The 57,671-nt window shown below is 63.9% G+C and carries 44 protein-coding genes and 1 pseudogene (2 of these 45 only partly in view); 26 read left to right on the plus strand and 19 right to left on the minus strand.

Annotated features, from left to right (window positions below; translation table 11 throughout):
- Nucleotides 1-183, minus strand: partial view of an amino acid--[acyl-carrier-protein] ligase gene (locus tag JQ580_RS11065; RefSeq protein WP_212280071.1) — the start only. It extends 795 nt beyond the left edge of the window; the window shows 183 of its 978 coding nt (coding positions 1-183); the start codon lies at nucleotides 181-183; its stop codon lies beyond the left edge, outside the window.
- Nucleotides 184-222: 39 nt separating this feature from the next.
- Nucleotides 223-1,440 (minus strand): acyl-CoA dehydrogenase family protein, encoded by a 1,218-nt coding sequence (locus JQ580_RS11070; RefSeq protein WP_212280072.1) that lies wholly within the window; start codon nucleotides 1,438-1,440, stop codon nucleotides 223-225.
- 357 nt (nucleotides 1,441-1,797) lie between these two features.
- Here JQ580_RS11070 and JQ580_RS11075 point away from each other — a divergent pair, with 357 nt between their 5' ends.
- From JQ580_RS11075 to mtnA, 3 genes are all read left to right on the plus strand, one after another.
- On the plus strand, nucleotides 1,798-2,070 hold the full coding sequence (locus tag JQ580_RS11075; RefSeq protein WP_094976241.1) for a phosphopantetheine-binding protein: 273 nt from the start codon (nucleotides 1,798-1,800) through the stop codon (nucleotides 2,068-2,070).
- A gap of 122 nt (nucleotides 2,071-2,192) precedes the next feature.
- A complete protein-coding gene (locus tag JQ580_RS11080; protein ID WP_212280073.1) occupies nucleotides 2,193-3,071 on the plus strand; it encodes an S-methyl-5'-thioadenosine phosphorylase in 879 nt (292 codons plus the stop codon).
- A gap of 13 nt (nucleotides 3,072-3,084) precedes the next feature.
- Nucleotides 3,085-4,200, plus strand: a complete 1,116-nt coding sequence (gene mtnA, locus JQ580_RS11085; protein WP_212280074.1) for an S-methyl-5-thioribose-1-phosphate isomerase — start codon at nucleotides 3,085-3,087, stop codon at nucleotides 4,198-4,200.
- A gap of 46 nt (nucleotides 4,201-4,246) precedes the next feature.
- Here the strand turns inward: mtnA and JQ580_RS11090 are convergent, their stop codons facing one another.
- On the minus strand, nucleotides 4,247-4,882 hold the full coding sequence (locus tag JQ580_RS11090; protein WP_212280075.1) for an HAD-IA family hydrolase: 636 nt from the start codon (nucleotides 4,880-4,882) through the stop codon (nucleotides 4,247-4,249).
- A 100-nt stretch (nucleotides 4,883-4,982) separates the two neighbouring features.
- On the opposite strand from JQ580_RS11090, the gene JQ580_RS11095 reads away from it, so the two are divergent.
- Both JQ580_RS11095 and JQ580_RS11100 read left to right on the plus strand, forming a co-directional pair.
- Nucleotides 4,983-5,729 (plus strand): S1 family peptidase, encoded by a 747-nt coding sequence (locus JQ580_RS11095; RefSeq protein ID WP_212280076.1) that lies wholly within the window; start codon nucleotides 4,983-4,985, stop codon nucleotides 5,727-5,729.
- Nucleotides 5,730-5,853: 124 nt separating this feature from the next.
- On the plus strand, nucleotides 5,854-7,356 hold the full coding sequence (locus JQ580_RS11100; RefSeq protein WP_212280077.1) for a flavin-containing monooxygenase: 1,503 nt from the start codon (nucleotides 5,854-5,856) through the stop codon (nucleotides 7,354-7,356).
- Nucleotides 7,357-7,587: 231 nt separating this feature from the next.
- Here the strand turns inward: JQ580_RS11100 and JQ580_RS11105 are convergent, their stop codons facing one another.
- Nucleotides 7,588-8,514 (minus strand): response regulator, encoded by a 927-nt coding sequence (locus JQ580_RS11105; RefSeq protein ID WP_212280078.1) that lies wholly within the window; start codon nucleotides 8,512-8,514, stop codon nucleotides 7,588-7,590.
- Complete coding sequence (locus JQ580_RS11110) at nucleotides 8,498-11,869, minus strand: hybrid sensor histidine kinase/response regulator (RefSeq protein WP_212280079.1); 3,372 nt, start codon at nucleotides 11,867-11,869, stop codon at nucleotides 8,498-8,500. The genes JQ580_RS11105 and JQ580_RS11110 overlap by 17 nt, the downstream gene beginning before the upstream one ends.
- Nucleotides 11,870-12,038: 169 nt before the next feature.
- Here JQ580_RS11110 and urtA point away from each other — a divergent pair, with 169 nt between their 5' ends.
- From urtA to JQ580_RS11155, 9 genes are all read left to right on the plus strand, one after another.
- On the plus strand, nucleotides 12,039-13,298 hold the full coding sequence (gene urtA, locus JQ580_RS11115) for an urea ABC transporter substrate-binding protein (RefSeq protein ID WP_212280080.1): 1,260 nt from the start codon (nucleotides 12,039-12,041) through the stop codon (nucleotides 13,296-13,298).
- 133 nt (nucleotides 13,299-13,431) lie between these two features.
- The gene (gene urtB, locus JQ580_RS11120; protein WP_212280081.1) at nucleotides 13,432-14,358 is read left to right on the plus strand and encodes an urea ABC transporter permease subunit UrtB; all 927 of its coding nucleotides are present in this window, start codon (nucleotides 13,432-13,434) and stop codon (nucleotides 14,356-14,358) included.
- A 17-nt stretch (nucleotides 14,359-14,375) separates the two neighbouring features.
- Nucleotides 14,376-15,515: an urea ABC transporter permease subunit UrtC gene (gene urtC, locus JQ580_RS11125; RefSeq protein ID WP_212280082.1), complete on the plus strand. Its 1,140-nt coding sequence runs from the start codon at nucleotides 14,376-14,378 to the stop codon at nucleotides 15,513-15,515.
- Between the two features lie 10 nt (nucleotides 15,516-15,525).
- A complete protein-coding gene (gene urtD / locus JQ580_RS11130) occupies nucleotides 15,526-16,281 on the plus strand; it encodes an urea ABC transporter ATP-binding protein UrtD (protein WP_212280083.1) in 756 nt (251 codons plus the stop codon).
- 10 nt (nucleotides 16,282-16,291) lie between these two features.
- A complete protein-coding gene (gene urtE / locus JQ580_RS11135) occupies nucleotides 16,292-16,981 on the plus strand; it encodes an urea ABC transporter ATP-binding subunit UrtE (protein ID WP_212280084.1) in 690 nt (229 codons plus the stop codon).
- A gap of 27 nt (nucleotides 16,982-17,008) precedes the next feature.
- Nucleotides 17,009-18,238, plus strand: a complete 1,230-nt coding sequence (gene fmdA, locus JQ580_RS11140; RefSeq protein ID WP_212280085.1) for a formamidase — start codon at nucleotides 17,009-17,011, stop codon at nucleotides 18,236-18,238.
- A gap of 93 nt (nucleotides 18,239-18,331) precedes the next feature.
- Nucleotides 18,332-18,709 (plus strand): FmdB family zinc ribbon protein, encoded by a 378-nt coding sequence (locus JQ580_RS11145; RefSeq protein WP_212280086.1) that lies wholly within the window; start codon nucleotides 18,332-18,334, stop codon nucleotides 18,707-18,709.
- A gap of 43 nt (nucleotides 18,710-18,752) precedes the next feature.
- A complete protein-coding gene (locus JQ580_RS11150) occupies nucleotides 18,753-19,793 on the plus strand; it encodes an aliphatic amidase (protein WP_212280087.1) in 1,041 nt (346 codons plus the stop codon).
- Between the two features lie 348 nt (nucleotides 19,794-20,141).
- Nucleotides 20,142-23,114, plus strand: coding sequence for an autotransporter outer membrane beta-barrel domain-containing protein (locus tag JQ580_RS11155; RefSeq protein WP_249134084.1), 2,973 nt, complete (start codon nucleotides 20,142-20,144; stop codon nucleotides 23,112-23,114).
- 31 nt (nucleotides 23,115-23,145) lie between these two features.
- Here the strand turns inward: JQ580_RS11155 and JQ580_RS11160 are convergent, their stop codons facing one another.
- Together JQ580_RS11160 and JQ580_RS11165 are read right to left on the minus strand one after the other, a co-directional pair.
- On the minus strand, nucleotides 23,146-23,976 hold the full coding sequence (locus tag JQ580_RS11160; protein ID WP_212280089.1) for an MlaD family protein: 831 nt from the start codon (nucleotides 23,974-23,976) through the stop codon (nucleotides 23,146-23,148).
- A 197-nt stretch (nucleotides 23,977-24,173) separates the two neighbouring features.
- Nucleotides 24,174-26,393 carry an acetate--CoA ligase family protein gene (locus JQ580_RS11165; protein ID WP_212280090.1) on the minus strand — a complete coding sequence of 740 codons (2,220 nt, stop codon included), beginning with the start codon at nucleotides 26,391-26,393 and terminating at the stop codon, nucleotides 24,174-24,176.
- Nucleotides 26,394-26,590: 197 nt separating this feature from the next.
- Between JQ580_RS11165 and JQ580_RS11170 the strand changes: the two genes are divergently transcribed.
- Nucleotides 26,591-28,237: a glycosyltransferase family 2 protein gene (locus JQ580_RS11170; RefSeq protein ID WP_249134085.1), complete on the plus strand. Its 1,647-nt coding sequence runs from the start codon at nucleotides 26,591-26,593 to the stop codon at nucleotides 28,235-28,237.
- An 11-nt stretch (nucleotides 28,238-28,248) separates the two neighbouring features.
- On the opposite strand, the gene JQ580_RS11175 is transcribed toward JQ580_RS11170, so the two are convergent.
- The 3 genes and pseudogenes from JQ580_RS11175 to JQ580_RS11185 form a co-directional block, all read right to left on the minus strand.
- Nucleotides 28,249-29,238: a glycosyltransferase family 2 protein gene (locus JQ580_RS11175; protein WP_212280092.1), complete on the minus strand. Its 990-nt coding sequence runs from the start codon at nucleotides 29,236-29,238 to the stop codon at nucleotides 28,249-28,251.
- A gap of 161 nt (nucleotides 29,239-29,399) precedes the next feature.
- Nucleotides 29,400-29,968: pseudogene (locus JQ580_RS11180) on the minus strand (class GN sortase).
- Nucleotides 29,969-30,069: 101 nt separating this feature from the next.
- Nucleotides 30,070-32,331: a marine proteobacterial sortase target protein gene (locus tag JQ580_RS11185; protein ID WP_212280093.1), complete on the minus strand. Its 2,262-nt coding sequence runs from the start codon at nucleotides 32,329-32,331 to the stop codon at nucleotides 30,070-30,072.
- 183 nt (nucleotides 32,332-32,514) lie between these two features.
- On the opposite strand from JQ580_RS11185, the gene JQ580_RS11190 reads away from it, so the two are divergent.
- On the plus strand, nucleotides 32,515-33,285 hold the full coding sequence (locus tag JQ580_RS11190; RefSeq protein ID WP_212280094.1) for a helix-turn-helix domain-containing protein: 771 nt from the start codon (nucleotides 32,515-32,517) through the stop codon (nucleotides 33,283-33,285).
- A gap of 48 nt (nucleotides 33,286-33,333) precedes the next feature.
- Nucleotides 33,334-34,824, plus strand: a complete 1,491-nt coding sequence (locus JQ580_RS11195) for a glycosyltransferase family 2 protein (protein ID WP_212280095.1) — start codon at nucleotides 33,334-33,336, stop codon at nucleotides 34,822-34,824.
- A 119-nt stretch (nucleotides 34,825-34,943) separates the two neighbouring features.
- Here JQ580_RS11195 and JQ580_RS11200 read toward each other — a convergent pair whose 3' ends face one another.
- Both JQ580_RS11200 and JQ580_RS11205 read right to left on the minus strand, forming a co-directional pair.
- A complete protein-coding gene (locus tag JQ580_RS11200; protein WP_212280096.1) occupies nucleotides 34,944-36,167 on the minus strand; it encodes an ABC transporter substrate-binding protein in 1,224 nt (407 codons plus the stop codon).
- 77 nt (nucleotides 36,168-36,244) lie between these two features.
- A complete protein-coding gene (locus tag JQ580_RS11205) occupies nucleotides 36,245-37,795 on the minus strand; it encodes an acyl-CoA synthetase (RefSeq protein ID WP_212280097.1) in 1,551 nt (516 codons plus the stop codon).
- Nucleotides 37,796-38,062: 267 nt separating this feature from the next.
- Between JQ580_RS11205 and JQ580_RS11210 the strand changes: the two genes are divergently transcribed.
- From JQ580_RS11210 to JQ580_RS11245, 8 genes are all read left to right on the plus strand, one after another.
- Nucleotides 38,063-39,199: an acyl-CoA dehydrogenase family protein gene (locus tag JQ580_RS11210; RefSeq protein WP_212280098.1), complete on the plus strand. Its 1,137-nt coding sequence runs from the start codon at nucleotides 38,063-38,065 to the stop codon at nucleotides 39,197-39,199.
- A 132-nt stretch (nucleotides 39,200-39,331) separates the two neighbouring features.
- The gene (locus JQ580_RS11215; RefSeq protein WP_212280099.1) at nucleotides 39,332-40,495 is read left to right on the plus strand and encodes an acyl-CoA dehydrogenase family protein; all 1,164 of its coding nucleotides are present in this window, start codon (nucleotides 39,332-39,334) and stop codon (nucleotides 40,493-40,495) included.
- Nucleotides 40,495-41,151: a glutathione S-transferase family protein gene (locus tag JQ580_RS11220; RefSeq protein ID WP_212280100.1), complete on the plus strand. Its 657-nt coding sequence runs from the start codon at nucleotides 40,495-40,497 to the stop codon at nucleotides 41,149-41,151. Before JQ580_RS11215 ends, JQ580_RS11220 begins: the two co-directional genes overlap by 1 nt.
- Before the next feature lie 174 nt (nucleotides 41,152-41,325).
- Nucleotides 41,326-42,126 carry an AraC family transcriptional regulator gene (locus JQ580_RS11225; RefSeq protein ID WP_212280101.1) on the plus strand — a complete coding sequence of 267 codons (801 nt, stop codon included), beginning with the start codon at nucleotides 41,326-41,328 and terminating at the stop codon, nucleotides 42,124-42,126.
- Nucleotides 42,127-42,317: 191 nt separating this feature from the next.
- Nucleotides 42,318-43,184, plus strand: coding sequence for a beta-keto acid cleavage family enzyme (locus JQ580_RS11230; protein ID WP_212280102.1), 867 nt, complete (start codon nucleotides 42,318-42,320; stop codon nucleotides 43,182-43,184).
- A 121-nt stretch (nucleotides 43,185-43,305) separates the two neighbouring features.
- Nucleotides 43,306-44,922 carry an acyl-CoA carboxylase subunit beta gene (locus JQ580_RS11235; RefSeq protein ID WP_212280103.1) on the plus strand — a complete coding sequence of 539 codons (1,617 nt, stop codon included), beginning with the start codon at nucleotides 43,306-43,308 and terminating at the stop codon, nucleotides 44,920-44,922.
- Nucleotides 44,919-46,892, plus strand: a complete 1,974-nt coding sequence (locus JQ580_RS11240) for an acetyl-CoA carboxylase biotin carboxylase subunit (protein WP_212280104.1) — start codon at nucleotides 44,919-44,921, stop codon at nucleotides 46,890-46,892. Before JQ580_RS11235 ends, JQ580_RS11240 begins: the two co-directional genes overlap by 4 nt.
- Before the next feature lie 338 nt (nucleotides 46,893-47,230).
- Nucleotides 47,231-47,944: a hypothetical protein gene (locus JQ580_RS11245; RefSeq protein WP_249134087.1), complete on the plus strand. Its 714-nt coding sequence runs from the start codon at nucleotides 47,231-47,233 to the stop codon at nucleotides 47,942-47,944.
- Here the strand turns inward: JQ580_RS11245 and JQ580_RS11250 are convergent.
- The 7 genes from JQ580_RS11250 to JQ580_RS11280 form a co-directional block, all read right to left on the minus strand.
- Entirely contained in the window at nucleotides 47,901-48,902 is a 1,002-nt protein-coding gene (locus JQ580_RS11250; RefSeq protein ID WP_212280106.1) for an ABC transporter ATP-binding protein, read from the minus strand. The genes JQ580_RS11245 and JQ580_RS11250 overlap by 44 nt on opposite strands.
- Nucleotides 48,899-49,906, minus strand: coding sequence for an ABC transporter ATP-binding protein (locus tag JQ580_RS11255; RefSeq protein ID WP_212280107.1), 1,008 nt, complete (start codon nucleotides 49,904-49,906; stop codon nucleotides 48,899-48,901). The genes JQ580_RS11250 and JQ580_RS11255 overlap by 4 nt, the downstream gene beginning before the upstream one ends.
- Nucleotides 49,906-50,799 (minus strand): ABC transporter permease, encoded by an 894-nt coding sequence (locus JQ580_RS11260; protein ID WP_212280108.1) that lies wholly within the window; start codon nucleotides 50,797-50,799, stop codon nucleotides 49,906-49,908. The genes JQ580_RS11255 and JQ580_RS11260 overlap by 1 nt, the downstream gene beginning before the upstream one ends.
- A 9-nt stretch (nucleotides 50,800-50,808) precedes the next feature.
- Complete coding sequence (locus JQ580_RS11265; protein WP_212280109.1) at nucleotides 50,809-51,756, minus strand: ABC transporter permease; 948 nt, start codon at nucleotides 51,754-51,756, stop codon at nucleotides 50,809-50,811.
- 30 nt (nucleotides 51,757-51,786) lie between these two features.
- Entirely contained in the window at nucleotides 51,787-53,385 is a 1,599-nt protein-coding gene (locus JQ580_RS11270; protein WP_212280110.1) for an ABC transporter substrate-binding protein, read from the minus strand.
- Between the two features lie 252 nt (nucleotides 53,386-53,637).
- The gene (locus JQ580_RS11275) at nucleotides 53,638-55,188 is read right to left on the minus strand and encodes an AMP-binding protein (RefSeq protein WP_212280111.1); all 1,551 of its coding nucleotides are present in this window, start codon (nucleotides 55,186-55,188) and stop codon (nucleotides 53,638-53,640) included.
- A gap of 18 nt (nucleotides 55,189-55,206) precedes the next feature.
- A complete protein-coding gene (locus JQ580_RS11280; protein ID WP_212280112.1) occupies nucleotides 55,207-56,361 on the minus strand; it encodes an iron-containing alcohol dehydrogenase in 1,155 nt (384 codons plus the stop codon).
- 337 nt (nucleotides 56,362-56,698) lie between these two features.
- Between JQ580_RS11280 and JQ580_RS11285 the strand changes: the two genes are divergently transcribed.
- Nucleotides 56,699-57,671 carry the 5' portion of an efflux RND transporter periplasmic adaptor subunit gene (locus JQ580_RS11285; RefSeq protein ID WP_212280113.1) on the plus strand. It continues 233 nt past the right edge of the window, so the window shows 973 of its 1,206 coding nt (coding positions 1-973); it begins with the start codon at nucleotides 56,699-56,701; its stop codon lies beyond the right edge, outside the window.

Consider the following 57,671-nt stretch of genomic DNA (forward strand, 5'->3'; position numbering starts at 1 on the left):
GCCGCTCTCGCGATGGCCCGTGATCAGCGCGGCGAGCTTCTCGACGATGCCTTCGTAGAGCGCGGTGCGGGCGTAGACGCCGTCGGCGCCCATGCGGTGGAACAGCTTGTCGGCGAGATGGTCGAGCGGATCGATCATCTGCGGCGCGGTCGCGGGCGAGTCGGAGAGAATGGCAATGCTCATGGCGCGATATCCTGTTATCTCGAATTTGTTGTTATTGATTCAGTCGCGAAGGCTTGTCGGCACGCCGCTCATCAGTGTCGATGTCGCGGCATTGGCCAGAATGCGGTCGTTGTTGATCATGATCGGGGATGACAGCACGTCGCGGAGGTGCCGGCCCATGGTGAATTCGCCGTCGTTGCGGTAGCCGGAGAGGCCGGCCGTGCGCATCGCGTGCATCACGGTCTCGACCGCGAGCTCGGAGGCCTGCACCTTCAGAAGCGTGATCGAGGATTGGAAGTCGAGCGAGCTCAGCGCCCGTTCGTCATGCTCGGCGTGGGCGAAGGCATCGATATTGGCCGATAGCAGCGCGCGAAGCTTCGCCAGCGACATCTTGGCGGCGGTGAAATGCGCGGCAGCCGGCGGCATCTGGCCACCGGAGCTGCGGGCCGCCTTGCGGATGAAGGCCTGCGCGCGGGTCACGGCTGCGGCGGCGATGCCGGTCCATGCCGACGACCAGCACAGATGCGCGAACGGCGTCATGGTCTGGGCGTGGATCTTGTCATAGGATTCCGGGAAGACGCGATCGGCGGGGCAATCCACCTTCAGTTCGAAGCCGGTGGAGCAGGTGCCGCGCATGCCGAGCGTTTCCCAGCCCAGCGTCCGCTTCAGCGAATAGTCGTCCTTGGCGAGCGCCAGCAGCACCTGGTCAGAGGCAGCGGCCTCTGTGGCGCGGCGGGCGATGGTGACGAGGCCGTCGGCTTCCGCGCCGTAGGAGATCACGGTGGCGTCGCGCACCAGCGAAACGGTGTCACCGGCGTGGTCGACGGCGGCGGCGCTGGCGCGGATGTTGCCGCCGTTCTGGCCTTCGGTGGTGGAGGAGGCGAGCAGCCACTGGTCACGGGCGACCCGGCGCATCATGGTTTCCATCCAGGGGATGCCGTGACCGTGCCTGACGACGCAGGCGACCTTGGTCTGGTGCATGGCGTAGATCATCGCCGTCGAGGCGCAGGCGCGTCCGAGCGTGTAGCAGATGTCGGTAACGTCGTAGATGGAGGCACCGAAGCCGCCGAACTCGACCGGGATCATGACGCCGAGCAGCTTCTGCTCGCGTGCGACCTCGAACGCCTTGTGGGGGAAGCGGGCGTCGCGATCGACGCCGTCTGCGTCGGCCGCAGCCGCTGCGGCGGTCCGGGCTGCGCGCTCGACCAGGGAGGGACCCTGCTCGAGGACGCTCGTATCTGTTTCGTCGACAGTGAGGACTGCTTCACGCACGTTCATACTCGTCCGCCTCCGGTTTGCCGTTCGAGATCGCCGGCATCATTCGCGATGCACGTAAGCGATCCTCCGGCCATCTTGATTGTGAGATGAGGCTACGGATTTAATTCAAATTCGTCGATGAAATAGAGGGTAAACAAAGCCAAATTCCGAACGAACAGTTAAGGCCCGGTTGTTTGCATCCGCCGTTTTTCCGGCATCGCGTTAGGAATCTGGAAGAGGGTCGAATTCCGGACAATCTGAGTCATCGTTTACTAAGAAACGTGAAGTATTGGTGTCGCCCATTGCGGGACCGGCAGGCCGTGCCCATCGTAGGCGGCAAGCCGGTCCGACCTTTGACAGACAGACGGGAATTTGCCGATGCAAGCCTTTGATACCGAATTGCGCAATCGCATCATCAAGCTGGTGAAGGGCATCCTCGAACAGAATTCGCTCACCGCCGATGTTACGCCGTCCGCCAAGCTCGTCGATGTCGGCCTGACCTCGATGGATATGGTCAATCTGATGCTTGGCGTCGAAGCCGAGTTCGACTTCACCATCCCGCAGGCCGAGATCACGCCGGAGAATTTCCAGTCCGTCGAGACGCTTGAGCGGATGGTGGCGACGCAGCTGCAGCTGGCGAACGCGGCATAACGCTCAGGTATCGTCCCTGCGCCGCTCACACCACCGGCATCGCCCCACCACCCCCGTTCCAAAGCCGCCGCAAAACTGGCATAGCTTAACCATGTCGCACGTGGCGAACAGGTGGAGCAGGTATGACGCAGGCGGTATTGGGCATCATCGGCGGCTCGGGCATCTATGACCTGCCCGGTCTCGAGGATGCGCGCGAGGAGATGATCAGCAGCCCGTGGGGGGAGCCGTCGGCTCCCTTGAGGCGCGGCACGATTGCCGGCCTGCCGATCGTGTTCCTGCCGCGGCACGACAAGGGCCACCGTCTCTCGCCCTCGGACATCAACTATCGCGCCAATATCGACGTGCTGAAGAGGGCCGGCGTCACCGACCTGATCTCGCTGTCGGCTTGCGGTTCCTTCAGGGAGGAATTGCCGCCGGGCACCTTCGTTCTCGTCGATCAATTCGTCGACCGAACCCACAAGCGTGAGAGCTCGTTCTTCGGCCGGGGTTGCGTCGCGCACGTGTCGATGGCGCATCCGGTCTCCCCACGTTTGCGCATTCATCTGGCCGCGGCCGCCGAAGCCGAAAACATCGCGATCGCGCGTGGCGGCACTTATGTCTGCATGGAGGGGCCGCAATTCTCCACCTACGCGGAGAGCATGACCTACAAGACGCTGGGCTATTCCGTGATCGGCATGACCAACATGCCCGAGGCCAAGCTCGCCCGCGAGGCGGAGCTCTGTTACGCCACGGTGGCGATGGTGACGGATTTCGACTGCTGGCATCCCGATCACGATGCCGTCACCGTGCAGGACATCATCCGCGTGTTGACGTCGAATGCCGACAAAGCCAAGGCGCTGGTGGCGCGGTTGGCGAAGGATTTTCCGCGCGAGCATGAACTGTGCCCGATCGGCTCCGACCGCGCGCTCGACACTGCGCTGATCACGGCGCCCGAGGCGCGCGATCCCGCGCTTCTGAAGAAGCTCGATGCGGTGGCCGGGCGTATCCTGCGCGTGAACTGAAAGGCAGAATGCCATGAAGGTCGACGGCAAGCATTTCCGCAGCATCTGGCGCGAGCCTGACGGCTGGACAATCGGTGCGATCGACCAGCGCCGGCTGCCGCATGAGTTCGTCGTCACGAAACTGACTTCATGCGAAGACGCAGCCATCGCAATCCGCGACATGCTGGTGCGTGGCGCCCCGCTGATCGGTGCCACTGCTGCCTACGGCATGGCCCTCGCCATGCGCGAGGACGCCTCCGACGCCGGCCTGAAACGGGCTTACGAGACGCTCGTGGTGGCGCGGCCGACCGCGATCAATCTGAAATGGGCGCTGGACGAGATGCGCTTGGCGCTCACGCCGATCGATCCGCTGGAGCGGGCCGAGGCGGCGTATGCGCGGGCCGACGAGATCGTCGAGCAGGACGTCGAGATCAACCGCGGCATCGCCGGCAACGGCCTGAAGCTGATCGAGGCGATCGCATCGAAGAAGCCGGGCGAGACCGTCAACGTGCTGACCCATTGCAACGCCGGATGGCTCGCCACCGTCGATTGGGGCACCGCAACGGCGCCGATCTATCTGGCGCACGAGCGCGGCATCAAGATCCATGTCTGGGTCGACGAGACGCGCCCGCGCAACCAGGGCGCCTCGCTCACCGCCTGGGAACTCGGTCATCACGGCGTGCCGCACACGGTGATCCCCGACAACACCGGCGGCCATCTGATGCAGCACGGCATGGTCGATCTCGCCATCGTCGGCACCGACCGCGTCGCCGCCAACGGCGACGTCTGCAACAAGATCGGCACCTATCTGAAGGCGCTGGCCGCGCACGACAACGGCGTGCCGTTCTATGTCGCGCTGCCGTCGCCGACGATCGATTTTGCCGTCCATGACGGCATCCGCGACATTCCGATCGAGCAGCGCAGCGGCGTTGAGGTCACCGACATGACCGGCCGCACCGCGGATGGACGACTGGAGACGGTGCGCATCGTGCCCGAGGGCTCGCCGGTCGCGAACTACGCGTTCGACGTCACGCCGGCACGGCTGGTGACCGGCCTCATCACCGAGCGCGGCGTGCTGAAGCCGGATCGCGACGAGCTGGCAGCGGCGTTTCCGGAGCGGATGGCTGCTGCGGCGGCGGAGCAGGTTTAGTCCGGCGATATCGCACAGCTGCGCTCGCAATGACGGGGATCAAAGACTACCCTAGCTTCAACCCCGTCGCCGCCTCGAGCTCCGCAATCGCCTGGGCGCCGCTGGCAACCTTGATCGTGGTCATTCCCATCTCGCGCGCGGGTTTCAGATTGACGCCGAGATCGTCGAGATAGACGCAATTGTTCGGATCGACCTTCAGCGTCTCGACCATCAGCCGGTAGATGCGCGGATCAGGCTTGCGCAGGCCGATCTTGGCGGATTCGATCACGTGGTCGAACAGCACCATGACTTCAGCGATATAGAGGGAACGCCCCGTCATGCTGCCGATGGCATTGGCAGGCAGGTTGTTGGTGATGCAGCCGGTCTTGAATTGCGCCTTGATGCGCTTCAGCGCCTCGACCATCTCGGGACGCAGATGGCCCTGCAGCAGCGGCAGCACGTCGCGGCCGCGCACCTCCGCGCCGAGTGCGAGTGATTCCGTGGCGAACAATTCGTCGAAGGCATCGATATCGATCTCGGCCCGTTCGAACCTGGCCCAGGCGTTTTCCAGATGGTTGGCGGCGTTGGTCCGACGGATGATGTCGACGGGCAGCCCACGCTCAGTCTCGAACCGCGCGAACGCCTCGAACGGTGAGCTCGTCAGCACGCCGCCAAAATCAAAGATCACAGCCTCGATCGCCACTATCCCGCCCTCGTCAATTCCTTTCCAAGAGCGCTAGCATGGGGTATCGGCAAGAGCCAGTCCGAAGCAGTCTGTCGCCGCCACTCCGAAGCGTGTTCCCATGAAGAAGCTTGCCACTCTCATCACGACTGCGCTGCTGCTCGCCACACCCGCGCATGCCATCGTCGGCGGCGGTACGCCGCAGGCCGATGGCGTGGCGCGCGCCGTTGTCACCATCGTCGGTTCGCGCGGCAATTCCTGCACCGGCACTCTGATCGCGCCGAAGATCGTATTGACCGGCGCTCACTGCGTGCCGCCGGGCGCGGACTACAAGATCGTCGATCGCAGCGGTGGCGAACCTCAATTGCTGAACGTTCGCACCATCGCCATCCATCCGGGCTACAGAGCGCAGGTGCATCGCGCCGGTGCAGACGTGGCGCTGTTGCAACTGGAAATTCCACTCAAGGGAAAATCGGCAGTGCCGGTCGGCACGCCGAGTAGTCCGATCCGGGTCGGTAGCCGCTTCGTCATTGCCGGTACTGGGGTCACCGTGCGCGGTGATGGCAGGAGCGGCGGAGCCACGCGCGTCGCAGGCCTCGTCGTCACGGGCCAGCCCGGCACGCTTCAGATCCGCCTGGTCGATCCCGTAACCAACGGTGTTCGCGACGGAATTGGAGCTTGTACCGGCGATTCCGGTGGTCCTGTCTTCGAGGACAAGCCGAACGGCGCCGTGCTTGTCGGAGTCATCAGCTGGGCAACGGGACCGAACGCCGGCGATGGCTGCGGCGGATTGACCGGCGTCACGCCGCTCACGCTCTACCGCGACTGGATCGTGCAGACTGCGCGGAGCTGGGGTGCGGCACTGTGATTTGACCGCGACTTGATCTATGTCATTTTGAAGCGGAAGCGCGGCGGGTGATCATGCCGGCTGCGGAGGAAACGCGTCGCCCGTCAAGGGCGGCCACAAAAACAAGCAAGGCATAGAAGCAACAATGAATGTCGCTGTTCGCAGTCACGCCACGGCCAAACAGGCTTCTGAGCATTTCGACGTGCTGATCGTCGGCGCCGGCATCTCCGGCATCGGCAGCGCCTATCACATCGACAAGCAGCTTCCGGGGACGAGCTACGTGATCCTGGAAACGCAGGCGACGTTCGGCGGCACCTGGAGCACGCATCGCTATCCCGGCATCCGCTCGGACAGTGATCTCCATACGTTCGGCTACAGCTTCAAGCCCTGGGTGGGGCCGCCGATCGCGACCGCCGAAGAAATCCTTGCCTATATGAAGGAAGTGATCGACGAGAACGATATCGCGCGCCACATCCGGTACAAGCACAAGATCAATTCCGCCAGCTGGTCGAGCGAGCAGAATCTGTGGACCATCGAGGCCGTGACGACCGACACGGGCGAGGCCAGGACCTTCACCGCGAACTTCCTCTGGATGTGCCAGGGCTATTACCGCCATTCGGAAGGCTACACGCCGGAATGGAAGGGCACCGATCGCTTCAAGGGCCGCATTGTCCACCCGCAGACCTGGCCTGACGATCTCGACCTCACGAACAAGAAGGTCGTCGTGATCGGCTCGGGCGCCACCGCGGCAACCCTGGTGCCGAACATCGCGGACAAGTGCGCGCATGTTACCATGCTGCAGCGGTCGCCGACCTATTTCAGGCTTGGCCGCAACGCCATCGAGATCGCCGAGGAGTTGCGCCGGCTTCAGGTCGACGAGGCCTGGATCCATGAGATCGTCCGGCGCAAGATATTGTTCGAGCAGGATGCGTTCACCAAGCTCTGCCTGTCCAAGCCCGAGCAGGTGAAGAAGGAACTGATCGGCCAGATCAGCGCGGTGCTCGGTCCGGACTACGACGTCGAGACGCATTTCACGCCGACCTACCGGCCGTGGCGGCAGCGCATTGCCTTCGTGCCGGATGCCGATCTGTTCAAGGGCATCGCCAGCGGCAAGGCCTCCGTGGTCACCGACGAGATCGAGGGCTTCGTCGAAAACGGCATTCAGCTCAAATCCGGAAAGCTGCTGGAAGCCGATGTCATCGTCACCGCGACCGGCTTCAATCTCGCCGCGCTGGGCGATATCGCCTTCGAGATCGATGGCAAGCCGCTGGCCTTCGGCGACACCGTCACCTATCGCGGCATGATGTTCACAGGCGTTCCGAACATGGTCTGGGTGTTCGGCTATTTCCGCGCCAGCTGGACGCTGCGCGTCGATCTGGTCGCAGATTTCGTCTGCCGGCTGCTCGGCCATATGAAGGCGAACGGCAAGAAGAAGGTCGAGGTACGCCTGCGCGCCGAAGACCACAACATGCCGATCCTGCCCTGGATCGATCCGGAAAACTTCAACCCCGGCTACATGATGCGCAACATGGACCTGCTCCCCAAGCGCGGCGATAAGCCGGAATGGCAGCACAGCCAGGATTACTGGACCGAAAAGGACGAGATCCCGAAGACGGATCTGGATGACAAGGCGTTCGTCTACGGTTGAGGCCGCGATTTGCGTAAGGGACGAGGATCATCGCCCCGCACTCCACTGTCGTCCCGGGACGCGAAGCGAGCCCGGGACCCATACTCCAGGAAGTGGTTGTGGAGCGAGCGGGTCACTCCAAATCTCGCCAGATGGCTTCGTGTGGTTATGGGTTCCGGATCTGCGCCTTGCTTGTCCGGGACGACACCGTTGGATGGGCGAGCGCGTACCAGCTCACCACATCCATCGCCGCTACGAATTCCTCCGCGTCGCATTCGCCGCAATCGCCGCCGCGGCCGTCCGGTTCTCCACGCCGAGCTTGGCGTAGATCTGCTCAAGATGCTTGTCGACCGTGCGCGGGCTGAGGCCCAGGATCTGCGCGATGTCGCGGTTGGTCTTGCCCTTGCTGAGCCAGGCCAGCACCTCGCCTTCGCGGGTGGTGAGGCCCAATTCGCTGGTGAATTCAGGGGGAAGGGCGCTGCCCGACTCCCTGGAGAGCCGCAGCAGAAACTCGTTCGGCGCGGTTTCACCCATGTAATAGAGCCGAAGCTGCGGATTGTCCGGCAAGGACACCGCCGGGGATTTCGAGCTGCCCCTGGCCTTGGCCTGCTCCAGCCATTGCAGCAGCGATGGCGGCAGGACGAAGTCGTCGGCCTGTGCGCCGTGATGGTCGGACAGCAGCTTCTGCGCCTGCGGCGTTGCCCACAGCAACTTGCCCTGGCGATCGACCGCGAACAGAAACCGGCCGGAGACGTCGAGCGCGGCGCGCGCGCTCTGCGTCAGGCGGGCATTGCCGAGATGGACGCGGATGCGCGCCAGCATTTCCTCGATCACGATCGGCTTCGTCACGTAATCGACGCCGCCGGCCTCGAGCCCGCGCACGATATGCTCGGTATCGGCGAGCCCGGTCATGAAGATCACGGGGACATTGGCAAGGCCCGCATCGCGCTTGAGCCGGCGACAGGTCTCGAAGCCGTCGATGCCGGGCATCACGGCATCGAGCAGAACGATATCGGGCGTGATCTGGTCGATGATGCGTATCGCCGCCGCGCCGTCGAGAGCCACCATCACCGTCATGCCGGCGCCGTCGAGCGCGTCGGTGAGCAGCCGCAGCGTCTCGGGAGAGTCATCGACAACGAGCGCGACGTCGCGCTTCTTCGACTCAATGTTCATGCGCATGCAACGTCTTCAAGGTGGCCATGTACTGGTCGAGATCGAAGCGGTCGACCAGCGACCGCATCTGTGCGACGAAATCGGCATGTTCAGGGTGCTCGTTGCCGATCTCGTCCAGCTTCAGCTGGATGCCCCTGACGTAACCGATCTGGCCGAGGCCGATCAGCGCCTCGATATGTCGCGCCGGGGGCCTTGATCCGCTCTCGGGGTGCCAGAACGACACCGGTATCTCGTCCGAGCCATATTGCCATTCGATCTTGAGGAGCTGGCGGATCGTCTCCAGCAGCCGCGGGATGTCGATCGGCTTCATCAAATAGCCGTCGTGGAAGGGCTGCGCCAGCGGCGCGCCATGGGCCTCGATCGCACTGGCCGACACCATCAGGATGCGGGCCTGGTGATGGCCGTTCGCCCGCAAGGCTTCGGCGACAGCCCAGCCGTCCATGGCGGGCATCGAGATGTCGAGCAGAAACAGATCGGGTCGGCAGTGCTGCGCCAGCGCGAGGCAGCCGGGGCCGTCGGGCGCGCTGAGCAGGATGAAGCCGAGCGGCGTCAGCACCTCGCGCAGCAGATCGCGATGCACGGGATCGTCGTCGGTGATGAGGATGGTCTTGCGCGCGCCGTGATAACCGGAGATCGGCGCCTCCACCGGCGCGATGCGCTGCGGATTGGTGACCTCCGACAGCAGGATCTTGACCTTGAACGTGGAGCCCGTGCCGACAGTGCTCATGACCTTGATGTCGCCGCCCATCACTCCGGCGAGCAGTCGGCTGATGGTCAGGCCGAGGCCGGTTCCGGTCTGCGGCTGCGAAACACCGAGCGCACCGCGCTCGAACGGCGCGAAGATGCGTTCAAGATCGTCGCCCTGGATGCCGGGGCCGGTGTCGATCACCTCGAACTCCGCAACGGGGCTGCGATAATGCACGACGAACTGCACGCTGCCGGTTTGGGTGAACTTGATGGCGTTCGAGAGCAGATTGATCAGCACCTGGCGCAGCCGCTTCTCATCGGCGTAGACCACGAGCGGCAGATACGCCGGCCGCTTGAACACGAAATCGATGCCCTTGGCGGCGGCCTGCAGGCGGAACATGCCGACCAGCTGATCCAGGAACTCGCTGAGGCGCACTTCGTCGCGCGACAGATACAGCCGCCCCGCCTCGATCTTGGAGATGTCGAGAATGCCGTCGATCAGGCCGGAGAGGTGATCGGCGCTGCGGCGGACGACGCGGACCTGATCACGCGGCTTGGTGCTGAGCGTCGTGTCCTGCTCCAGCAGCTGGGCATAGCCGCTGATCGCGTTCAGCGGCGAGCGCAGCTCGTGGCTCAGGCCCACCACATAGCGGCTCTTGGCGAGGTTGGCGGATTCGGCGACCTCCTTGGCGCGCTGCAGCTCGGCGTCGGTGCGCTTGTGCGCATCGATCTCCTGAATCAGCAGGGTGGTCTGCCTTCGGGTCTCCTCCTCGGCGGCGCGACGGCTCTGCTGTGCCAGCACGAACAGCCACGCCACCACGCCGATGATGATGCTGAGCGAGAAGAACACCTTCCAGAGCACGTCGGAGACCAGCGTGTTCTCGCCATGCACGCTTGCCGAGGTCTGCAGATAGATCAGGCCCAGCACCAGAGCGACGAGACCGGCAGAGACCACAAAAACGCCGACATAGTGGCCGAGTTGCGAGTTGATGCGCGCGTAGATCGGCTGCGGCATCAGCTTGCCCAGCGTCTCCGATATCTGCGCCTGGATGCGCGCATGCGGCTTGCAGAGATCGTGGCATCGGGCATCCAGTGAACAGCACAAGGAGCAGATCGGTCCGGCGTAAGCGGGGCAGGAGGCCATGTCCTCCGGTTCGAACGAGTGCTCGCAGATGCAGCACTGGATCGCCTCGAGGTTCTGCCAGCTCCGCTTCGGCTTGCGCGCGATGTAGTATTTGCCGTCCGTGGCCCAGGCAATCAACGGGGCGACGATGAAGGCAACCGCGAGCGCGATGAAGGCTGAAAGGGCCTTCGCGGTAGGTCCGAACAGGCCGTAAAAGGCGCTGATCGAGACGATGGTCGCGATCGTCATCGCGCCTACGCCGACCGGATTGATGTCGTAGAGATGCGCGCGCTTGAATTCGATCTGCTGCGGCCGCAGTCCAAGCGGCTTATTGACGACGAGATCGGCAACCAGCGCCCCGACCCAGGCAATCGCGACGTTGGAATAGAGCGCCAAGGTTTGCTCTAATGCCTTGTAGACGCCGATCTCCATCAATAGCAGCGCCACGATGACGTTGAAGACCAGCCAGACGACGCGGCCGGGATGGCTGTGGGTCAGGCGCGAGAAGAAGTTCGACCAGGCGATGGAGCCGGCATAGGCGTTGGTGACGTTGATCTTCACCTGGGACAGGATCACGAACGTGCCGGTCAGCGCCAGTGCGAGATCAGGCTGCGACAGCACGTAGCGGAACGCTTCGAGATACATATGCGCCGGCTCGGCGGCCTCTTCGGGCGGCACCCCATGGCTGAGCGCGAAGAAGGTGAGGAACGAGCCCGCCAGGAGTTTCAGGGCGCCAAGCACGATCCATCCGGGGCCAGCGCTCATCATCGCTATCCACCAGGAGGCCCTGGATGCGCGGCGGTCGCGCGGAAGGAAGCGCAGGAAGTCGACCTGCTCGCCGATCTGCGCCACCAGCGAAAACACCACCGAGGCCGCGACCCCGAACAGAAGCAGGTCGAAATTCCCGTTGAGATCGCCGTGCTCGCCCGAGAACTTGCGCCACTCCGTAAAGGAGTGCGGGTTGTGCCAGGCGATCGCCGCGAACGGAATGATGTGGAGCACGATCCACAGCGGCTGCGTCCACAATTGGAAACGGCTGATCAGCGTGATGCCGTAGGCCACCAGCGGGATGATGACGACGGCGCTGATGAGATAGCCGACCGGCCGCGGAATCCCGAAGCACATTTCGAGCGCGGAGGCGAGAATGACCGCTTCGATCGCAAAGAAAATGAACGTGAAGGAGGCGTAGATCAGCGAGGTGACGGTCGAGCCGATGTAGCCGAAGCCGGCGCCGCGCGTGAGCAGGTCGATGTCGATGCCGCATTTGGCGGCATAATAAGCGATCGGCACGCCGCAGCAGAAGATGATGAGGGAGACCACGAGGATGGCGGCGGTCGCGTTGGTGACGCCGTAGTTCAGGGTGATGGTGCCGCCGATCGCCTCCATCGCCAGGAACGAGATCGCGCCCAGCGCCGTGTTGGCGACCCGGGCGGCGGACCAGCGCCGCGCGCTTTTGGCGGTGAAGCGCAGCGCATAGTCTTCCAGCGTCTGGTTGGCGACCCATTGGTTATACTGTCGCCTGACGCGGTCTATTCGCTGCCGCCCTGCCACGCCTTACCCCACTCCCGATACGGACCCTGATCCCTCGCAAATTCCGTACCAAAGCCTACGTCGGCATTTTGCGGTGCAGTATACGCGATCTTGCGTATGCTTTCGCCGCCCGGATCCGAGCCATCCTCACCGCACCAATCGCGTGTCCTCGAACAAAAGTGGGGTGCTCATGTCAGACGAACCAAACAAGGGCCTTTTGTCGCCGCTCCGGCGCAAATTATTGATGGGAATGGCCGCCGTGCCTGCCATCACGATGCTACCGCGGGCGTCGTTTGCGCAGGCCCCGGCGACCTCGGCGGTCAACACCACCGGCCTTGCGGTCACCGATACCGAGGTGACGGTCGGCATCCTGCACTCGGCGACCGGCACCATGGCCATCTCCGAGACCGGCTCGATCGAGGCCGAGAAGCTCGCTATCGAGCAGATCAACGCCATGGGCGGCGTACTCGGTCGCAAGATCAAGTTCATCCAGGAAGACGGCGCCAGCGACTGGCCGACTTTCGCCGAAAAGGCCAAGAAGCTGCTGGTCAACGACAAGGTCGCGGCGATCATGGGTTGCTGGACCTCGGCCTCGCGCAAGGCGGTGCTGCCGGTCATGGAGCAGTATAATGGCATGCTCTATTATCCGACCTTCTACGAAGGCCTCGAGCAGTCCAAGAACGTCATCTACACCGGCCAGGAGGCAACCCAGCAGATTCTCGCCGGCCTGAACTGGATCGCGAAGGAGAAGGGCGCGAAGAGCTTCTTCTTCATCGGCTCCGACTACATCTGGCCGCGTACCTCCAACAAGATCGCGCGCAAGCACGTCGAGAACGTGCTGAAAGGCAAGGTCGTCGGTGAGGAGTACTATCCGCTCGGCAACACCCAGTTCAACTCGGTCATCAACAAGATCAAGCTGACCAAGCCCGATGTGATCTTCACCGACGTCGTCGGCGGCTCCAACGTCGCCTTCTACAAGCAGCTCAAGGCTGCCGGCATCGATCTCTCCAAGCAGGCGCTGCTGACGATCTCGGTGACCGAAGACGAAATCGACGGCATCGGCGGCGAGAACATCGCCGGCGCCTATGCCTGCATGAAGTACTTCCAGTCGCTCGACAATCCGAACAACAAGGCCTTCGTGCCGGCGTTCAAGAAGATGTGGGGCGAGAAGACCGTCATCGGAGACGTCACCCAGGCTGCCTATCTCGGCCCGTGGCTGTGGAAACTGACGGTCGAGAAGGCCGGCTCCTTCGACATCGACAAGATCGCGGCGGCTTCGCCGGGCGTCGAGTTCAAGGGTGCGCCGGAAGGCTATGTGCGTATCCACGAGAATCATCACCTCTGGTCGAAGACCCGGGTGGGACGCGCCAAGCTCGATGGTCAGTTCGAGCTGATCTACGAGACCGCCGATCTCGTCGAGCCCGATCCGTTCCCGAAGGGCTACCAGTAAGTCGCGGCCTCATTCGCCGCTTCCCCAAAAGCAAAACCTCTCCCTGGCGTGGCCCTGCAAATCCACGCCGCAAGACCCCGCGTCGCGACTCTGCATCGCGACGCGGGACCCTATTTCCCGACGGAGGACATCGATGTTCGGCGACTATTCGCTTGGTGATCTCGGCTCCATCTTCGTCATGCAGGGCTTTGCAGGACTGATCCTGTTCTCGGTCTATGTACTGATGGCGCTCGGGCTTGCGATCATTTTCGGGCAGATGGGCGTCATCAACATGGCCCATGGCGAGTTCATGATCCTCGGCGCCTACGTCACCTGGATGACCTCAAATCTTTTCCAGTCCTATTTGCCGAGCCTGTTCAGCGGCTATTTCTTCCTCGCGATGATCCTGGCCTTTCTCGCATCCGGTGCGCTGGGAATGCTGGTCGAATGGGTGCTCATCCGGCACCTCTACAAGCGTCCGCTGGATACGCTGCTCGCGACCTGGGGCCTCAGCCTGATGCTGCAGCAGGCCTATCGCTCGGTGTTCGGCGCGCGGGAGGTCGGCGTCGAGCTGCCGCAGTGGATGCTCGGATCGCTGCATGTGACAGACAGCATCGAGGTGCCGATCAACGGCGTCTTCGTGATGGGCTTGACCGTGCTGATCACCCTCGGCGTCGCCTACGTGATGTACAAGTCGCGTTGGGGCCGCCAGGTGCGCGCCGTGGTTCAGAACCGCATCATGGCGGGTGCCGTCGGCATCAATACCGAAAAAGTCGATCGATACACCTTCGGGCTCGGTTGCGGCATCGCAGGCGTCGCCGGCAGCGCCTTCACCATGATCGGCTCGACCGGGCCGACGTCGGGCCAGCTCTATATCGTGGACACCTTCCTCGTCGTCGTGTTCGGCGGCGCCGCCAGCCTGCTGGGCACCATCGCTTCCGCCTTCTCGATCTCACAGACGCAATCGACGCTCGAATTCTTCTTGTCGGGCTCGATGGCCAAGGTGCTCACGCTGCTCGCCGTCGTCGGCATCCTGATGCTGCGGCCGCAGGGCCTCTTCGCCCTCAAAGTCCGCAAATAACGGGAAGCAGGCAAATCATGATCAACTCACGCTTCTTCAATCGCTCCGAACTCATCGGCTTCATCGCTCTGGCCGCCGTGCTGTTCGTGATCCTGCCGCTGACGCTGGACGTGTTCCGCCTCAATCTGGTCGCGAAATACCTGACCTACGCCTTCGTCGCCATCGGCCTTGTCCTGTGCTGGGGGTATGGCGGCATTTTGAGCCTCGGACAGGGCGTATTCTTCGGTCTCGGCGGCTACTGCATGGCGATGTTCCTCAAGCTCGAGGCCTCCAGCGTCGAGAATACGAAGATACAGTCGACCCCCGGCATACCGGATTTCATGGACTGGAATCAGATCACGTCACTCCCGCTCTTCTGGCAGCCTTTTCATAGCCTGACCTTCACCATCCTCGCCATCATCCTGGTGCCCGGTCTGTTCGCCCTGATCATCGGCACCGCGATGTTCAAGCGTCGGGTCGGCGGCACCTATTTCGCGATTATCACCCAGGCCGTCGCCGCGATCCTGACGATCTTGATCATCGGGCAGCAGGGCTATACCGGCGGCATCAACGGCATGACCGATTTGCGCACGCTCAAGGGATGGGACATCCGGCCCGACCACGCCAAGGTCATCCTGTACTTCGTCGAGGTGGTGCTGCTGTTTGCCTGCATCGGCATCGCGCAGTTCATTCGCCTGACCAAGCTCGGCCGCATCCTTGTTGCGATGCGCGAACAGGAAGACCGCGTCCGCTTCTCCGGCTACAGCGTCGCTAATTTCAAGATCTTTGCCTTTTGCATGGCGGCGGTGTTCGCCGCGATTGGCGGCGCCATGTTTGCGCTCAATGTCGGTTTCATGTCGCCGTCCTTCGTCGGCATTGTGCCGTCGATCGAGATGGTGATCTACACCGCGGTCGGCGGGCGGATGTCGATCTTCGGCGCGATCTGGGGTGCCATCCTGGTGAACTTCGCCAAGACGAGCCTGTCGGAATCCTTCCCGCAGCTCTGGCTGTTCGGCCTGGGCGCCTTGTTCATCGCAGTCGTGCTGGCCTTCCCGAACGGCTTGTCCGGACTCTGGGCCGATTACGTGCAGCCGCGCATCGATCGGTTGTTCGCCTCGCGCAAGTCGAAGACGGACTGGAAGGACAATTCGGTCGCCGACGGCGCACCGGCAGAGTGAGGAGACCACCATGCTCATTGGACAGCAGCCCAAGGAATTTCTGCTCGCGGTCTCCGGACTCACAGTCTCGTTCGACGGGTTCAAGGCCGTCAATGACCTCTCCTTCTACGTCGAGGAGAACGAGATCCGCGTCATCATCGGCCCCAACGGTGCCGGCAAGACGACTGTGCTCGATCTGATCTGCGGCAAGACCAAGGCGACGTCAGGCTCGATTCAGTTTCGTGGCAAGGAGCTCACGAAAATGAGGGAGAACGAGATCGTGCAGACCGGCGTCGGCCGCAAATTCCAGACGCCGTCTGTGTTCGAGGACCTCACCGTGTTCGAGAACCTCGAGATCTCCTTCCCGCGCGGTCGTACCGTGTTCGGCTCGCTGACCTTCCAACGCGACCAGCTCGTGAAGAATCGGGTCGAGGAGGTCGCCGAGATGATCTTCCTCAAGGACAAGCTCAACACCTATGCCGATGAGCTCAGCCACGGCCAGAAGCAGTGGCTCGAGATCGGCATGCTGCTGATCCAGGATCCGGACCTCTTGATGCTGGACGAGCCGGTCGCCGGCATGAGCGTGTCCGAGCGCGCCAAGACCGCGGAGCTGCTCAACCGCATCATCAAGAACCGCTCGGTGCTGGTGATCGAGCACGACATGAAGTTCGTAGAGGACATCGCGCACAAGGTCACCGTGCTCCACCAGGGCCAGATCCTCTCGGAGGGGACCATGGAGAAGGTGCAGAACGATCCCAAGGTCATCGAAGTCTATCTGGGCCACTAAGGAGCGCGCGATGCTGGCTATTTCTGATCTCCACGTCGCCTACGGCCAGAGCGAGGTGCTGCACGGCCTCAACGTCAAGGTCGCGCCCAACGAGATCGTTGCGATCATGGGCCGCAACGGCATGGGCAAGACCACGCTGATGAAGTCGCTGATGGGCATCCTGCCGATGAAAAGCGGTTCCGTCAGCATGGACGGCGCCGAGCTCGGCGGCCTGCCGAGCTATGACCGGGTGGCCAAGGGTCTCGCCTATGTGCCGCAGGGTCGCATGATCTTCTCCACCATGACGGTGAAGGAGAACATCGAGACCGGTCTCGTCGTCTCCGGCGGGACCGAGGTCCCCGCCGATATCTACGAACTATTCCCGGTACTGCTGGAGATGAAGGGCCGCCGCGGCGGCAATCTCTCCGGCGGACAACAGCAGCAGCTCGCAATCGCGCGCGCGCTGGCGACCAAGCCGAAGGTCCTGCTGCTGGACGAGCCCACCGAAGGCATCCAGCCCTCGATCATCAAGGAGATGGCGCGCACGCTGAAGCGCATCCGCGACGAGAAGGGCTTGTCGATCGTCGTGTCCGAGCAGGTCCTGAGCTTCGCCCTCGATATCGCCGACCGCGTCCTGGTGATCGAGAACGGCGAGATCGTCCGGGACGACCCGCGCGACAGCGTCGATGCCGCGCAGGTCTCGAAATATCTGTCCGTCTAACCAACCGTGTAAAAGGGGAGCATCTCGATGCCAGAGACACTGATCAAGGTCGATCTCACCAAGTCGGCCTATGAAAATGACATGGTGCACAACCGCTGGCACCCCGATATCCCGATCGTGGCCTGGGTCAACCCCGGCGACGATTTCATCATCGAGACCTATGACTGGACCGGCGGCTTCATCAAGAACAATGATTCCGCCGACGACGTGCGCGACATCGACCTCTCGATCGTGCACTTCCTCTCCGGTCCGATCGGCGTCAAGGGCGCCGAGCCCGGCGACCTTCTCGTGGTGGATCTGCTCGACGTCGGCCCAATGAAGGAGAGCCTCTGGGGCTTCAACGGCTTCTTCTCCAAGCAGAACGGCGGCGGCTTCCTGACCGACCATTTCCCGCTGGCGCAGAAGTCGATCTGGGACATCAAGGGCCTCTACACGTCGTCGCGCCACGTGCCCGGCGTCAATTTCGCCGGCCTGATCCATCCCGGCCTGATCGGCTGTCTGCCCGATCCGAAGATGCTGGAGACCTGGAACAAACGCGAGGCCGAGCTGATTTCGACCAACCCGACGCGCGTGCCCGGCCTGGCCAACCCGCCTTTCGCAGCGACCGCACATGGCGGCCGTGCCAAGGGCGATGTGAAGGCCAAGATCGGCGCGGAGGGCGCCCGCACCGTGCCGCCGCGCGAGCACGGCGGCAATTGCGACATCAAGGATCTCTCCCGCGGCTCGAAGATCTACTTCCCGGTCTACGTCCCCGGCGCCGGTCTTTCGATGGGCGATTTGCACTTCAGCCAGGGCGACGGCGAGATCACCTTCTGCGGCGCCATCGAGATGGCCGGCTGGCTGCATCTGAAGGTCGAGGTGATCAAGGACGGCATGTCGAAATACGGCATCAAGAACCCGATCTTCAAGCCGTCGCCAATCACGCCGAACTACAAGGACTATCTGATCTTCGAGGGCATCTCGGTCGATGAGGCCGGCAAGCAGCATTATCTCGACGTTCACATCGCCTATCGCCAGGCCTGCCTCAACGCGATCGAGTATCTGAAGAAGTTCGGCTATTCCGGCGCGCAGGCCTATTCGATCCTCGGCACCGCGCCGTGCCAGGGCCACATCTCCGGCGTGGTCGACGTGCCCAATGCCTGCGCCACGCTGTGGCTGCCGACGGAGATCTTCGACTTCGACGTGATGCCGTCGTCGGCAGGTCCCATCAAGCACATCAAGGGCGATATCCAGATGCCGATCTCGCCGGACAAGTAATCCCTGCGCGACGGGATGCGGGACGGCGTGTCTTTGCCGCCCCGCATCCGCCGCCGAGGAGTGGTCAAGAGGCAATAGCGTGGGGACGACAAGATGCCGGTCTATGAATATCTCTGTGACGATTGCGGTCCGTTCAAGGACCTGCGCCCGATGGCGGAATGCGACGATCCGCAGGACTGTCCGCATTGTGCGACGTCCGCGCCGCGGGTGATCCTCACTGCGCCGAATTTCTTCTGCATGCCGTCGGAGAAGCGCAAGGCGCATGCCGTCAACGAGCGCAGCACGCATGCGCCGCAGACGCTCGCGCAATACAAGGCCTCGCACGGACCCGGCTGCGGCTGCTGCTCGTCGGGCAAGACTGTGAAGGACAAGGGCGTCCGAGACAGCAAGAAGCCGGCGCGGCTGGTGACCAAGACCAAAGGCGGCGCCAAGGGTTTTCCCACGGCGCGACCCTGGATGATCAGCCACTGACGCCAGTGACGACCTCAAACGAATAGCAAGCAGGAGCGCTCAAATGCTTCACGGTGACATTTCCAGCAGCAACGACACGGTCGGCGTCGCAGTCGTCAATTACAAGATGCCCCGCCTGCACACCAAGGCCGAGGTGCTCGACAACGCCCGCAAGATCGCCGACATGGTGGTGGGCATGAAGGCCGGCCTGCCCGGCATGGACCTCGTGATCTTCCCTGAGTACTCCACGCAAGGGATCATGTACGACTCCAAGGAGATGTACGAGACGGCCTGCGCCGTGCCGGGCGAGGAGACCGCGATCTTCGCGGAAGCCTGTCGCAAGGCGAAGGTGTGGGGCGTGTTCTCGCTGACCGGCGAGCGTCACGAGGAGCATCCGCACAAGGCACCCTACAACACCCTGATCCTGATGAACGACAAGGGCGAGATCGTCCAGAAATATCGCAAGATCATGCCGTGGGTGCCGATCGAGGGCTGGTATCCCGGCAATTGCACCTATGTCTCCGATGGCCCGAAGGGCATGAAGGTCAGCCTGATCATCTGTGACGACGGCAATTTCCCGGAGATCTGGCGCGACTGCGCCATGAAGGGCGCCGAGTTGATCGTGCGTTGCCAGGGCTACATGTATCCGGCCAAGGAGCAGCAGGTCCTGATCTCGAAGGCGATGGCGTGGGCCAACAACGTCTATGTCGCAGTCGCCAACGCCGCGGGCTTCGACGGCGTCTATTCCTACTTCGGCCACTCCGCGATCATCGGCTTCGACGGCCGCACGCTGGGCGAGTGCGGCGAGGAGGATTACGGGATCCAATACGCGCAGCTCTCGAAGCATCTGATCCGCGATGCGCGCCGCAACGGCCAGTCGCAGAATCACCTCTACAAGCTGGTTCACCGCGGCTACACCGGCATGATCAATTCCGGCGAGAGCCCGCGCGGCGTTGCGGCCTGTCCCTACGATTTCTACAAGAACTGGATCGCCGATCCGGAGGGCACGCGGGACATGGTCGAGGCGATGACCCGCTCGACGCCTGGGACCGACGAGTGTCCGATCGACGGCATCCCGAACGGGTCGGCGGCCTCCAATTTTTGAGCTCTTGCGCCCCCCCCCCTTTGATGCGCGGAATGGGAATTCAGCCCGGAAAGGCGTGGCGCGGCTGCAACATGATCGCCAGATTCCGCCTTGGTTGCGGCTCAAACTGGCGCGTTCAGGCCGATCCGTAGTTCTACGGGACTTCTTCTTGGCCTAAGTTCCCCTGCGGAACCAGCTGGGGAGCGTCGCGTGCGGGTAGAGGAGCTATTGAGGCGGCAGCATCGGCGCTGCGTCGCTGCTTTGGCCGCCGGCGTCGTCGCCCTCCTGTTGGGGCTGACTCTCCGTGCGTCGCCGGCCTATGCGGCTTGCACGCCTGATCCGGCCACGAGCGGCCAGACTGTCACCTGCATGGGTACGGACACCGACGGCTTTCAGGCCGGAGCCGGCATCGACAGTCTCAATATCAACGTGCTCTCGGGCGCGACCGTGAACGACAACGGCGCAGTCTCGATCGGCGTCAACGATACGAGCAGCGTCACCAACAGCGGGACCGTGTCGGCGGGCGCGGGCCTCACCGGTATCGCCGTCGGAAATTCCAGCACGGTGATGAATAATAGCATCATCACGGTGCTCGGCAACGGTCTCGGCATCCAGGCAATCAATCAAAACGTCATCACCAATGCCGGGACGATCACGACGGGCGACAACGGCGCCGCGATCTCGGTCAGCGACAACAATACGGTCACCAACGCCGGCGCACTATCGGTCGGCCTGTCGGGCACCGGCGTCTTCGCCGGGCAGAACAACACGATTACCAACACCGCGACGGGAACGATCACGGGGGGCGACGGCGGCAGCGGCATCTTCGCGGTGGGCCGCGCGACGATCAGCAATGCCGGCGCGATCACGGTCGGCGATTCCGGCGGCCTCTCCGGCGGCATCCTGGCGATCAGCAACAACAATTTGGTCACCAACACCGCCACCGGCACAATTACGGTCGGGCAGAATGCCGCTGGTATCTTCCTGCAAGGTAACGTCCAGACCGCCAGCAATCTCGGCACGATCACGGCCGGCGACTTTGCCGTCGGCATTGCCGTGCAGGGCGACGATTCCAAGGTCGCCAACGGCGGTACGATCAACGTGGGTGGAAGCGGATCCGCCGGCATTTCGATGCAGGGTGACCGGGCAACGATCAGCCAAAGCGGTACGATCAATGTCGGCCCGGGCGGCGGCGGTATCGTCTATGGCGGCTCGTCCTCCACGATCACGAACGCCGGAAAAATCACGGGCGCCGACGGTGTCGAAGGCATCATCGTGCTCGGCGATTCCAACTTCGTTACCAACAGCGGGACGATCACCGTCGGTGCGCTCGGCGTCGGCGTGGACGTCAGTGCGTTCTCGACGATCAACCAGATCGTCAACACGGGCACCATCACCGTCGGCGCCAACGGCACGGGCATCCTGGTGAGCAACAGCGGCAGCGTCTTCAACTCCGGCACCATCAACGCCGGTGCATCCGGCGCCGTCGCAATCGACTTCTGCGGCTGCGGCAACAACACGCTCACGCTCGGCCCCGGCAGTGTGATCAACGGCCAGGTGCTCGCCTCCGGCACCGACACGTTCCAACTCGGCGGCACCGGCAAGGACACATTCGACCTCGGTCTGATCGGCGTCGGTCTCCAATACGATGGCTTCTCGACCTTCAACAAGGTCGACAGCTCGACGTGGACCGTGACCGGCACCGGCAGCCAGGACTGGAACGTGTTGGGCGGCGCGCTCATTCTCGCCGGCACCATCAACGGCAATGTGGGCGTCGCCACCGGCGGCACTTTTGGTGGCGTCGGCAACGTCAACACCGTCAACGTCAATGGCGGCACGGTGGCGCCGGGTCTTCCGACCGGCACGCTCAACGTGAACGGCGATCTCACCTTGACCAGCGCGTCGACCTACATGGTCCAGGTCTCCGGTGCGAGCAACGGCATCGCAGTCGTGACCGGAACCTCGACGCTCAATGGCGCAACCGTCGCGGTCGTTCCGATCGGCACGATCGCAAAGCAATATACGATCCTGACCGCGAACACGTTGCCCGACACGTTCAATCCGGTTGTCATGGGTCTGTCGCCGAACCTGCATGCGACGCTGAGCTACGATCCCAACAACGTCTTCCTCGATCTCGCTTTGGGCTATGGCGGGGGCCTCAACATCAATCAGCAGAATGTCGCCAACGTCCTGACGCGAATCTTCAACACCACCGGCAGCCTGCCTGTTGCACTCGCCAACCTCACGCCGCAAGGCTTGACGCAGGCCTCGGGCGAGCCTGCAACGGGATCGCAACAGACGACGTTCAATGCGATGAACCTGTTCATGAGCCTGCTGACCGACGTCGTCGGTGCGGGGCGCAGCGGTGTATCGGGCGCGACGCCCTATGCCGACGAGACAACTGCGAATCCCTATGCCACGACCGGCAAGGGCCCGCATGACAAGAATGCGCGCAACGCCTTCGCCTCGATTGACCGCAAGGCGCCGGCGACAACGTTCGAGCAGCGCTGGGACGTGTGGGCGGCGGGCTACGGCGGCTCGCAGACCACCGACGGCAATGCCGGCCTCGGCTCGAACACCACGAGCAGCAGCGTCTACGGCACGGCCGTGGGCCTCGATTACCGCTTCTCGCCATCGACGATTGCGGGCTTTGCGCTTGCCGGCGGCGGCACCGGCTTCAACGTCAACGGGCTCGGCTGGGGGCGCTCGGATCTGTTCCAGGCCGGCGCCTTCGTGCGTCATTCGGCGGGACCTACCTACATCACCGCGGCGCTTGCCTATGGCTGGCAGGACGTCACGACCAACCGCGTCGTGACGGCCGCCGGTTACGACCAGTTGCGGGCGCAGTTCAACGCCAACGCCTTGTCGGGCCGCATCGAGGGCGGCTATCGCTATGCCATGCAATGGGCCGGCGTCACGCCCTATGCCGCGCTCCAGGCCACCTTGTTCAGCCTCCCGAGCTATGCAGAGGCAGCCGTGGTCGGCAGCAACGTCTTCGCGCTCAACTATGCCGCCAAGGACGTGACCAGCACCCGCACCGAACTCGGCCTGCGCGCGGACAGGTCGTTTGCCGCGGCCGGCGGCCTGGTGACGCTGCGCGGCCGGCTCGCCTGGGCGCATGATTACAACCCGGACCGCACCGTCGGCGCGGTGTTCCAGACGCTGCCTGGATCGGCCTTCGTCGTGAACGGTGCCGCGCAGGCGCGTGATTCCGCTCTGACCTCGGCGTCGGCGCAGATGAACTGGATGAACGGCTGGTCCGCGTCTGCGACCTTCGAGGGCGAGTTCTCGAACCTCACCCGCTCCTACGCCGGCAAGGGCATCGTACGTTACGCCTGGTGAGGCGTGGTTGCTGGATCAGGCGGAAAGAGCGTCACTGCTTCTTCTGTGGCGGTTTGCGCGGCGGGCGCGGTGCTGCGGCGGGCGTGGGCGTGCCGCTCATCTTGTTGGCGGCCTCGCTGACGTCGAGCAGCGAGCGGCGGATGTCTTCGAGATAGCCGGCCGATTTCTTCCTCATGGTGTCGGCAAGCTCGTGCAGCCCCTTTATCTTTTCGAACAGTTCGTCGGCCTTGCCGTCAACGAAGCCGGGCACTGCGCCCTCGATCCTCGTGACAGCCTTGTCGAAGCCCGCGAAGGCGCTGTCGACCTTGGCCATGACGGAGTCGATTTCGCCGCCCTTGCTCCGGAGGTCGGCGGTGTAATCCTCGAACGTGCGCAGGCCCTCCTTGATCGCGGGGGCGTTGCTGACGATCGTACGGTCGACGCTGTGCAGGGTGTCGACGATGGTCTCGGCGTCGCTGAGGTCGGCCGTCAGCACGGGGACGCCGTCCGCGTCCAGCGGCACCGGCGGCGCGGAAGGCGCGCCACCGATCAGCGAGATCGCGGCAATGCCGGTGAGGCCCTGGAACTCGATGCCGGCTACGGTGTCCTTGCGGATCGGCGCAGTATTGTCGAGCATCACCAGCGCCACGATCCTGCGCGGACTGTCCAGCTTGATCGACAGGATCTGGCCCGCGGGCACGCCGTCGAAATTGACCGGTCCGCCGCGGCGCAGTCCGGAGGCCGAGCCGCCCTCGAATACCACGCGCAACTGGCTGCGGCTCTGGATGGTTCGCCATTTCTGCACGCCGAGCACGCCGCCGAACGCCACGGCGATCGCCGCCAGCGTCGCCGTTCCAATCACCAGATGACTCGCGCGTGCCATGCGGGAGGTTTTACGGCCAAAGCAGGGAAGTTGGAAGGAGCCCGGATGGGGCTCGGGCCGCAATATTAGGACGGGCGGGTTAAAGACTCGTCCGACGTCGCTCGAAAAGCGAAGGCGGCAGCGTAACCCCCCACTTCTTCCTTCCACTCAATCGGGGAATGACGCTGCGTCGATTCGCCCTGCGGCGCCGCGCGACATCAGTGCCCTGACGCGCGCCTTGCCGCGGCGTTGTTGAGGACGATCAGGGCGTCGACGGCGACGCCCGTCCTGGTATTGATCAGGAACGGATTGATGTCGATCGATGCGATCCGGTCGCCGGCATCCGCGATCAGATTGGACAGGCCGACTAGCGCCTTTACCGCGGAGGCTTCGTGCAGGGCCGGCTTGCCGCGATAGCCGCGCAGCTTGATCCCGGCCTTGGTGCGGCCGATCAGAAGCCGCGCCTCGGCCTCGTCCAGCGGCGCACCGGCGAGCGCGACGTCCTTCATCAGCTCGATGTCGATGCCGCCGGTGCCGAACAGCACGACCGGCCCCATCTCGGCATCGAGCGAGGCACCGACCACGAGTTCCAGCTCGGCCTTGACCTGCTGTGCGATCAGGATGCCGTCGAGCTTCGGCTTGCCCTTCAGCTTCGCGACCCGTGCGGTGATGTCGGCAAACGCCTTCTTGACCTCGGCGGCGCTGTTCAGATTCAACACCACGCCGCCGATGTCGGACTTGTGCAGGATCTCGGCGCTGACGAGTTTTGCCACGACCGGAAAACCGATCTGCTTGGCGATCTTCACCGCCTCGGCCGCCGTCTGTGCGATGGCTTCCTTCGAGATCGGAATGCCGTAGGCCTTCAGCAGCTTCTTCGAGGCAACCTCGTCGAGCGCGGCACCGCTGGCCGATGTCAGCGCCTTCTCCAGCACGGCGCGCGCGGCGGGTTTCGAGCTTGAGACGATATCGGGCACTTCCTTGCGCAGCTTGGCGTAGTTGAGCAGCGACTTGATCGCGGTCACCGCGCGGTCCATGCCCTGCATGACCGCGAGATGCGGCAGCGATTTGCGCAACGTCTTGGTGAACTCGGTGAAGCCGATCGACATCGCGCTGATATAGATCACGGGCTTGCCGCCCTCGCGCGCCATCTCGTCGACGATGCGCAAATTGCGCTCTCGCAGCTCGTGCGGCGCCTTCGGCAGTTCGGCATCGACGATGACGATGTCGATATCGGGATCGTCGATCATCAGCTTGATCGACTTCATATAGACGGAGGGATCGACCACCGCTGCAAAGCCGGCGTCGAGCGGGTTGCCAACGATTGAGCCCGGCCCGAGCATCTTCGCCAATTCGGCGCCGACATGCGGGCTCAGCGGCGCAAAGTTCAGGCCCTCGGCATAGAAGGCATCCAGCAGCATGCCGCGCTTGCCGCCCGACAGCGTGACGGCGGCGAGCCGGTCGCCCTTGGGCACGGCGGAATGAACGAAGCACTCGGTGGTCTCGATCAGCTCGTCGAGGCCGCCGACCCGGATCACCCCTTCGCGCGTCGCGACGGCGTCGAACGTCTCGATCGAGCCCGCGAGCGCGCCGGTGTGGGCCATCGCCGCGGCGCGGCCGCCTTCCGAGGCGCCGAGCTTGAGCGCGATCACGGGCTTGCTCGCGGCGCGCGCCGCCTTGCATGCGTCACGAAACGCCTTGGTGTTGCGCACGCCCTCGAGATAGACGACGATCACCTTGATGCTCGGATCCTCGGCGAAATAGCGCATCAGGTCCGGCGTCTCGAGTCCGGCCTCATTGCCTGATGTCACCATGTACCCGACACCGACGCCGCGATCCTCCAGCGCCTGGCGGATCGCCATGACGATGGCGCCGGACTGCCCGGCGATCGCCACCGCTCCCTGCTCCATGGTGACGACGCGGTCGTCGATGTTGGTGAAGAGCTTTTCGCCAGCGCTCAGATTGCCGAGGCAATTTGGACCGGTGACGGCAAGTCCCGTCTCGCGTATCGCCGCTTGCAACTCGGCTGCGAGCTTCTGGCTTTCCTCGTCCTGCAGCTCGCTGAAGCCGGAGGTGACGATGGTGGCCGACCGTGCGCCGGCTGCGGCGGCGTCGCGGATCACCTGCACCGCAAAGCGCGCCGGCACCAGCACCAGAACGTGGTCGGGCTTCTCCGGGAGGCTTGCGAAGTCCTTGTAGCAAGGCACGCCCCAGATGGTTTCCCGCTTGGCGTTGACCGGATAGAGGCCGCCCTCATACCCGTACTTGATCAGATTATTCCAGATGCGTTCGGCATAATTGCCGGGCTTGTCGGTCGCGCCCACCAGCACGATGTTGTGCGGGTGCAGCATGGCGTGGATGCCCTTGACGATGTCTCCGGCGTCGGGCGATGGAGACCAGGGGCGCGGAGAAACCGATGCGGCGGGCACTTGAGCTTCCATGCGCTTCCCTTCACTTCTTGTTCTTGTTGCAACGCGCCGATGCGCGCCGGCTTCGGGGCTGATCGTGCCGCTCCATGCCGCGAGACGGAATGGGCAGGACGTGACGACAAGGCTAGCATCAGCAGACTTTTGGCGAAAGTGCGAACGGTCCGGCAAGATGCTAGGAATCGCCACCCTCATTCTTCCCAATGGTAGTCATGCCGCTGCTGTCCATCGTGGTGCCGACCCTCGATCGTCCCGACACGCTTCGCCACGCGCTCGCGACCATGGCGTGCCAGCCGGCGCATGCAGATTGCGAATTCATCGTTCAGAACAATGGTGGCAATCCCGAGATCGCGAAGATGGTCGCAGATCTCCAGGACGATCGCTTCAGGCATTTTGCCAGCGAGACCGTTCTGACCATGACCGACAATTGGGAGTCGGCGCTCGGCCACGCCTCAGGCGAGTACATCGCCTTCCTCGGCGACGACGACGGGTTGATGCCTTATGCATGCGCCACGGCATCGGAGATGCTCGCTGGCCGAAGGATCAATCTCCTGAGCTGGGACGCCTACACCTACTATTGGCCGGGCTACTATCACCCGGCCTTCCGCAACCGGCTGCTCGCCGAGATCGACCTGACTTCATCGGCAAGGCGCGTCTCGTCGCGACGCGAGCTGGCGCGCATCGTCGGGTTCCAGGCCCACTATGCGCACCTGCCGATGATCTACAATTCGTTCGTCCGCCGCAGCGTCATCGACCGGATGCGAGCGGCCTGTGGCCGCTATTTCATTGGCCTGTCGCCCGACGTGGCGTCCGGTATCGCCAATGCTGCGCTCACCGACAGTTTCGTCCGCCTGTCGCGGCCTCTGAGCATGGCCGGCTTCTCGCAGCATAGCACCGGTCACGCGCTGTTCTTCGAGACCACTGACCTGCTCGAGACGCCGCGCGGATCGCGCGATTTCGGGCCCATCGACGACGAGCCCCAACTCCCCGATCTCAATGCTCTCCAGCTCTTCATTGCCAAGGACATGCTTGTCCTCAAACGCCTGTTGCTGGCGAATGACGATGATGTGCGGCTCGACTTCAAGGCGCTGGCACAGGCGCTCGCGACCGACATCAACCATCGACCGCCGCTGTATGATCGAACCGTGCAGACCATCGGCGAACTCGCGCGCACGCATGGATTCGACGTCGCCGACATCATCATTCCGGCCCGCCTTGCGGATCGGCCGCCGCCAGGCAAGGGTGTTTCCGTCATCGGGCAGAACCGCGTGCTTTACGAGCTGGACGGTTGGGCGCTCGGGCTCAATTCGATCGCGGATGCAGTGCGTGTGCTCGCGCAGTTCGTTCCGGATCAGGGACCGCTCGATCCGACCGAGCTGAAGGCTCCCGAGTCCTTGCCGGTTCTGGGCGCAAAGCAGCTCGACTTCGCACATGGCGGAGCTGGTGTTGCGGCGTTGATCGAGGGATGGAGTGATCCGGAGCAATGGGGCACCTGGTCCATTGCCAAAAATTGCGTGCTCCGCTTCGAGGTCAATCCCGTTCCGTCACGACCGGTCGAGCTTGTGCTGGCATGCCGGGCCTTCGTGTCCGACAACAATCCGCAGTTGCGGGCGGTTTGCCGCGTCGGCAACGGAGCGCCGCAGCAGCTGACATTCTCGAGAGAGGCGTTCGCAGGCTCGCGCAGGTTGACGCTCGATCCGGCCGCGATTGCCGCCGACGGGACGTTGACCATCAGCCTCTCGCTATCTGATCCACGCTCGCCGGCGGATCTCGGGCTGAGCTCCGACGCGCGCCCGCTCGGCATCGGTCTCGAGCGGATCTGGCTCGATCACGATGTTCGCGCGACGCGAGGTCGGTGATCGCCGCCTGTTCAATACCGTAGCAGGCCCAGCTTGTGAGCGTAGTGAAAGGCCACCTGCCTCGCGAGATAGGGAGCGATGGCGCTGCGGATCTGCAACTGGGTCGGATCGAATCCGAGAGTGCGGCGTCGCAAGATGCCCATCTCCCTGACGCCGATCGCGTAGGTCGATGCCGTCTTCTGGGCATCATGAATTCTGAAGCAGGCGAGGAATCGCGGCAGGCGAACGAAATTAAACCCCGCTTCCTGCGCGCGAAGAATGAAGTCCCAGTCCATTGCGTAGTGGAAGCTTTCGTCGATTGGTCCGATCCTGTCCCACACGCGCTTGCGCCAGAACATCGTCTCCTGAGGAATATAGTCGGCATATTGCAGCGCGCGTCCGTCATGGGGCGGCAGCACGGCGCGGCCGACTTCGAGCCCATCGCGATCGACGAAGACGCGATGGCCATAAACGATGTCGACATGCGGATGCGACGTGAAGTAGTCGGCGACATAGGCCAACGTCCCCGGCAGCAGCATGTCATCGCTGTTGAGATAGGCCATGATCTCGCTGTGGATGCCGGCGAAGCCGAGATTGATGGCGTGTGACTGCCCATTGTCAGGCGCACTCTTCCAGCTGATGCTCTCGCCACGGCTCTTCAGGAGATCGACCGTGCCGTCGATCGAGGCGCCGTCCTGGACGTGGTAATGCAGGTTCGCATAGTTCTGGCCGACGATGCTGTCGATCGTGGCGCCGAGATATTGCCCCTGGTTGTAGCTCGGCGTGACCATCGCGATCCGCGGTGGGTTCTCGCCGATCGGAGGAGGCGGCGGGAAAGCCGTCAGGTTGAGCAGGCGCGGCGGATATTGCTCGAAGGTCCACATCGGCGGACGCCGCCAGAGGCTGCGCAGCGAAGATCGCCTTTGCCCGGCGGCGACGAGATCCAGATTCCTTTCCAGGAGCGCGACGCGATTTTCGAGCTGCTCCAACCGCTGCTCGAGGCGCTGCCTGAACTCGTCCATCTATCGGTCTTTCAGAAAATCACAACGTATAAATCAATGGGCCATTCTTATAGGTCTCCGGCCGGCAGCGCCAGTTCAAGCGCCCGTTGACGCGATGCTCCGGCAGGTCCGGCGTGATTTGGGGATGCTCGATCGATCCGCAACAGGCGGATTGCGAACGGCTATTCACTTGTTTCGATCGAGGTGGCATGCAGGACGTAACGCTCTGGGCCGGGCGTGACGGCATCGAACGGCCAGCACGTCGCAAGCACGAGTTCCACGCTCTGCGCCGCGGGATCGATGCCCGAGGCGTCTCACGGACGACGGCCGAATAGTCCGCGCGGTAGCGGAAATGTTTGCCGTCGCGGCGTGTGATGTCAATGACGTCTCCGACGGATACACGCCGCAGAAAGCGGAAATGTGTGTCACGGTGCGCGGCATATACGGCAACCCCGCGCTCGCCGGCGTCAGCCGTTTGGGGGATATGGCCGGGCCCGAAGGCAAGCGCCTGGCCGCTGGTGCCTTCCAGAACGATGGCGCTGGCGCCGATCCGCTTCACCTCGATCCGCGCTACCGGCCACGTGTCGGCCCATGACCATGGCTTGATCACCTCGCCCGTTGCGACGCTTCTGTCGAAGGCGCGCTCCAGCAGCGCTTGCGCCAGCCACGCCTTGGCGTGGATGTAGGCGCCGTCGCCGAACAAGATGAGGCCGACCAGGGCCAGAACCAGGGGGGATAAGAGGCGAGGCATTTGTCGCTACGTAAGCAATGACCCAAAAAGGCGCGCGCGGCCGTTGTGTACGGGACGGGCGACCGCGCGCGCTAACAGAGGAGTTCGGGGAGGCTCCTCTCTCAAGCGGCGTCGGTGAGCAAGAGCCGACGCCGGTTGAACACGAACAGGGTTAGGGCGAGCACGATCAGGATCAGACCCGCGATCATCTTCAGCTCGGCCGAGGTCGCCGTCTTGGGCAGACGGATCGCATCGGGCGATGCAGGAGCCGGACGCCGCGCCGCCGGCGAGCTACGCGCATCGGCATGGCGTTCACGCAATTGTGCCGGGATCTGCGGCCGTTCGCCGAATACTTTCTCGAAGTCCCAGCCGGCCGGCAGGTTGATTGGCAATTCGCTGAGCTTGAGCGGCGCGCCTTCTGGCCGGCTCGGCGTCTTGTCGACGGCGACGAGGCTGGTCAGGCGCGTGACGATCTGATGGTCGAGCGCCAGCGCCAGGATCGCCTTGTCGGCCGCCTCCGGTGCGAGTTCGCGCATCGCGCGCGCCACTTCGGCGTCACCTATCTTGCGCCTGGCCCAGAGTTTCGACAGGCCGTTGCCTTCGGCGGCATTTTGCAGCTGCAGCGTCATCGACCATGGACGATCACCGACGCGTCCTTTGATTTCGAGCGAGCCTGCAAGCTTGTCGAGCTTCGCCGCCAGCACCAGCGGCTCGTCGCGGTAGACGTCGGGGATGATCGCCGGGGTGACGTCGGCCTTGGCCTCGGAGAATTTCGCGGTGAGCCCGGTCACGGCCGGATTTTCCAGCTTGGCGAACAGGCCGCGCATGCGCTCCTCCACCTGCTCGACGGAGCCGATATGAGTGAAGGCACCACGGCCGAGCTCGGCGGCGCGTGTCATCAGATAGGTGTTGGGCGCCGACCCGATGCCGACCATGAAGATGCGCGAGCGGCCGCGCATCGACGTGATGGTTTCGAACAATTGCTGCTCGTTGCCGATCGCGCCGTCGGTCAGGAAGACGACCTGGCGAACCATGCCGGTGTCGCCGAGCTTGTCGGCCAGCGCGGCGCGCATCGCCGGCACCATCTCGGTGCCGCCGCGCGCCTGCAACGCACTCACGAACGAGGTCGCCTCGCCGACATGGGCCGCGTCGGCCGGGACGGAAGCCGGAAACAGAAGGTCCATGGTATCGTCGAAGCGGATGACGTTGAAGCGGTCGGTCGGCTGGAGCCGGGACAAAGCGTAAGCGAGGCTCGCCTTGGCCTGGACGATCGAGGTTCCGCCCATCGAGCCCGAATTGTCGATCACGAACACGACCTCTCGCGGCAGCGGCTTTTGCGTCGCCTGCTCGGCGCCGGGCGGGGTGACGAAGGCGAGCAGATAGTCGGCGTCGCCGACACGTTCGCGGAACAGGCCGACCGACGGTGCCGTCTCGACGGCGGGCTTCCAGGTCAGCTCGAAGTCGCGGTCCGCCGGCACGGTGCCATCCGCAAGCGTGACGATCCGCGTCGCGCTCTCCGGGCTCTCGATCTTGACGTTATGGTGGTGGCTTCTGACTTCGCCGAGCGCGAAGCCGGCCTTCAGGCGTACCGCGATGCTGGTTGGATTGACCGGTGCATTGCTGGCGGGATTCAGCACGGGCGGCGAGATGCGGTCACGGTCCGGCACGGGATCCGAGGTCGCCGCGCCCCAGCCCGATCCGTCCTTGCGGAAGTCGACGCTCTGCACGATCGGCGCCGGATTGTAGCGCGGTCCGACCACCAGCGGCAGGCGCAGTGTGTATTCGTTGCCGCTTTGATGCACCGGCTCCTGATATTCGATCTGCACCAGCACGGTCTCGCCGGGCCCGATATTGGCGACCGAATTGGTGAAGATGTTCGGCCGTTCCTGCTCGGTGAGGGCCGCCTTCCGGCCGGCGCGGCGCGCCTCGTCGTAGATCACGCGGGCCTGCTGCCGTTCCTTGATGTCACCGACGATGACGCGGCCCCCGACCACCATCTTCAGCGTATCGACGGCGCCGCCGGTCGCGAGCGGATAGACATAGGTTGCCTCGACCCAGTCCTTGGTCGGGTTGCGGAAGATTTGGGTGACGCGCGCGCGCAGCGTCGGGCCCGAAACCGTGACGTCGATGTCGGTGCCGAGGCGGATCGCTTCGGTGGTGGCGCCATCATCCTTCAGGAGCAGAGAGCCGGACTTGGCGTCGCCGGGCTGAAGCAGGCTCGCCTGCTCGATCGTTGCCGACCAACTGGTCCCGAAACTGACCAGCAGGGCCACGAAGGCCATCAGCATCACCGCGACGCCTTGGGCGAGCAGAAACAACCCGAGCTTGATCAGCGCCTTCAACATGGGGTGCTCGTCGTTGTCAGCCGTGTCGTAGGTGTCCATGGGTCTGCTCCGGAGGGGACGTTTGCTGGCTCGGAGCATTCGCCGGGAGGGCCCGATTTCGCGAGCAGAATGATCGGTCATGTTCCGCCGCGGCCGGCCCGGGCAGGCCGCCGTGGGGCGCTCATGTGTGGTTTTGTGCTGGTTTGTCCGCCCTGCTACAGTGGCCGTGGAGCAGGGCCAGCGATGCAGATGCAGGACAAGATCACCGACAAGCAGCTTTCGGACGAGCAAAGCCGCGAGATCGCCGAGACCATTCGCGAGGAGCTCGCCAGGCGCCGGATCTCCCGGCAGACGCTGGCCGAGCAGGCCAAGCTGAGCCTGTCGACGCTCGAGAAGGTGCTCGGCGGCCGGCGCCCGTTCACGCTGGCGACGACGGTCCGGCTAGAGCAGGCGCTGGGCGTCTCCTTGCGCAACAACCCGGTCGTGACGGCGCCTCAGGCCGCCAATGATGTCGCTCCCGACAGCCTCGGCTCCTATGCGCATCGCGCCGTGACCTGGCTCGAGGACGTCTACGTCACGTTGCGGCCGTCGTTCGGCGACAAGGAGGCGATCTTCGCGTACCGCACCGAGATCGTCTGGGAGCCAAAGGTCTCTTCGCTGGTCTTCCGCGAGGGGGATCGGACCGATTCGGCCTACGAGCACACCGGCGAGGTCGCCGTCCCGCATCAGTCAGGCTTCATCTACCTCGTCATCATCAAGCACGGCCAGCATCGCGTGATCACGGTGTCGCGGCCGACGGTCGCCGGCGAGATGTATGGAATCATCTCGACGCTCCGCGCCGGTCCTGGTTCGCAGCTGACGCCGATCGCGGCGCCGATCGCCTACGTGCCGCTCCGCAACGTCCCGAAGCCGTCTTTGGGGCGGGTCGGGCCCGAGGATGCCAACCACGCCTTGTATCGAAAGCACCTGCATCGCACGGTCGAGGAATCGTTCGCGCTGTTTTTGACGCTATAGTCCGCGAGAATTCGTCCGGAATGGCGTGGTATGCGTCTATAAGAGGGCATGCAAGACGCGTCCGCGCGATACGGCGGCAAGGCTCCGCTGTTCTCCATCATCATCCCGCTCGAATATCATCGCGGGCAATGGGAGCAGTCCTGGGTCGCTTGGACATCGCAGACCGTCGACAAATCGCTCTACGAGATCATCCTGGTCGTGCCGCCGGATTTCGTCGCGCGCGAAGAGCTGAAGGCGCAGGCCGGCGGACAGGCGCGCCTGGAATTCACCGCTTCGGATCACGACATCGGGCTCTGCGCATTCGGCGCCACCAAGGCCCGTGGCAGCTATCTGTTCTTCACGGAGTCGCATTGCCGGCCGGAGCCCGACGTGATCGAGCTGTGCCTCCGCGCGATCGACGCGCATCCCGATTGGGCCGCCTTCTCCTGTCGGTCGGTGCCGATCTGTCATAACAGGCTCTCGGAAGCCGAAGCCGCGATGTACCAGGCCGATATCGAATTCGGCATGAGGCAGCATCCCTGGCGCAAGGTGCTCGACCAGTGCTTCGTGACGCGGCGCGACGTCTATTGGGAATGCGGAGGCCTGCGCGAGGAGCTCGGCCATTTCGCCGAATGGGTGCTGGCCGCCGCCTATTACGCGAAAGGCCATGCCATCGGCTATCTCGAGGAGGCGCGCTTCCATCATTATTACATCGGCGAAATCGGCGAGCTCAGGACCTTTACGCTCGATTTCGTCGAGGGCGAGATCCGCTATCTCGGCGAGGCGCGGCGCGATCCCGGCAGCGAGCTGCTCGAAGTCCCGGTCGAATGGGTGGAATGGGCCGGGTTCGACGTATCGCTCGCCCGCGCGGCGTTGAAGGCGCTCGTGCATTACAGCTTCAAAGGCCGCGGATGGAAGCGGCCCGATGAAAAGCTGCGCGCCTTCTGGCGCTGGGGTAGATTGGCTTTCTTTGGCGATCGCCTCGTTCGCATCGCCGCGCGACTGGCCGTGATGCAGGCGTATCTCGGCCTGAGCGCGCTGACGGTGATCGGGTCAAGCGACGCAATTGCGCGATGGATGAGGCGCTACATTGCCGCGTTGATCCATCTGCAGCGGCTTGAATGCATTCGTCGCATGCGTGGCCACGCCGGGCCGGCGGCGAAATTCTTGGGAGATCGCGTTCTCGGGCAAGCCGGATTTCATGGTCTCGAATCCTCAGCCGGGCACGTCTTCCGCTGGAGCGAGCCGCAGGCCGCCGTTCGCATCCAGGGCAGCGCGGGTCGCAACACCGTCCTGATCCGAAGCCCTGCCTTGCGCGCACCGCTGCGCGAGATCGGTGCGCATTTCTATCTCGAGGGCGTGCGCGTAGATGCCTCCGCAATCGCCATCGGAGCCGACAGCTACGCGATCGACCTCGATCTGCCGCCATCAGGCGTCGCTATCCTTGCGTGGTCATGCCCAGTGTTGACGGGGATTGGCGATTCCCGCCGTCTTGGGCTTTCCGTGGCGTCCATTGAGGTGAGCCAGGTTACCGGAGTTCGATCCAGTCCTAGAGCATGATCTGGAAAAGTGCCTTGCGACTTCCGCGAAGATCATGCCGTGGGCCGCTAGTCCACCTCCGAGTCGAGCCGCCCCTGATGGGACGGCTCCGGATTGTCGAACAGGGGCGTGCGCGAAAACTAGCCTCCGGTCTCGGCGCTGATGATATCGCCAAACAACTCCCACTGGCCCTTCTTGAAGCGCCACATCTTGAGCTGCTCGATCGGCGCGAAGTCCGTGGCGGAGGTGTTGACCTTGATCCCGGGGATCAGGGTATCGGGGGCGAAGTCCTTGAGACTCGCAGCCTGCTTCATGACGTTCTCGCGGGTGAGATTGTCGCCGGCCTGCTTCAGCACCTGCACCATGGTCTGGGATGCCGCGTAGCCATAGGCCAGGTTTGCGTCCGAGATGTTGGCACCCGGCATGTACTTGTCGATGAATGTCATGAACTTCTTCATGCCCTCGTCATCCTTCCACTGCGGATCGGAGGGGTCCTTGAGATAGCCGGCCGACAGCACGCCTTCGGAGGCCTCGAGACCGGCGGGCTTCATCACCGCGCCGATCGACACCGAGACGTCGGTCATCAGGTGCATCGGCTTCCATTCCAGCTCGGCGATCTTCTTGATGGCCTGCGCCGCGAATTTCGGGGTCGCGATGTTGACGAAGACGTCGGCACCCGTGCCTTTGAGCTTGACGATATGGGCGTCGATCGACGGTTCCGACGTTTCGTAGCTCTCCTCGGCAACGATCATCTTGGAGGCCTTGTCACCGAACACGTCCTTGATGCCGGCGAGGTAATCCTTGCCGAAATCGTCGTTGGCATAGAAGATCGCGACCTTGCCGTCCGGCTTCTCCTTTAGGATGTACTTGGCGAAAATCTGGGCTTCGACCCGGTAGCTGGGCTGGAAGCCCATGGTCCAGGGGAAGTTCTTGGGATCGTTCCACTTGCTGGCCCCGGTGGCGAGGAACAGCTGCGGCACCTTCTTGGCATTGTGATACTTCTGCACGGCGGTCTGCGTCGGCGTGCCCAGTGCGTTGAAGATCAAAAATACCTCGTCGCTCTCGATCAGCTTGCGGACCTGCTCCACGGTCTTGGGCGGCGAATAGCCGTCGTCATAGGAGATCCAGTTGATCTTGCGGCCGTTGATACCGCCTTGGTCGTTGATCATCTTGAAATAGGCTTCCTCGGTCTTGCCGATGATGCCGTAGGCCGAAGCGGGACCGGAATAGGCCTCGACATTGCCGATCTTGATCTCGGTGTCGCTGGCGCCAGTGTCGTATTTCTTCTGCGCGAAGGCACCCTGGGTGGAAAGCAATGTCAGGGCAGTTGCCGCGGCGAGCAGGACGAGTTTCTTGTTCTTCATGGAAATTCCTTGGGGTTTCTTGTTGAGTTGGGCAGGCACTTCAAAAAAAGAAAAGCGCCCGCGAGGGGCGCTTGGGTTCAGGCGTTGACGGCTGTCTTGTCGACTTCGGAGGCCACCGAGAACTCCTTGCGTAGGGTCGGCTTGTGGATCTTGCCCGTTGCATTGCGCGGCAGCGCCTCTACGAAGCGGATCTGGCGTGGGCATTTGAAACGCGCCAGATTGGCCGCACAATGCGCGAAGACATCGGCCTCGGTCAGCTTCTGTCCCGGCTTGACCGCAACAATGGCAAGGCCCACTTCACCCCATTGCGGATCGGGAAGGCCGATCACCGCGGCTTCCGCGATCGCGTTGAGCTGGTGCAGGACGTTCTCGACCTCGGCTGGATAGACGTTCTCGCCGCCGGAGATGTACATGTCCTTCCAGCGATCGACGATGTAATAGAAGCCCTCTTCGTCGACGCGCGTCGCATCGCCGGTGTGCAGCCAGCCGTCTGTGAAGGAGGTCTTGTTCGCGTCCGGCCTGTTCCAGTAGCCGGGCGTGATGTTGGGTCCCTTCACCCAAAGCTCGCCGAGTTCGCCGACATCGGCATCGGTGCCGTCGGGCCGCACGATGCGCACTTCGGTGTGCAGCACCGGCTTGCCGGCGGATCCCGCTTTCCGCGCCGCGTCCTCGCGGTCGAGCACCAGCACCGCCGGCGAGGTCTCGGTCATGCCGTAACCCTGCTGGAGCGCGACGCCGCGCGCCTCCCACACCTTCAGCAGCGGCACCGGCATCGGTGCGCCGCCGACACCGCCGACGATGAGCCGGCTGAGGTCGGTCGTCGCGAAGGCAGGGTGTTGTGCCATGAACTGGTAGATCGCCGGCACGCCGAAGAACACGTTGATACCCTGGGCAGGATCGTTGATCAGGCCGAGCGCGGCCCCGGGATCGAACGCGCGCATGATCATCACGGTGCCGCCGGCATGAAGCACCGGATTGGTGTAGCAATTGAGCCCGCCGGTGTGGAACAGCGGCAGCACGGTGAGCAGCACCGAGGCCGGTCCGATGCAGGCGGGACCGCCGAGATTGACGCAATTCCAGAAGGTCATGCCGTGGGTGATGGTTGCGCCCTTGGGATGCCCCGTGGTGCCGGATGTGTACATGATGGTCGAGACGTCATCGAGCGTGACCTGCTCGATCGTCTCCAGCGGCTTTGCTGCCGCGATACCGGCCTCGTAGGACCCGCCGGGGCCGAGCAGCAGGCTGGTCGCGATGCCGCAGAGCTTTGCGACGGCAAGCGTGGTCTCGGCGAGATCCGTGTCATGGATCATCACCTTTGGCGCGCAATCGGCGGTGATGAACTGAAGCTCGGGAACGGTGAGCCGGGTGTTCAGCGGCACGAAGATCGCGCCGAGGCGGCCGCAGGCGAACTGCACCTCCAGAGTATCCGTCGTGTTCAGTGCCAGCACTGCGACGCGGTCGCCGCGTGAGATGTTTAGCGTGTGGCGCAGGAGTGAGGCGAGGCGCGAGACGCGGCGGTCCAGCTGCGCATAGGTGAAGCGGCGCTCGCTCGCGAGGTCGATCACGGCGACCTTGTCAGGGGTACGGCGGCCATGATGAACGATCCAGTCGTAGTAACGAACGGCCAAGAATTCCTCCCTCGGCGACGTGTGCCGCCCGCGTCCCAAATTGTCGTGCAACATGCCCGGCGCGGCCCTGGGGGCCAGCCGGAGTTGGTGCATCGACTTCTTTTTGATGAGGAGTTGGCGCGCGAGGGGGTAAAATCGTCTTGCGTTGAGTTGCTAGGCCGTAGCGTGCCATGAGAGTGGTTCGCCGGTCAGCCACTCTGCGCAAGTGAGCCGCCAATGTTCCGGCCATGGTGAGCGAGACGAATCCGTCCGCAAGGCAAGACTGCGATGAAGAGCCCGTTCTATACCGCCGAGCATGACGCCTTCCGCGACATGATGCGCCGCTTCGTCGAGAAAGAGATCACCCCGTTTGCCCATGACTGGGACGAGGCCGGCGAATTCCCGCGCGCGCTGTACCGCAAGGCGGCTGAGATCGGCCTGTTGGGATTGGGATTCCCTGAAGAATATGGCGGGATCGCCGCTGACCAGTTCATGAAGATCGTGGCCAGCCAGGAACTGGCGCGAGCGGGCGCCGGGGGCGTCAGCGCCAGCCTGATGAGCCACACCATCGGCTCGCCGCCGATTGCGCGGGCGGCACGGCCCGAGGTGAGGTCACGCGTGCTGCCGCAGGTGCTGTCAGGCGCCAAGATCTCGGCGCTTGCGATCACCGAACCCGGCGGCGGCTCCGATGTCGCGAACCTCGCGACGAAAGCGCGGCGCGACGGCGATCACTACGTCGTGAGCGGCGAGAAGACCTTCATCACCTCAGGCATGCGCGCCGATTATCTGACAGTTGCGGTGCGCACGGGCGGCGAAGGCGCCGGCGGCGTCAGCCTGCTGCTGATCGAGGGCGACACGCCCGGCCTGTCCAGAACGAAACTGAAGAAGATGGGCTGGTGGGCCTCCGACACCGCGACGCTGCATTTCGACGCATGCCGCGTGCCCGCCGAAAATCTGATCGGCGAAGAGGGCCAGGGCTTCAAGATCATCATGCAGAATTTCAACAGCGAGCGCATGGGTATGGCGGCAGGCTGCACCGCCTTCGCCCGCGTCTGCCTCGACGAGGCGATCGCCTATGCGAAGGAACGCAAGACCTTCGGCAAGCCGTTGGCGCAACACCAGGTCATTCGTCACAAGATCGTCGACATGGCGCAGAAGGTCGCCGCAAGCCAGGCGATGCTGGAAATGCTGGCGTGGCGGCTCGAGCAGGGCGAGAGCCCGGTTGCGGAAATCTGCATGATGAAGAACCAGGCGACGCAGACCATGGCCTCCTGCGCCTCGGAGGCCGTGCAGATTTTCGGCGGCGCCGGTTTCATGCGCGGTATCAAGGCCGAGCGCATCTACCGCGAGGTCAAGGTCAACGCCATCGGCGGCGGCACCGAGGAGATCATGAAGGATCTGGCAAGTCGGCAGATGGGGCTGTGAATGTCTCCTCCGTCATGCCCGGGCCTGTCCCGGGCATCCACGTTCTTGCTACCGCGTGACGAAGGCGTGGATGGCCGGGCCAAGCCCGGCCATGACGAGCACATCAGAGATACCGAGAGCTGAGCTGACAAAATGCTATTCACCGCCGACCACGACGATATCCGCCGAAGCCTGCAGAAGTTCATCGCCAACGAGATCAATCCTCACGTCGATGACTGGGAGAAGGCCGACATCTTCCCGGCGCACGAGCTGTTCAAGAAGATGGGCAGCCTCGGCTTCCTCGGTCTGAACAAGCCCGCGGAGTTCGGCGGCTCGGGCCTCGACTACTCCTATGCGTTGATGATGGCTGAAGAGCTCGGCGCCATCACCTGCGGCGGCGTGCCGATGGCGATCGGAGTGCAGACCGACATGGCGACGCCCGCACTGGCCCGGTTCGGCTCGGACGAAGTGCGGCGCGAGTTCCTGGCACCCTCAATCTCAGGCGATTTCGTCGCCTGCATCGGCGTCTCCGAGCCCGGCGCGGGTTCCGACGTCGCCTCGATCAAGACCCAGGCGCGCTCCGACGGCGACGACTACGTCATCACCGGCGGCAAGATGTGGATCACCAACGGCACCCAGGCCGACTGGATCTGCCTGCTCGCCAACACCGGTGACGGGCCGGTTCACCGCAACAAGTCGCTGATCTGCGTGCCCATGAAGAGCAAGGGCGTCACCATCGCCCGCAAGCTGGACAAGATGGGCATGCGCTCGTCCGACACCGCGCAGATCTTCTTCGACGAAGTCCGTGTGCCCAAGCGCAACCGGATCGGCGATGAGGGCAAAGGCTTCACCTACCAGATGATCCAGTTCCAGGAAGAGCGCCTCTGGGGCGCGGCGGCCTGCCTGAAGTCGCATGAATACATCATCAACGAGACCATCGAATACACCCGCAACCGCAAGGCCTTCGGCCAGAGCATCCTCGACAACCAAGTCGTGCACTTCAAGCTGGCGGAGATGCAGACCGAGGTCGAGCTTCTGCGCGCACTGATCTATCGCGCCGCCGAGCAACTGGTCGCCGGCGAGGACGTCACCAAGCTCGCCACCATGGCCAAGCTCAAGGCCGGCCGGCTCGGCCGCGAGCTGACCGACGCCTGCTTGCAATATTGGGGCGGAATGGGCTTTACCAACGAGACGCCGGTCAGCCGCGCCTATCGCGATAGCCGCCTGACCTCGATCGGCGGCGGAGCCGACGAGGTCATGCTGATGGTTCTGTGCAAGATGATGGGCACGCTGCCCGGCAGCAAAGGAAGCTCCTGATGATCACGCTCTATCATTGCGACTCGGCGCGCTCCTTCCGTCCGCTCTGGATGCTGGAGGAGATGGGGCTGCCCTATGAGCTGAAGATGCTGCCGTTCCCGCCGCGGGTCTTCGCCAAGGAATATCTCGCGCTCAATCCGCTCGGCACGATTCCCTTCATGGTCGATGGCGAGACGAAGATGACCGAATCCTCCGGCATCTGCCACTATCTCGGCATCAAGCACGGTCCGACACCGCTGATGGTCGGCCCCGAGGATCCCGCCTATGGCGCCTTCCTGAACTGGATGTATTTCAGCGACGCCACGTTAACCTTCCCGCAGACGCTTGTGCTCCGCTACACCCAGCTCGAGCCGGAGGAACGCCGCAACCCGCAGGTCGCCGGCGATTACGCGAAATGGTTTCTGGGCCGGTTGCGCGCCGTCGAGGCAGCGACGGGGAATGCTGAAACATTGTGCGCTGGCCGCTTCACCGCGGCTGACATCGTGATCGGCTATGCGCTTCGGCTGGCCGACAATATCGGGCTCGCCAAGGATTTCGGGCCAAATGTCGCGGCCTATTGGGCGCGTCTGCAGCAGCGCGACGGCTTCAAGCGCGCAGTTGTTGCGGAACAGAAGGCTGGCGCCGAGCAGAATGTTGCACCGCGCGCGAGGGCGTGACCCTCCGCAGGTCGGGACTCCGAGCCTGAATTGTGGTTCCGGGCTGGCACAGCGCCGTCCTGGAATGCCAACGCTTTGCGCCATGACAGCGCTATCGCGTCGTGACAGCGCCCAAATTTCCGCTAAGGTGACCTTCGTCCGCAGCGGCCAGAGAGCCGCGCGAGGAGGATCCCAATGGAAGATAAAGGTCGCGAATCCGACCATCTGATGCTGATCACGCCGGAGCGGGTATTCTATGCCGGTCTGCTCGGTCGCCCCCGCAAGCGGACCCCCGGCTGCTGCCATATCTATGTTGCGGTGAAAGGCAGCCTGCTTTTGACGCTCGACGACGTCCAGACGTCGGACGAGTTGATCGTGACCCTGCCGAACCAGCGCCACACCATCGCCAGCGACTATCGCACCGTCATCAGCGTGACGCTGGAGCCGGAGAGCATGCCGGATGGCGTGATCGAGGCCCTGGCCGAGCGGCTGCGGGGGCCGGACAAGGCCGCCTATGCCCGCAAGATTCTGGCCGCCTACGCGCTGCTGCGCCAGCGCCGCTATGGCGACATCACGACCGCCGAGTTCGATGAGATGTGCTTTGGCGAGGCATTGCCGCGGCGCGTGCTCGATCCTCGCGTGATGCGCGCGGTTGCGCGCATCGGGCGCTTCTCCGGCGAGCCGGTGACGGCCGATACCTGCGCAGCCGAAGCAGGTCTCTCCGCCTCGCGCTTCCTGCATCTGTTCAAGGAAGAGACCGGCATCTCGTTCCGTTCCTTCCGCGCCTGGAAGCGCGCGCGGCATCTGTTGCACTTCGCCAATCAGGATCTCAACCTCGCCCATCTCGCGCAGGACATCGGCTATCCCGACTCCACGCATTTCAGCCATTCGATCCGCCGCTTCTACGGATTGAAGCCCCGCGCGATCTTCGTCGGCTCGCGCGACCTAGCGATCTACCGCAGCACCGAGACGGTGCGGCTCGCAGAGGCGAGTTGATGCTTCGTGAGGTGGGTTAGCGAAGCGTAACGTGCCACTTCTGTCTCTGCTGAATCCAAAGAGGTGGGTTACGCTTTCGGCTAACCCACCCTACGGCATCTCGTTTTTCCAGCTTCTCCGCGCAAGAAGCCGCATGCCGCGCATCACATGATCGCAAACGTTGAATTCTCAACGTGCGAGACATTTTTGGCATGAGCGACAAGGCCGTCATCACCTGCGCGCTGAACGGCGTGCTCACCGACCCCAAGCAGCACAACGTGCCGGTCACGCCCGAGCAAATGGCGCGCGAGGCCAAGGCTGCGTTCGATGCCGGCGCCAGCATCATGCACATCCATCTGCGCCAGCAGGCGCCGGGCAAGGGACACCTGCCGTCCTGGGAAGTTGCCGTCAGCAAGGAAATCCAGCAGGCGATCCGCGAGGCCTGTCCGGGCGTGATCATCAATCACACCTCGGGCGTATCGGGGCCGAACTACTCTGGCGCGCTCGACTGCATTCGCGAGACCAGGCCTGAGATCGCCGCCTGCAACGCCGGCTCGCTGAACTATCTGAAGGTGAAGGCCGACAACAGCTGGGCGTGGCCGCCCATGATGTTCGACAACGCGGTCGAGAAGGTGAAGGACTATCTCGACGTCATGAACGCGGTCGGCACCATCCCCGAGTTCGAATGCTTCGACGTCGGCATCGTCCGCTGCGTCGGCATGTACACCCAGGTCGGCATGTACAAGGGACCGCTCGAATATAATTTTGTCATGGGTGTCGCGTCGGGCATGCCCGCCGATCCCGAACTGCTGCCGATCCTGATCAAGCTGAAGCGGCCCGAGGCGCAGTTCCAGGTCACCGCGATCGGCCGCGAGGAGATCTGGCCGCTGCATCAGCGCTGCGCCGAGCTCGGCGGCCACCTGCGCACCGGTCTCGAAGACACTTTCTATCTCGCCGACGGCAAGAAAGTGACTTCGAACGGCCAGTTGATCGAGGCCATCGCCGCCTGCGCAAGGCGCGCGGGCCGCGAGATCGCAAGCCCCGCCGAGGCGCGGAATATCTTTGGGACGAACAGGTAGTCACACACTCCGTCGTTCCGGGATGGCCCGAAGGGCCAGGCCCGGAATCCATAACCACGATTGGGAGCATGGATTCCGGGCTCGCGCTGCGCGCGTTCTGGAATGACGGGCAGGAGCTTTGATGTCCATTCTCGAAAACACCATTTCCCCCGGCAGCGCGGCCTACCACGCAAACCGCGATGGCATGCTGGGCCTGATCGACCGCATGCGCGCGCTGGAAGAGCGCACGCGCACGGCGTCGGCGGCGGCCAAGGATCGCTTCCACAAGCGCGGGCAGTTGCTGCCGCGCGAGCGCGTTGCACTGGTACTCGATCCCGGCGCGCCATTCATCGAGCTGTCGACGCTCGCCGGCTATATGTTCGACGTGCCCGATGCGACCAGGAGCGTGCCGGGCGGTGGCGTCATCGCCGGCATCGGCTTCGTCTCGGGCATCCGCTGCATGGTCAGCGCCAATGATGCCGGCATCGACGCCGGCGCGCTGCAGCCTTACGGCCTCGACAAGACGATCCGCGTGCAGGAACTGGCGCTGGAGAACAAGCTGCCTTACGTGCAACTCGTCGAAAGCGCCGGCGCCAACCTGCTGCGCTATCGCGTCGAGGATTTTGTTCGCGGCGGCAACATCTTTCGTAACCTCGCGCGGCTTTCGGCTGCGGGCCTGCCCGTCGTGACCGTGACACACGGCTCCTCGACTGCGGGCGGCGCGTACCAGACCGGCCTGTCCGACTACATCGTCATGGTGCGCGGCCGCACCCGTGCTTTCCTCGCGGGCCCGCCCCTGCTCAAGGCCGCGACCGGTGAAATCGCGACGGAGGAAGAGCTCGGCGGCGCCGAGATGCACACGCAAGTGTCCGGCCTTGGCGACTACCTTGCCGAGGACGACCGCGACGCGTTGCGCATCGCCCGCGAGATCATGGCCGCATTGGAATGGGAACGGCCTGGCAAGGCGGCGCGGGAGTTCAAGCCGCCGCGCTACGACCAGGATGAACTGCTCGGCATCATGCCGATGGACCACAAGCGCCCCGTCGACATGAAGCAGGTGATCGCGCGCATTGTCGACGACTCCGACTTCACCGAGATGGCGCCGAATTACGGCCCCGCCACGGTCTGCGGCCATGCCCGTGTCGAAGGCCAGGCGATCGGCATCATCTCCAACAACGGGCCGCTCGATCCCGCCGGCGCCAACAAGGCGACGCATTTCATCCAGGCGTGCTGCCAGACCCGTACGCCGATCCTCTACCTCAACAACACCACCGGCTACATGGTCGGCCGAGCTTATGAAGAAGCCGGCATGATCAAGCACGGCTCCAAGATGATCCAGGCGGTGACCTCGGCGACGGTGCCACAGATCACGATCTATTGCGGCGCCTCGTTCGGTGCCGGCAATTACGGCATGTGCGGCCGCGGTTTCCATCCTCGCTTCTGCTTCTCCTGGCCCAACGCCAGGACTGCCGTAATGGGTGGCGAGCAGGCCGCCGAGACCATGGCGATCGTGACCGAAGCCGCCGCGGCGCGCCGCGGCAAGCCGATCGAGAAGGACAAGCTGGAGGCTATGAAGGCACAGATCGTCGGCGTATTCGACGGCCAGATGGACGTATTCTCGACCAGCGCCCGCGTACTCGACGACGGCGTGATCGATCCGCGCGACACCCGCGCGGTGCTGTCTGAAGTTTTGGCCATCTGCCGCGAAGGCGACGCACGCACGCCTCAACGCATGCAGTTTTCGGTGGCGCGCCCATGAGGAACGGATCAGTGCAGCACCGGCCGTTCTTCAAAGTCTTGGTCGCCAACCGCGGCGAGATCGCGCTGCGCGTGATGCGCAGTGCGCGAAAACTCGGACTTGGCGTCGTTGCGGTGTATTCAGATGCGGATCGGGATGCGCTTCACGTGAAGCAGGCCGATCAGTCCGTGCGCATCGGCGAAGCCTTGCCGGCGCAGTCCTATCTGAACATTCCTGCGATCATTGCCGCGGCGAAAGCGAGCGGCGCGGACGCAATTCATCCCGGCTACGGCTTTCTCGCCGAAAACGAGGAGTTCGCGCAAGCTTGCAAGGATGCCGGTCTCGTCTTCATCGGTCCCTCGCCGCAGGCGATCGAGGCGATGGGCAACAAGGCCGGTGCCAAGGAGATCATGAAGAAGGCCGGCGTGCCCTGCGTGCCCGGCTATCAGGGTGCCGAGCAGAGCGACGAGGTCATGCTTGCGGAAGCCAGAGAGATCGGCTTCCCCGTCATGATCAAGGCGGTTGCCGGCGGCGGCGGCCGCGGGATGCGATTGGTCACAGACGCCGCTTCGTTTCCTGATGCGCTGCGCAGTGCGCGGTCTGAAGCCAAGGCGGCATTCGGCGACGCCACCGTCATCCTCGAGCGCGCAATCCAGAATCCGCGCCACATCGAGATCCAGGTGTTCGGCGACAGCCACGGCAACGCCGTCCATCTCGGCGAGCGCGACTGTTCGGTGCAACGGCGGCATCAGAAGCTGATCGAGGAGGCACCTTCACCGGCGGTCGCGCCGGAGCTGCGCGCGAAAATGGGTGACGTTGCGGTCGCCGCGGTCAAAGCGCTGCGTTATGAGGGCGCCGGCACGCTGGAATTCCTGCTCGATGCCAGCGGCGCGTTCTACTTCATGGAGATGAACACCCGCCTCCAGGTCGAGCATCCCGTGACCGAAGCCATTACGGGGCTCGATCTCGTCGAACTCCAGCTGCGCGTCGCCCGCGGCGAAGCGCTGCCGGTGAAGCAGCAGGACATCAAGTTTTCCGGCCATGCCATCGAGGTGCGGCTCTGCTCGGAGGATGCCGCGCACGATTTCATGCCGCAGTCGGGTCGCATGGCGCTTTGGCAAGTACCTGAAGGCATCCGCGTCGAGCACGCGCTGCAATCGGGCTCGGAGATCCCGCCGTTCTACGATTCCATGATCGCCAAGGTGATCAGCCATGGCGCCACGCGTGAGGAGGCGAGGGGACGGCTGATCGTTGGCCTGGAGCAGCTCACCGCTTTCGGCGTGACCACCAACCAGGCGTTCCTGATGTCCTGCCTGCGTCATGCCGGGTTTGCCAAGGGCGAGGCGACGACGGCCTTCATCGGCGCGCATCGCGACGAGCTGCTGGCACCACGCCCGTCCGCGCCATTCGATATGGCGCTGGCGGGCCTGCTGCTCTACGTCACCAACCCGCGCGCCCCGTCGTGGCAGGCCGGTCGGAGCCTAGCCGCCACCTTTCCGTTGCCGGCGAAGATCGAGATCTCAGGTCAGACATACGAACTCGAAGTCACGCGCGAGCGCGATGGCGGCTACACTGTCGCCAGCGACGGCCGGCAAGACAAATTCGAAATTGATCAACTCGATTCCGGCGCCATCCGCTTTCGCCACGACGGCGTGATGGACAGCGCAAAGTTTCTGCGCGACGGCGATCGGCTTTACGTCCAGCACCGCGGCGTTCCGCTCGCGGTCAGCGATCTCACGCTCGCCGCGCCGAAGGCCACTGCCGCCAATGGCGGTGACGGCAAGGTGCGCGCCGCCATGAACGGGCGCGTCGTCGCCGTATTGGTCAAGCCGGGTGACTCTGTCAAAGCCGGCCAGCCGGTGCTGACGCTGGAAGCAATGAAGATGGAGCACGTCCACAAAGCCGGCATCGACGGCGTGGTCGCCGCGATTGACGTCGCCGAAGGCGAGCAGGTCACCACGGGCAGGATCGTCGCCGAGATCGGAGGCTAGTCGGCGCGACAAGCACCGACATCGTAGGGCAAAGGTGCAGGGGCGCCGGCTCATCGTCGTTTCTCGAGTGGTGGAGAGGCGTGGTGGGCGCGCTCCGGCTGTCCCGACACGCATGGGATGCAAAAAGGTCAAGTTGTTTCAATGGGTTATATGAGGTGTAAGCTAAATTAAAAACATTATTTGAACATTGTTCGCGTTTTAGATACATATATTGAACATTGTTCAATTATGGAGCCGGCATGTTACGCGCCAATGATGCTGCCCAAGCGACCAAGCCCACACTCCCGTCGGTATCCCGCGGTCTCCCGTTCGCCGCGCCACAACGCCGCGAGAGCTATTTGATCGGCGCGCTCTGCGCTCTGACGCTGACCGCGCTCCTCGCCCCGCCGCTGCCCGCCGCCACCTGGCACGTCCCGCACTTCGTCGACAGTCGCACCTGGCTCGGTGTGCCCAACGCCGGCGACGTGCTGAGCAATCTTGCCTTCCTCGCGATGGGCGTTTGGGGTTCGGAGCGGCTGCGCGCACGCCCTGATGCGCCCGTGGGCGCAAGCTGGTTCTTCGTGGGACTGATCCTCACCTGCCTGGGTTCTGGCCTTTATCACCTGGACCCCGACATGCCGCAGCGGCTCGTGGCCGATCGTCTCGGTATGGCGGTTGCGTTCGCGGGCTTTCTGGGCATCGCGGCCAGCGAGCGCGTCAGCGTGCGCGCCGGAGAGGCTGTGCTGGTGCTGATGATGATCGCGGGCGTGTTGGCTGCTTGGGTGGCACGCGAGAATCTCACGCCATGGGTTGCCGTGCAGTTCGGCGGCATGGCACTGGCGGTGGGACTTGCGCTGACGCGCCCCCGGCCTGGTGCGCGTGGCGTGCCGCTCGCTGGCGTGATCTTCTTTTATGTGCTGGCCAAGCTTTTCGAGCTCGGCGACGCGCTCATCTTCGATGCGACAGGACATATCGTCTCGGGCCATACGCTCAAGCATCTCGCTGCCGCGCTGGCGGCCTGGCCGGTGATCAGGTCGTTGGCGCCAACTGGCTCCGTCCCGTCCCGCCATTGAGCAGGCACGCCACCTGATGTCCGTCGCCCGCGTCCAGCAGCGCCGGCCGTTCCGTCTTGCACCGGTCCATCGCAAACCGGCAGCGGGTGTGAAACGCGCAGCCCGAGGGCGGATTGACCGGGCTCGGCACGTCACCATCGACCAGCGGCGCGAGCTTCTTCGCGAGCGGATTGGCGACCGGCACCGAGGCCAGCAGCGCCTGCGTGTAGGGATGCCTGGGATTGCGGAATAGCTCGTCCTTGCCGGCGATCTCGACGATCCGGCCGAGATACATCACGGCGACGCGGTGGCTGATATGGGCCACCACGGCCAGATCATGCGCGATGAAGAGGTAGGAGAAGCCGTGCTGGCGCTGCAGGTCGATCAACAGGTTGATCACCTGCGCCTGGATGGAGACGTCGAGCGCGGACACCGGCTCGTCGCAGACGATCAGGCGCGGTTCGAGTGCCAGCGCCCGTGCGATGCAGATGCGCTGGCGCTGGCCGCCGGAGAATTGATGCGGGAAGTTGCGCATCTGGTCGGGACGCAGGCCCACCTGCTCGAACAACTTCGCGACCCGTGCCTCGAGCGCCTTGCCGCTGGCGAGCCCGTGCACCGCAAGCGGTTCGCCGACGATGTCGCCGGCGGCCATGCGCGGGTTGAGCGAGGCAAACGGGTCCTGGAACACGATCTGCATCGAGCGCCGGTGCGGGCGCATTGCCGTCTTGGACAAATGGGTGATGTCCTCGCCGTCGAGCCGGATCCGGCCCGAGGTCGGCTCGACCAGTCGCAGCACGCTGCGCGCCACCGTCGACTTGCCGCAACCGGACTCGCCGACCAGCCCGAGGGTTTCGCCGGCACCAAGGGAGAACGAGACGCCGTCGACCGAATGCACGGTGCCGACCTGCCGGCGCAGCACGCCGGCGCGCACCGGATAATGCTTCTTGAGGTCCGTGACCTCGAGCAGAACCTCGCTCATGCCACCTCCGCGACGTCTTCCGCGCGCCAGCAGGCGGCAAGATGGCCGCTCCCCCAATCCGCCAGCGGCGGATATTCTGCCTCGCAGCGCTCGATCGCGAGCTTGCAGCGCGGCGCGAAGGCGCAGCCCTTTGGCAGCCGCACCAGAGACGGCACGGTGCCGGGGATTTCGTTCAGCCGCGCCTGTACCGGAACGCCGGCGGCCGGCACAGCCGGGATCGACGCCATCAGCCCGCGCGTATAGGGATGCTTGGGCGCGGCGAACAGCGCTTCGACGCTGGCTTCCTCGACCTTCCGCCCCGCATACATCACGATCACGCGCTGTGCGGTCTGCGCGACGACGCCGAGATCATGCGTGATCAGCACGAGCCCGGTGCCGAGCTCCTTCTGCAGGTCGAGGATCAGCGCCAAAATTTGCGCCTGAATGGTGACGTCGAGCGCGGTGGTCGGCTCGTCCGCAATCAGCAGCGCCGGCCGGCAAGCCAGCGCCATCGCGATCATCGCGCGCTGGCGCATGCCGCCGGAGAGTTGATGCGGGTATTCCTTCGCGCGCCGCGCCGGTTCGGGAATACGAACCAAACGCAGCATCTCGACGGCGATAGTCCGGGCCTCTTTGGCCGGGATGTTCCGGTGCAGCCGGACCGCCTCGACGATCTGGTCGCCGATCCGCATCACCGGGTTGAGCGAGGTCATCGGCTCCTGGAAGATCATGGAGATGCGGTTGCCCCTGACAGCGCGCATCTCCGCCTCACCCAGGGCCAACAGATCGGTGCCTTCGAGCGAGATGGAGCCGCCGACGATGCGGCCGGGCGGATCGGGCACAAGCCGCATCAGCGACAGCGCGGTGACGCTCTTGCCGCAGCCGGATTCGCCGACGATCGCCAGCGTCTCGCCGCGCTTCACGGCAAAGGAGAGGTCGTCGACGGCCTTGAACAGGCCGGAGTTGGTGAAGAACACCGTCTTCAGGTTCTTCACCTCGAGCACGAGATCGGATTTGTCGGTCATCAGCCGCGCTGCCGGGGATCGAGGATGTCGCGCAGGGCGTCGCCGAACAGATTGGCGCCGAATACGGCGAGGCTGATCGCAATGCCCGGGAAGATCACCAGCCACGGCGCGGTGCGGACATATTCGGCGGCTGACTCGGAGAGCATGCGGCCCCATGATGGATAAGGCTCGGGAATGCCGAGACCGAGGAACGACAGCGAGGCTTCGGTCAGGATGGTCGAGCCGAGCTGGGCGGTGGCGAGTACGATCAGCGGCGCCAGCGTGTTCGGCAGCACATGGCGGAGCGCGATGCGCACCTCGCTCATGCCGATCGACTTGGCGGCCTCGATGAAGGGCAGTTCCCGCAGCGCCAGCGTGTTGGCACGGATGACGCGCGCGACCGTGGGGATCAGTGGAATGGCAATCGCTATGATCACGTTCGGCAGCGACGGGCCGAGTGCCGCCGTCATCACCAGCGCCAGCACCAGCAACGGCAGAGCCTGGAGCACGTCGGAAACGCGTTGGAATACCAGATCGACCCAGCCGGAGAGATAGCCGGAGGTCAGGCCGACGATGACGCCGATCGTGCCGCCGAGCGCGGTCGAGCCGATCCCGACGGCAAGCGAGATCCGCGCGCCGTGGATGATGCGGCTGAACACGTCGCGGCCGAACGAGTCCGTTCCCATCCAGTGCGCCAGGCTCGGGCGGGCCAGCGCGCGGGCCGAGTCGATCGAAAGGGGATCATATCGCGCGATGAAGTCGGCGAAGATCGCCGTCAATACGAACGCGGCCATGATGACGAGACCCGCCGCGCCCAGCACATGCCGCTGTGCCAGAAACAGCACGCGCCGCCAGCCGCCGGTCGCATGCGCGCCGGCCCGCCTCAGCTCAACGTCGAAGTCGATCGCGGCCAAATTGATCTCCTAATCCGTGTACCTGATGCGCGGATCGAACACGGCGTAAAGCATGTCGACGATGAAATTCGCGCTCACCACCACGACGGCCATCAGCATCACGAGGTTCTGCACGATGGGATAGTCGCGCCAGCGGATCGCCTCGACTAGGAAGCGGGCGACACCGGGGATGTTGAACACCGTCTCGGTGACGATCAGGCCGCCGATCAGGAATGCCGCCTCGATGCCGATCACGGTGATGACGGGCAGGATCGCGTTCTTCAGCGCGTGCCGATAGTTGACGGCGGTCTCGGAGGCGCCTTTTGCGCGCGCGGTGCGGATGTAATCCTGGCGCAGCACCTCCAGCATCGAGGACCGCGTGATGCGCATGGTCAGGGCGGCGCTGCGGAAGCCGACGGCGGCGGCGGGCACGGCGTAGGTTGCGAATGCCTCGAGCCAGGTCTGTGGGTTCGGATTGAAGATCGGCATCTGGCCGAACATCGCCACCGACGCCGTCAGGATGAGCAGGCCGAGCCAGAACGAGGGCAGCGACAATCCGCTCAAGCTGACGATACGCAGGGCGTAGTCCAGCCGCGTACCTTGCTTCACCGCGCTGATGACGCCGAGCGGGATGCCGATCGAGGCCGAGAACAGCAGCGCGAGACCGGCGAGCCGTGCCGTGATCGGGATCCGCGGCAATATCTCCTGCAGCGCCGGCTTCTCGGAGACGTAGGAGTAGCCGAAGTCGCCGCGCAGAAAACCTGAGATCCAGTGCCAGTATTGCACGACCAGCGGCTGGTCGATGCCGAGCTCCTTCTCCAGATTGGCCTTGTCGGCGGGATCGACGTAGCCGGCCGCGGCGAACAGGATGTCGACGATGTTGCCGGGGACGATGCGCAGCAGCAGGAAGATGACGATCGAGATGCCGAACAGGGTCACGAGCATCAGGAACAGGCGCCGCACCAGATAGGCAAACATGTCGCGCCTCCCGTCGAGCTGCCAGCGCGCTTACTTGTCCATCCAGACGTCTTCGTAACGGTAGCCGTTATAGGAGCTGTTCGACATCACGGTCACGCCCTTGACGTAGGGCTGCCAGCACGTGCCCGTGCGTGCATGGAAGATGATCGGGCGCGCCACGTCCTCCTGCAGCTTCTTGTCGATGTCCCAGACAAGCTTCTTGCGTTTCTCGACATCGGTCTCCTGCGATTGCACGTCGAACAGCTTCTCGATCTCCTTGTTGCAGTAATTGGTGTAGTTGCGCTCCGAGCCGCAGGAATAGTTCTCGTAGAAGGATTGGTCGGGATCGTCGACGGCATTGCCGGTGAGGTTGAGGCCGAGCATGTAATCCTTGCGGGCGACCTTCGGGAACCAGTTTGCGGTTTCGACCACGTCGAGCTCGCCGTCGATATAGATGCTCTTGAGCTGGTCGATCAGGATCACCGCGGGGTCGCGATAGACCGGGATGTTGCGGGTCGAGACCTTGACGGCGAGGTGCTTGTCGGGCCCGTAGCCGGCCTTCTGCATCAGCTTCCTGGCTTGCTCGCGATTGGCGTTGATGTCGGGACCATAGCCCGGAATGCTCTCGAGCATTTCCTTCGGCATGCCCCAGAGCCCTTGCGGCGGCGGCAGCATGGTGCCGCCGACGTCGCCTTGGCCCTCGAACATGATCGAGATGAAGGACTTGCGGTCGAGCGCCATCGCCATGGCGCGGCGGATGTCGACATTGTCGAACGGCGGCGCGGAGGAATTGACGATGATGTTGGTTGCGACGTTGTTCGGCTCGACCACGCAGACCGCGTTCGGCGCCTGCGTTTTCACGTCCTTGAGCAGCGGAATGCTCACCTCTGTCGGGAACGTCATGTCGAACTTGCCGGCGACGAAGGCGAGGATGGCCGTCGAGCGGTTCGGGATGATGGTGAACTCGATGCCGTCGAGATAGGGACGGCCCTTGCGCCAATAGTCCGTGTTTCGCGTCAGCTTGATCGACTCATTGGCCTTGAACTCGACGAACTTGAACGGGCCTGTGCCGATCGGATGGGTGCGCATGTCGCCGGGCGAGACATGGCACGGATAGACCGGTGTGTAGCCCGAGGCGAGCAGGGCCAGCAGCGAGGGCTGCGGTCGCTTCATGTTGAAGGAGACCTCGAGATCGCCGTTGGTCGAGATCTCGTTGACCTCGTTGTACCAGCTCTTGCGTGGATTCTGCCGGAACTTCTGTTGCGATTTCCCCATCAGCAGGTCGAAGGTGCATTTGACGTCGGCCGAAGTAAACGGCTTTCCGTCGTGCCATTTCACGCCCTGGCGCAGCTTGAAAGTCAGCGTCTTGTTGTCATTGACCCAGCCCCAGCTCTCCGCGAGCTCGGGGATGATGTTGTCCATCCTGTTCTGGGCCTCATCCTGCTTGTAGATGACGAGGTTGTTGAAAATGGGCATGAAGGGAACATTGAGCGAATAGGTCGCGCCTTCATGGATCGAGGCGTTGCCGGGACTGTCGCGATGATACATGCGCAGGACGCCACCCTGCTTGGGATCGCCGGCGAGCGTGATGGTCGAGGCCGTCAGCACAGATAGCGCCGCCATTGCGGCGAGCGCCCATACGCTCCGCATGCTCATCCTCCCTGGAGATCGGCCTTTTGCGGCCTGTTGTCGCGACGATAGCACGCAAGCCGGAGGAGGCAACCGGTAAGGCCACAAGCCGCCTCGACAATTCGGATGACGGACCCGAGCCCCATGATTACAGGGAGAAGTTGTAGTGCGTCGAAGCAAACACCGTGTCTTCGCCAAACTCCTTACGTCGTCATGGGTCCGGGATCGACACTTCGCTCGTCCGGGACGACAGCGGAATCTGGAGCCAGGCCCTCACACAATCCGTGACGCCTTGTTGCCCCAATAGCGGTCCCGCAGCAGGCGCTTGTACAATTTCCCCGTCGGCAGCCGCGGCAATTCCTTTTCGAAATCCACCGAGCGCGGCACCTTCTGCCGCGACAGCGATTTTGCGCAGAACGCAATCAGCTCTTCGGCGAGCGCCGCGTCCGGTACGATACCGGGCATCGGCTGCACCACCGCCTTCACCTCTTCGCCGAGATCGGGATTGGGCACGCCGAACACGGCGGCATCGGCGACCTTGGGGTGGGTGATCAGGAGATTCTCACATTCCTGCGGATAGATGTTCACGCCGCCGGAGATGATCATGAAGGTGGCCCGGTCGGTCAGGTACAGAAACCGGTCGGCATCGACATAGCCGACATCGCCGACCGTGCTCATGCTGCCGTCGGCCGAGCGGGCCTCCTTGGTCTTCTCCGGATCGTTGAAATATTCAAACGGCGTCGCCGTCTTGAACCAGACCTGGCCGGGGGTGCCGGTCGGGCATTCCCGCATGTTCTCGTCGAGGATGTGGAGGTCGCCGAGCAACACCTTGCCGACGGTGCCGCGGTGGCTCAGCCATTCCTCGCTGTTGCAAGCGGTGAAACCGAGGCCTTCGGTCGCGCCATAATATTCGTGGATGATAGGGCCCCACCATCTGATCATGTCGTCCTTGACCAGTGCCGGGCAGGGCGCCGCTGCATGGATCGCGATCTCCAGCGACGACAGGTCGTAGCGGCCGCGCACCTCTTCCGGCAGCTTCAGCATCCGCGAGAACATCGTCGGCACCAGCTGGGTGTGCGTGATGCCCCAGCGCTGGACCAGCTCGAGGTAACGCTCGGGATCGAAGCTCTCCATGATGATCACGGTGCCGCCCATGCGGATCGTGAGGTTCACGGCCGCCTGGGGTGCGGAATGATAGAGCGGCGCCGGCGAGAGGTAGACCATGCCCTCGCGGTAGTGCCAGAGCTTGGTCAGGAAATCGAACAGCGGCAGATTGTGCTTCGGCGGCTCCTCCGGCAGCGGTCGCAAAATGCCTTTCGGCCGTCCCGTCGTGCCGGACGAATAGAGCATGGCGGTGCCGAGCCACTCATCCGCGATGGGTGTTGTCGGCATATCCGCGGTCACGTCCGCAAGACCGACGATGCGCTCGCTCTCGCCGGGTCCGTCGGCGACGATGCAGAACTTGATATCGGGACAAGCCTGGATCGCCTCGCGGGCGATGTCGAGCTTCGCCACCGAGGTGACCAGGATCTTCGACTGGCTGTTGACGAGCAGATAGCTGAGTTCGCCCGGCGTCAGGAAGGAGTTGATGCAGGTGTAGTACAGCCCGGAGCGTTCGCCCGCGCCGCAGGCCTCGAGATAGCGGGAATTGTTCTCCATGAAGATCGAATAATGGTCGAGCCGCTTCAGGCCGTGCCTGCGGAACAGATGGGCCAGCCGGTTGCTGCGCGCATCGAGCTCGCGATAGGTGACGGCTTCGCCTGTTGCCGCCATGATGAAGGCGGGCTGCAGCGGGCGTAGGCGGGCATGCTGACCTGGGTACATCTATCCTCCGGCTGTGGACTATGCGGCGAGAAGCAGGATTTCGCGCACCTGCGCCGGGTCTTCGATCTTGCGCGGATTGCGCGGGATCCAGTTCGTGCGCATCGCCTGCTCGGCGATATCATCGAAATGCTCGGGAGAGACGCGCACCTCCGCGAGGCTGCGCGGCATGCCGAGCGAGCGGATGAAGGCATCGAGCACGTCGGCGGCGGCGTGGCCGGGATAACCCATGGCGGCGGCGACGATCATCTGACGTTCGGCGTTGTCGCGCGCGTTCCAGCGCATCACTGCCGGCAGCATGATGCAGGAGGTGTAGCCGTGCGGCACGTCGAAGGCCGCGCCCAGCACGTAGCCGATGCCGTGGCTCGCGCCCATGGGAACGCCGGCCGCGAGCGCACCCATCGACAGCCATGTGCCGATCTGCGCATCCATCCGCGCGTCGAGGTCGGCGGGATCGGCCTTCACCCGTGGCAAGGCGTCGGCCAGCATGGCGAGGCCCTTCACCGATTGCGCGTCGGCATAAGGATGCGTCTCGCGCGAGCAGATCGCCTCGACGCAATGGTCGATGGCGCGGACCCCGGTCGACAGGAACAGCCACTCCGGCGTGTGCACGGTGATGGCGGGATCGAGGATGGTCGCGCGCGGCACGGCAAGCGGGTGCCGTAGCATCTGCTTCACGTTGGTGCGGCGGTCGGTGACGCCCGCGATCGCGCTGAACTCACCGCCGGCGATCGTGGTCGGCACGCTGACCTGCCGCACCGTCGGCGCATTCATCTCCGGCGCCGTGCCCTTATGGACGCGGATGCGGTCGATGCCGTCGAGGTCGGTGATGCCGTTGGCGAGGCAAAGCTGCACCGCCTTGGCGCCGTCGGTGATCGAGCCGCCGCCTACGGTGACGATCAGGTCGGCACCCGCCTCGCGCGCGGCATTTGCAGCCGCGATCACCGCCTCACGCGGCGTATGCGCCGGCATGGCGTCGAACAGGCCGGCGCAGCGCGAGCCCAAGGCCTGCTTGATTTTCTCGATTTCATCGGTCTGTCGGTTGAGTGTGCCCGACACCATCAGGAAAGCACGATGAGTTCCCAGCCGGTCCATCTGCGCGACGATGGCCTCGGTCGCAGGATGGCCAAACACGACCTCCTCGATCGCGCCGAAAACGACACGTCCCTGGTGCACGCCTGTCCTCCCGGACAATCTGTCTTGTTCTTGTGGACGTAATCTAGCCGAGCCGCCGGCCTCCGTCATGTGCGAAGGCGCTGGCTTATTTCCTGACCCTCCCGCTTCGGGCCCTCTAGGGGAGGGTGGCGCCGTGCCTCGTCAACAGTCTCGTCTCCCTTGGGAGAGCCTCAGTCGGATCCGTCAACCCGCCATCCGGTCAGGGTGCGCTCGGAAGACCTGCAAGCGCTTTGGTCTTGAAGTGTTCATCAACTCCACCCATCTTGGAACGCCCGCGGGTAAATGCCTACCCTGCTTTTTCCGCGGCTTTTGACAAAGGACGATGCGAGGACCTGGGATGGCTGGACCGGATGGAAGCGAGCGACTTGTCAAAAAGCACGATTACGTCCAGCCGCGACATTACGCACTTGTGGGTCTGCTCGTCGCCTCTTTCGCGCTCACCGGTTGCGGGCAGCCGACCTCACAAGCAGCCGCGCCGCCGCCGCCGCCCGTGACGGTCGCCCAGCCGGTCAAGCGCACTGTCACCGATTGGGACGAGTTCACCGGACGCTTCGAGGCGGTCGAGGAGGTGCAGGTGCGCCCGCGCGTCGGCGGCTTCGTCAACTCGGTCGAATTCCAGGACGGCGCCATCGTGCATCAGGGCGATCTGCTCTACGTGATCGACCCGCGTCCGTTCGAGGCAGTCGCCACGCAGGCGGAGGGACAGCTGTCGGATGCCCGGGCCAAGGTGGAGCTGGCCAAGCGCGAGCTCGACCGCGGCCTCAGCCTGGTGCAGAGCAGCGCGGTCTCCGAGCAGGTCGTCGACCAGCGCCGTCAGGCCCTGCAGGCTGCGCATGCCGCGGAAGTGCAGGCGGAAGGCGCGCTGAAAGCCGCAAGACTGAACATCGAATTCACCCATGTGACGGCACCGTTGACCGGCCGCGTCGGCCGCCATCTCGTCAGCCCCGGCAATCTCGTGCAGGGCAGCGACAATGGCTCTTCGACCCTCCTGACCTCGATCGTCACGCTCGACCCGATCTACGTCTATTTCGACATGGATGAGGCGACCTTCATCAAGTACAGCAAGCTGTGGTTCGAGGGCCGGCGCCCGAGCTCGCGCGACACCGCCAATCCGGTGCAGGTGACGCTGGCCGGCGAAACCAAGCCGTCGCATGAAGGCACCATCAACTTCCTCGACAACCGGCTCGACGTTTCGACCGGCACGCTGCGCAGCCGCGCCGTGGTCAAGAACACGGACCTGTCGATCCTGCCCGGTCAGTTCGGCCGTGTCAGGCTGATCGGCAGCGCGCCCTATGAGGCACTGCTGATTC

The organism is Bradyrhizobium sp. SZCCT0148 (assembly GCF_018129985.1).
In the GTDB taxonomy this organism is placed as follows: domain Bacteria; phylum Pseudomonadota; class Alphaproteobacteria; order Rhizobiales; family Xanthobacteraceae; genus Bradyrhizobium; species Bradyrhizobium japonicum_H.

Bases quoted from the DNA above. Each gene is read 5' to 3' on its own strand.
- JQ580_RS11070 (WP_212280072.1), bottom strand. From the start codon at position 1,440: ATGAACGTGCGTGAAGCAGTCCTCACTGTCGACGAAACAGATACGAGC.
- JQ580_RS11075 (WP_094976241.1), top strand. From the start codon at position 1,798: ATGCAAGCCTTTGATACCGAATTGCGCAATCGCATCATCAAGCTGGTG.
- JQ580_RS11080 (WP_212280073.1), top strand. From the start codon at position 2,193: ATGACGCAGGCGGTATTGGGCATCATCGGCGGCTCGGGCATCTATGAC.
- mtnA (WP_212280074.1), top strand. From the start codon at position 3,085: ATGAAGGTCGACGGCAAGCATTTCCGCAGCATCTGGCGCGAGCCTGAC.
- JQ580_RS11095 (WP_212280076.1), top strand. From the start codon at position 4,983: ATGAAGAAGCTTGCCACTCTCATCACGACTGCGCTGCTGCTCGCCACA.
- JQ580_RS11100 (WP_212280077.1), top strand. From the start codon at position 5,854: ATGAATGTCGCTGTTCGCAGTCACGCCACGGCCAAACAGGCTTCTGAG.
- JQ580_RS11105 (WP_212280078.1), bottom strand. From the start codon at position 8,514: ATGCGCATGAACATTGAGTCGAAGAAGCGCGACGTCGCGCTCGTTGTC.
- urtA (WP_212280080.1), top strand. From the start codon at position 12,039: ATGTCAGACGAACCAAACAAGGGCCTTTTGTCGCCGCTCCGGCGCAAA.
- urtB (WP_212280081.1), top strand. From the start codon at position 13,432: ATGTTCGGCGACTATTCGCTTGGTGATCTCGGCTCCATCTTCGTCATG.
- urtC (WP_212280082.1), top strand. From the start codon at position 14,376: ATGATCAACTCACGCTTCTTCAATCGCTCCGAACTCATCGGCTTCATC.
- urtD (WP_212280083.1), top strand. From the start codon at position 15,526: ATGCTCATTGGACAGCAGCCCAAGGAATTTCTGCTCGCGGTCTCCGGA.
- urtE (WP_212280084.1), top strand. From the start codon at position 16,292: ATGCTGGCTATTTCTGATCTCCACGTCGCCTACGGCCAGAGCGAGGTG.
- fmdA (WP_212280085.1), top strand. From the start codon at position 17,009: ATGCCAGAGACACTGATCAAGGTCGATCTCACCAAGTCGGCCTATGAA.
- JQ580_RS11145 (WP_212280086.1), top strand. From the start codon at position 18,332: ATGCCGGTCTATGAATATCTCTGTGACGATTGCGGTCCGTTCAAGGAC.
- JQ580_RS11150 (WP_212280087.1), top strand. From the start codon at position 18,753: ATGCTTCACGGTGACATTTCCAGCAGCAACGACACGGTCGGCGTCGCA.
- JQ580_RS11155 (WP_249134084.1), top strand. From the start codon at position 20,142: ATGGGTACGGACACCGACGGCTTTCAGGCCGGAGCCGGCATCGACAGT.
- JQ580_RS11160 (WP_212280089.1), bottom strand. From the start codon at position 23,976: ATGGCACGCGCGAGTCATCTGGTGATTGGAACGGCGACGCTGGCGGCG.
- JQ580_RS11165 (WP_212280090.1), bottom strand. From the start codon at position 26,393: ATGGAAGCTCAAGTGCCCGCCGCATCGGTTTCTCCGCGCCCCTGGTCT.
- JQ580_RS11170 (WP_249134085.1), top strand. From the start codon at position 26,591: ATGCCGCTGCTGTCCATCGTGGTGCCGACCCTCGATCGTCCCGACACG.
- JQ580_RS11175 (WP_212280092.1), bottom strand. From the start codon at position 29,238: ATGGACGAGTTCAGGCAGCGCCTCGAGCAGCGGTTGGAGCAGCTCGAA.
- JQ580_RS11185 (WP_212280093.1), bottom strand. From the start codon at position 32,331: ATGGACACCTACGACACGGCTGACAACGACGAGCACCCCATGTTGAAG.
- JQ580_RS11190 (WP_212280094.1), top strand. From the start codon at position 32,515: ATGCAGATGCAGGACAAGATCACCGACAAGCAGCTTTCGGACGAGCAA.
- JQ580_RS11195 (WP_212280095.1), top strand. From the start codon at position 33,334: ATGCAAGACGCGTCCGCGCGATACGGCGGCAAGGCTCCGCTGTTCTCC.
- JQ580_RS11200 (WP_212280096.1), bottom strand. From the start codon at position 36,167: ATGAAGAACAAGAAACTCGTCCTGCTCGCCGCGGCAACTGCCCTGACA.
- JQ580_RS11210 (WP_212280098.1), top strand. From the start codon at position 38,063: ATGAAGAGCCCGTTCTATACCGCCGAGCATGACGCCTTCCGCGACATG.
- JQ580_RS11215 (WP_212280099.1), top strand. From the start codon at position 39,332: ATGCTATTCACCGCCGACCACGACGATATCCGCCGAAGCCTGCAGAAG.
- JQ580_RS11220 (WP_212280100.1), top strand. From the start codon at position 40,495: ATGATCACGCTCTATCATTGCGACTCGGCGCGCTCCTTCCGTCCGCTC.
- JQ580_RS11225 (WP_212280101.1), top strand. From the start codon at position 41,326: ATGGAAGATAAAGGTCGCGAATCCGACCATCTGATGCTGATCACGCCG.
- JQ580_RS11230 (WP_212280102.1), top strand. From the start codon at position 42,318: ATGAGCGACAAGGCCGTCATCACCTGCGCGCTGAACGGCGTGCTCACC.
- JQ580_RS11235 (WP_212280103.1), top strand. From the start codon at position 43,306: ATGTCCATTCTCGAAAACACCATTTCCCCCGGCAGCGCGGCCTACCAC.
- JQ580_RS11240 (WP_212280104.1), top strand. From the start codon at position 44,919: ATGAGGAACGGATCAGTGCAGCACCGGCCGTTCTTCAAAGTCTTGGTC.
- JQ580_RS11250 (WP_212280106.1), bottom strand. From the start codon at position 48,902: ATGAGCGAGGTTCTGCTCGAGGTCACGGACCTCAAGAAGCATTATCCG.
- JQ580_RS11255 (WP_212280107.1), bottom strand. From the start codon at position 49,906: ATGACCGACAAATCCGATCTCGTGCTCGAGGTGAAGAACCTGAAGACG.
- JQ580_RS11265 (WP_212280109.1), bottom strand. From the start codon at position 51,756: ATGTTTGCCTATCTGGTGCGGCGCCTGTTCCTGATGCTCGTGACCCTG.
- JQ580_RS11270 (WP_212280110.1), bottom strand. From the start codon at position 53,385: ATGCGGAGCGTATGGGCGCTCGCCGCAATGGCGGCGCTATCTGTGCTG.
- JQ580_RS11275 (WP_212280111.1), bottom strand. From the start codon at position 55,188: ATGTACCCAGGTCAGCATGCCCGCCTACGCCCGCTGCAGCCCGCCTTC.